General features: G+C 61.6%; 55 protein-coding genes (2 of these 55 running past the window's edge). 25 read left to right on the top strand and 30 right to left on the bottom strand.

What is annotated here, in order from left to right; genetic code table 11:
* From GVL04_RS03305 to GVL04_RS03245, 13 genes are all read left to right on the top strand, one after another.
* A protein-coding gene (locus GVL04_RS03305; RefSeq protein WP_159699534.1) for a ubiquitin-like protein Pup crosses the window boundary here: on the top strand, positions 1-94 show its final stretch. 110 nt of this gene lie to the left of the window's left edge; only the last 94 of its 204 coding nucleotides appear in the window; the start codon falls outside the window, past its left edge; it ends in the stop codon at positions 92-94.
* 78 nt (positions 95-172) lie between these two features.
* A complete protein-coding gene (prcB, locus tag GVL04_RS03300; protein ID WP_159699531.1) occupies positions 173-982 on the top strand; it encodes a proteasome subunit beta in 810 nt (269 codons plus the stop codon).
* A gap of 1 nt (position 983) precedes the next feature.
* Positions 984-1,691 carry a proteasome subunit alpha gene (prcA, locus tag GVL04_RS03295; RefSeq protein ID WP_159699528.1) on the top strand — a complete coding sequence of 236 codons (708 nt, stop codon included), beginning with the start codon at positions 984-986 and terminating at the stop codon, positions 1,689-1,691.
* A 1-nt stretch (position 1,692) separates the two neighbouring features.
* Positions 1,693-3,057 carry a Pup--protein ligase gene (gene pafA, locus GVL04_RS03290; protein ID WP_159699525.1) on the top strand — a complete coding sequence of 455 codons (1,365 nt, stop codon included), beginning with the start codon at positions 1,693-1,695 and terminating at the stop codon, positions 3,055-3,057.
* Between the two features lie 129 nt (positions 3,058-3,186).
* Positions 3,187-4,107 (top strand): FKBP-type peptidyl-prolyl cis-trans isomerase, encoded by a 921-nt coding sequence (locus GVL04_RS03285; protein WP_200846734.1) that lies wholly within the window; start codon positions 3,187-3,189, stop codon positions 4,105-4,107.
* A gap of 87 nt (positions 4,108-4,194) precedes the next feature.
* A complete protein-coding gene (locus tag GVL04_RS03280; protein ID WP_011774867.1) occupies positions 4,195-4,590 on the top strand; it encodes an FKBP-type peptidyl-prolyl cis-trans isomerase in 396 nt (131 codons plus the stop codon).
* Between the two features lie 96 nt (positions 4,591-4,686).
* Entirely contained in the window at positions 4,687-6,705 is a 2,019-nt protein-coding gene (locus GVL04_RS03275) for a YafY family protein (protein WP_200846733.1), read from the top strand.
* 9 nt (positions 6,706-6,714) lie between these two features.
* Positions 6,715-7,065, top strand: a complete 351-nt coding sequence (locus tag GVL04_RS03270) for a hypothetical protein (protein ID WP_159699516.1) — start codon at positions 6,715-6,717, stop codon at positions 7,063-7,065.
* A gap of 36 nt (positions 7,066-7,101) precedes the next feature.
* Positions 7,102-7,371 (top strand): Sec-independent protein translocase subunit TatA, encoded by a 270-nt coding sequence (tatA, locus tag GVL04_RS03265; protein WP_159699513.1) that lies wholly within the window; start codon positions 7,102-7,104, stop codon positions 7,369-7,371.
* Positions 7,372-7,377: 6 nt separating this feature from the next.
* Positions 7,378-8,214: a twin-arginine translocase subunit TatC gene (gene tatC / locus GVL04_RS03260; protein ID WP_159699510.1), complete on the top strand. Its 837-nt coding sequence runs from the start codon at positions 7,378-7,380 to the stop codon at positions 8,212-8,214.
* Positions 8,215-8,238: 24 nt separating this feature from the next.
* Positions 8,239-11,214, top strand: a complete 2,976-nt coding sequence (locus GVL04_RS03255) for an RNA helicase (RefSeq protein WP_159699507.1) — start codon at positions 8,239-8,241, stop codon at positions 11,212-11,214.
* A 50-nt stretch (positions 11,215-11,264) separates the two neighbouring features.
* The gene (locus GVL04_RS03250; protein WP_159699504.1) at positions 11,265-12,929 is read left to right on the top strand and encodes an amidohydrolase; all 1,665 of its coding nucleotides are present in this window, start codon (positions 11,265-11,267) and stop codon (positions 12,927-12,929) included.
* Positions 12,930-13,360: 431 nt separating this feature from the next.
* A complete protein-coding gene (locus GVL04_RS03245) occupies positions 13,361-14,104 on the top strand; it encodes a polyprenol monophosphomannose synthase (protein ID WP_159699501.1) in 744 nt (247 codons plus the stop codon).
* 71 nt (positions 14,105-14,175) lie between these two features.
* On the opposite strand, the gene GVL04_RS03240 is transcribed toward GVL04_RS03245, so the two are convergent.
* The 4 genes from GVL04_RS03240 to GVL04_RS03225 all read right to left on the bottom strand — a co-directional run bounded on the left by GVL04_RS03240 (position 14,176) and on the right by GVL04_RS03225 (position 17,232).
* The gene (locus GVL04_RS03240; RefSeq protein WP_011774875.1) at positions 14,176-14,523 is read right to left on the bottom strand and encodes an RNA polymerase-binding protein RbpA; all 348 of its coding nucleotides are present in this window, start codon (positions 14,521-14,523) and stop codon (positions 14,176-14,178) included.
* Positions 14,524-14,777: 254 nt separating this feature from the next.
* On the bottom strand, positions 14,778-15,755 hold the full coding sequence (locus GVL04_RS03235) for an SPFH domain-containing protein (protein ID WP_159699498.1): 978 nt from the start codon (positions 15,753-15,755) through the stop codon (positions 14,778-14,780).
* Between the two features lie 92 nt (positions 15,756-15,847).
* Positions 15,848-16,309, bottom strand: coding sequence for an NfeD family protein (locus GVL04_RS03230; RefSeq protein WP_159699495.1), 462 nt, complete (start codon positions 16,307-16,309; stop codon positions 15,848-15,850).
* An 80-nt stretch (positions 16,310-16,389) separates the two neighbouring features.
* Positions 16,390-17,232, bottom strand: a complete 843-nt coding sequence (locus GVL04_RS03225) for a methyltransferase domain-containing protein (RefSeq protein WP_159699492.1) — start codon at positions 17,230-17,232, stop codon at positions 16,390-16,392.
* A gap of 69 nt (positions 17,233-17,301) precedes the next feature.
* Between GVL04_RS03225 and GVL04_RS03220 the strand changes: the two genes are divergently transcribed.
* Positions 17,302-19,323, top strand: a complete 2,022-nt coding sequence (locus GVL04_RS03220; RefSeq protein WP_159699489.1) for a S9 family peptidase — start codon at positions 17,302-17,304, stop codon at positions 19,321-19,323.
* Positions 19,324-19,334: 11 nt separating this feature from the next.
* On the opposite strand, the gene GVL04_RS03215 is transcribed toward GVL04_RS03220, so the two are convergent.
* Positions 19,335-20,009 (bottom strand): peptide deformylase, encoded by a 675-nt coding sequence (locus GVL04_RS03215; protein ID WP_159699486.1) that lies wholly within the window; start codon positions 20,007-20,009, stop codon positions 19,335-19,337.
* A 51-nt stretch (positions 20,010-20,060) separates the two neighbouring features.
* On the opposite strand from GVL04_RS03215, the gene GVL04_RS03210 reads away from it, so the two are divergent.
* Entirely contained in the window at positions 20,061-20,468 is a 408-nt protein-coding gene (locus GVL04_RS03210; protein ID WP_159699483.1) for a nuclear transport factor 2 family protein, read from the top strand.
* Here GVL04_RS03210 and GVL04_RS03205 read toward each other — a convergent pair whose 3' ends face one another.
* Genes GVL04_RS03205 through GVL04_RS03195 form a run of 3 tightly spaced genes read right to left on the bottom strand, consistent with a single transcriptional unit; the run spans position 20,469 to position 23,462 of the window.
* Positions 20,469-21,599: an NAD(P)/FAD-dependent oxidoreductase gene (locus GVL04_RS03205; protein WP_159699480.1), complete on the bottom strand. Its 1,131-nt coding sequence runs from the start codon at positions 21,597-21,599 to the stop codon at positions 20,469-20,471.
* Positions 21,592-22,329, bottom strand: a complete 738-nt coding sequence (locus GVL04_RS03200; RefSeq protein ID WP_159699477.1) for a class I SAM-dependent methyltransferase — start codon at positions 22,327-22,329, stop codon at positions 21,592-21,594. Before GVL04_RS03200 ends, GVL04_RS03205 begins: the two co-directional genes overlap by 8 nt.
* Positions 22,326-23,462, bottom strand: coding sequence for a type III polyketide synthase (locus tag GVL04_RS03195; RefSeq protein ID WP_159699474.1), 1,137 nt, complete (start codon positions 23,460-23,462; stop codon positions 22,326-22,328). The genes GVL04_RS03200 and GVL04_RS03195 overlap by 4 nt, the downstream gene beginning before the upstream one ends.
* A gap of 131 nt (positions 23,463-23,593) precedes the next feature.
* Here GVL04_RS03195 and GVL04_RS03190 point away from each other — a divergent pair, with 131 nt between their 5' ends.
* Positions 23,594-25,987: an excinuclease ABC subunit UvrA gene (locus GVL04_RS03190; protein ID WP_200846738.1), complete on the top strand. Its 2,394-nt coding sequence runs from the start codon at positions 23,594-23,596 to the stop codon at positions 25,985-25,987.
* A 75-nt stretch (positions 25,988-26,062) separates the two neighbouring features.
* On the opposite strand, the gene GVL04_RS03185 is transcribed toward GVL04_RS03190, so the two are convergent.
* A complete protein-coding gene (locus GVL04_RS03185) occupies positions 26,063-27,271 on the bottom strand; it encodes an NAD(P)/FAD-dependent oxidoreductase (RefSeq protein WP_159699468.1) in 1,209 nt (402 codons plus the stop codon).
* Between the two features lie 103 nt (positions 27,272-27,374).
* On the opposite strand from GVL04_RS03185, the gene GVL04_RS03180 reads away from it, so the two are divergent.
* From GVL04_RS03180 to iolB, 3 genes are all read left to right on the top strand, one after another.
* Complete coding sequence (locus GVL04_RS03180; RefSeq protein ID WP_159699465.1) at positions 27,375-27,857, top strand: MarR family transcriptional regulator; 483 nt, start codon at positions 27,375-27,377, stop codon at positions 27,855-27,857.
* Positions 27,858-28,462: 605 nt separating this feature from the next.
* Positions 28,463-29,203 (top strand): GntR family transcriptional regulator, encoded by a 741-nt coding sequence (locus GVL04_RS03175; RefSeq protein ID WP_159699462.1) that lies wholly within the window; start codon positions 28,463-28,465, stop codon positions 29,201-29,203.
* A gap of 19 nt (positions 29,204-29,222) precedes the next feature.
* Complete coding sequence (iolB, locus tag GVL04_RS03170; protein ID WP_159699459.1) at positions 29,223-30,116, top strand: 5-deoxy-glucuronate isomerase; 894 nt, start codon at positions 29,223-29,225, stop codon at positions 30,114-30,116.
* Between the two features lie 93 nt (positions 30,117-30,209).
* On the opposite strand, the gene GVL04_RS03165 is transcribed toward iolB, so the two are convergent.
* The 8 genes from GVL04_RS03165 to GVL04_RS03130 form a co-directional block, all read right to left on the bottom strand.
* Positions 30,210-31,235, bottom strand: a complete 1,026-nt coding sequence (locus GVL04_RS03165; RefSeq protein WP_159699456.1) for a Gfo/Idh/MocA family oxidoreductase — start codon at positions 31,233-31,235, stop codon at positions 30,210-30,212.
* 23 nt (positions 31,236-31,258) lie between these two features.
* Entirely contained in the window at positions 31,259-32,365 is a 1,107-nt protein-coding gene (locus tag GVL04_RS03160; protein ID WP_159699453.1) for a Gfo/Idh/MocA family oxidoreductase, read from the bottom strand.
* A gap of 37 nt (positions 32,366-32,402) precedes the next feature.
* On the bottom strand, positions 32,403-33,461 hold the full coding sequence (locus GVL04_RS03155; protein WP_159699450.1) for a Gfo/Idh/MocA family protein: 1,059 nt from the start codon (positions 33,459-33,461) through the stop codon (positions 32,403-32,405).
* Entirely contained in the window at positions 33,458-34,456 is a 999-nt protein-coding gene (locus GVL04_RS03150; RefSeq protein WP_159699447.1) for a Gfo/Idh/MocA family oxidoreductase, read from the bottom strand. The genes GVL04_RS03155 and GVL04_RS03150 overlap by 4 nt, the downstream gene beginning before the upstream one ends.
* 99 nt (positions 34,457-34,555) lie before the next feature.
* Positions 34,556-35,482: an ATP-binding cassette domain-containing protein gene (locus GVL04_RS03145; protein ID WP_159699444.1), complete on the bottom strand. Its 927-nt coding sequence runs from the start codon at positions 35,480-35,482 to the stop codon at positions 34,556-34,558.
* 12 nt (positions 35,483-35,494) lie between these two features.
* Positions 35,495-36,544 carry an ABC transporter permease gene (locus tag GVL04_RS03140; protein WP_159699441.1) on the bottom strand — a complete coding sequence of 350 codons (1,050 nt, stop codon included), beginning with the start codon at positions 36,542-36,544 and terminating at the stop codon, positions 35,495-35,497.
* A gap of 52 nt (positions 36,545-36,596) precedes the next feature.
* Positions 36,597-37,592: a substrate-binding domain-containing protein gene (locus GVL04_RS03135; protein WP_159699946.1), complete on the bottom strand. Its 996-nt coding sequence runs from the start codon at positions 37,590-37,592 to the stop codon at positions 36,597-36,599.
* A gap of 141 nt (positions 37,593-37,733) precedes the next feature.
* Complete coding sequence (locus tag GVL04_RS03130) at positions 37,734-38,750, bottom strand: LacI family DNA-binding transcriptional regulator (RefSeq protein WP_159699438.1); 1,017 nt, start codon at positions 38,748-38,750, stop codon at positions 37,734-37,736.
* A gap of 151 nt (positions 38,751-38,901) precedes the next feature.
* On the opposite strand from GVL04_RS03130, the gene GVL04_RS03125 reads away from it, so the two are divergent.
* From GVL04_RS03125 to GVL04_RS03115, 3 genes are all read left to right on the top strand, one after another.
* Positions 38,902-40,089 (top strand): Gfo/Idh/MocA family protein, encoded by a 1,188-nt coding sequence (locus GVL04_RS03125; protein ID WP_159699435.1) that lies wholly within the window; start codon positions 38,902-38,904, stop codon positions 40,087-40,089.
* Positions 40,086-41,105 (top strand): sugar phosphate isomerase/epimerase, encoded by a 1,020-nt coding sequence (locus GVL04_RS03120; protein ID WP_159699432.1) that lies wholly within the window; start codon positions 40,086-40,088, stop codon positions 41,103-41,105. The genes GVL04_RS03125 and GVL04_RS03120 overlap by 4 nt, the downstream gene beginning before the upstream one ends.
* Positions 41,106-41,211: 106 nt before the next feature.
* The gene (locus tag GVL04_RS03115; protein WP_159699429.1) at positions 41,212-42,234 is read left to right on the top strand and encodes a Gfo/Idh/MocA family oxidoreductase; all 1,023 of its coding nucleotides are present in this window, start codon (positions 41,212-41,214) and stop codon (positions 42,232-42,234) included.
* A gap of 91 nt (positions 42,235-42,325) precedes the next feature.
* On the opposite strand, the gene GVL04_RS03110 is transcribed toward GVL04_RS03115, so the two are convergent.
* From GVL04_RS03110 to GVL04_RS03065, 10 genes are all read right to left on the bottom strand, one after another.
* Positions 42,326-43,780: a sugar porter family MFS transporter gene (locus GVL04_RS03110; RefSeq protein ID WP_159699426.1), complete on the bottom strand. Its 1,455-nt coding sequence runs from the start codon at positions 43,778-43,780 to the stop codon at positions 42,326-42,328.
* A 25-nt stretch (positions 43,781-43,805) separates the two neighbouring features.
* Positions 43,806-44,678: a sugar phosphate isomerase/epimerase gene (locus GVL04_RS03105; protein ID WP_159699423.1), complete on the bottom strand. Its 873-nt coding sequence runs from the start codon at positions 44,676-44,678 to the stop codon at positions 43,806-43,808.
* Between the two features lie 11 nt (positions 44,679-44,689).
* On the bottom strand, positions 44,690-45,703 hold the full coding sequence (locus GVL04_RS03100; protein ID WP_159699420.1) for a Gfo/Idh/MocA family protein: 1,014 nt from the start codon (positions 45,701-45,703) through the stop codon (positions 44,690-44,692).
* 51 nt (positions 45,704-45,754) lie between these two features.
* Complete coding sequence (locus tag GVL04_RS03095; protein WP_159699417.1) at positions 45,755-46,672, bottom strand: sugar phosphate isomerase/epimerase; 918 nt, start codon at positions 46,670-46,672, stop codon at positions 45,755-45,757.
* Between the two features lie 28 nt (positions 46,673-46,700).
* Complete coding sequence (locus GVL04_RS03090; protein ID WP_159699414.1) at positions 46,701-48,212, bottom strand: CoA-acylating methylmalonate-semialdehyde dehydrogenase; 1,512 nt, start codon at positions 48,210-48,212, stop codon at positions 46,701-46,703.
* Positions 48,213-48,241: 29 nt separating this feature from the next.
* Positions 48,242-50,188, bottom strand: a complete 1,947-nt coding sequence (gene iolD, locus GVL04_RS03085; RefSeq protein WP_200846732.1) for a 3D-(3,5/4)-trihydroxycyclohexane-1,2-dione acylhydrolase (decyclizing) — start codon at positions 50,186-50,188, stop codon at positions 48,242-48,244.
* 6 nt (positions 50,189-50,194) lie between these two features.
* Positions 50,195-51,160, bottom strand: a complete 966-nt coding sequence (locus GVL04_RS03080; RefSeq protein ID WP_159699411.1) for a deoxyribose-phosphate aldolase — start codon at positions 51,158-51,160, stop codon at positions 50,195-50,197.
* Positions 51,157-52,176 carry a 5-dehydro-2-deoxygluconokinase gene (gene iolC / locus GVL04_RS03075; protein ID WP_159699408.1) on the bottom strand — a complete coding sequence of 340 codons (1,020 nt, stop codon included), beginning with the start codon at positions 52,174-52,176 and terminating at the stop codon, positions 51,157-51,159. Before iolC ends, GVL04_RS03080 begins: the two co-directional genes overlap by 4 nt.
* 206 nt (positions 52,177-52,382) lie before the next feature.
* The gene (locus tag GVL04_RS03070) at positions 52,383-52,787 is read right to left on the bottom strand and encodes a tautomerase family protein (protein ID WP_159699405.1); all 405 of its coding nucleotides are present in this window, start codon (positions 52,785-52,787) and stop codon (positions 52,383-52,385) included.
* 71 nt (positions 52,788-52,858) lie between these two features.
* Complete coding sequence (locus tag GVL04_RS03065) at positions 52,859-53,581, bottom strand: RNA polymerase sigma factor (RefSeq protein WP_159699402.1); 723 nt, start codon at positions 53,579-53,581, stop codon at positions 52,859-52,861.
* 237 nt (positions 53,582-53,818) lie between these two features.
* Here GVL04_RS03065 and GVL04_RS03060 point away from each other — a divergent pair, with 237 nt between their 5' ends.
* Positions 53,819-54,802, top strand: coding sequence for an Lrp/AsnC family transcriptional regulator (locus GVL04_RS03060; protein WP_159699399.1), 984 nt, complete (start codon positions 53,819-53,821; stop codon positions 54,800-54,802).
* Between the two features lie 123 nt (positions 54,803-54,925).
* On the opposite strand, the gene GVL04_RS03055 is transcribed toward GVL04_RS03060, so the two are convergent.
* From GVL04_RS03055 to GVL04_RS03045, 3 genes are all read right to left on the bottom strand, one after another.
* Complete coding sequence (locus GVL04_RS03055) at positions 54,926-55,354, bottom strand: VOC family protein (protein WP_159699396.1); 429 nt, start codon at positions 55,352-55,354, stop codon at positions 54,926-54,928.
* Between the two features lie 89 nt (positions 55,355-55,443).
* Entirely contained in the window at positions 55,444-55,899 is a 456-nt protein-coding gene (locus GVL04_RS03050; protein ID WP_159699393.1) for a VOC family protein, read from the bottom strand.
* 143 nt (positions 55,900-56,042) lie between these two features.
* The gene (locus GVL04_RS03045; protein ID WP_159699940.1) at positions 56,043-56,420 is read right to left on the bottom strand and encodes a VOC family protein; all 378 of its coding nucleotides are present in this window, start codon (positions 56,418-56,420) and stop codon (positions 56,043-56,045) included.
* Between the two features lie 127 nt (positions 56,421-56,547).
* Between GVL04_RS03045 and GVL04_RS03040 the strand changes: the two genes are divergently transcribed.
* Both GVL04_RS03040 and GVL04_RS03035 read left to right on the top strand, forming a co-directional pair.
* The gene (locus tag GVL04_RS03040; protein WP_159699390.1) at positions 56,548-56,937 is read left to right on the top strand and encodes a DUF3054 domain-containing protein; all 390 of its coding nucleotides are present in this window, start codon (positions 56,548-56,550) and stop codon (positions 56,935-56,937) included.
* Between the two features lie 72 nt (positions 56,938-57,009).
* On the top strand, positions 57,010-57,096 hold the start of the coding sequence (locus tag GVL04_RS03035) for an Lrp/AsnC family transcriptional regulator (RefSeq protein WP_144648325.1). 192 nt of this gene lie beyond the right edge of the window; the window shows 87 of its 279 coding nt (coding positions 1-87); its start codon is at positions 57,010-57,012; its stop codon lies beyond the right edge, outside the window.

The raw sequence follows: 57,096 nt of genomic DNA, 5'->3' as shown, positions 1-57,096 counted from the left end.
AGGCGTGGATGACCTCCTCGATGAAATCGACGGCGTCCTGGAATCGAACGCTGAAGAGTTCGTCCGGGCATTCGTGCAAAAGGGCGGCCAGTAACCAGACCCACCCCGTAAGTACTGCCCGGTCGGCGTGAGGCCGCCGGGCATCGGAACGCAGAGTCGAAGGAGTGCAGCAATGCAGGACCCATCAACCGGCCCCCTGGCCACCCAGGCAACGTCTTCCTTTACGGAGCATCTCCAACGCTCGCGTCCCGAACTACTTCCATTCAGCCAATCATTGCCAGCCGGCATGGTTCCTTCGTCGCCTCACGCCACCACCATCGTGGCGCTGACATATGCGGGAGGTGTCCTGATGGCTGGAGACCGCCGGGCCACCATGGGCAACGTCATCGCCAGCAGGCACATCGAGAAAGTGTTTCCCGCCGACGAGTATTCTGTCCTGGGTATCGCCGGCACGGCGGGCCTGGCCATCGACATCACGCGGCTTTTCCAGGTTGAACTGGAGCACTACGAGAAAATCGAGGGCACGCTCCTGAGCCTGGTGGGCAAAGCCAACCGCCTGGGGGCAATGATCCGCGGGAACCTGCCCATGGCAATGCAGGGTATGGCGGTCATTCCGTTGTTCGCAGGGTTCGACCAAGTGTCCGGAGTCGGCCGGTTGTTCTCCTACGACGTCACCGGCGGCCGCTACGAAGAGCAGGAACACCACTCGGTTGGTTCCGGCTCGGTGTTCGCCCGCGGCGCCCTGAAGAAGCTGTGGAAGCCGAATCTCTCCGAAGAAGCCGCAGTGGCAGTGGCAGTGGAGGCGCTCTACGATGCTGCTGACGACGACTCCGCCACCGGCGGACCTGACCCGGTCCGCCAACTGTGGCCTGTTGTCTACACTGTCAACCGTGCCGGCAACCGCCGCGTTCCGGAACGCGACCTGGCCGCCATAGCCGGCGCCATCGTCGAATCGCGGGCCATCGCCGGACGGGAGGCCTGAGATGACCCAGCAGTTCTACGTCTCTCCCGAACAGCTGATGAAGGACCGTGCTGACTTTGCACGGAAAGGCATCGCACGGGGCCGGTCGGTGGTGGTGATCAGTTGCGCCGACGGCATCGCCTTGATCGCGGAGAATCCGTCGCCCTCGCTGCACAAGATCGGCGAGATCTACGACAAAATCGCTTTCGCAGCAGTGGGCAAGTACAACGAATTCGAAAGCCTCCGGCAAGCAGGTGTCCGTTACGCCGACGTCCGCGGATACTCCTACGATCGTGAAGATGTCACCGCCCGCGGTCTGGCCAGCGTGTATGCCCAGAGTCTGGGCGCCGTGTTCACGGCGGAACAGAAACCGTTTGAAGTGGAACTGGCAGTCGCCGAAGTGGGTCTGGCACAGGAACAGGACCACCTTTACCGTCTGACCTTCGATGGCTCAATTGCCGATGAGAACGGCTTCGTTGTCATGGGCGGGCTTGCAGACCAGATTTCCGACGTCGTCAGTGGGGCTTGGGAGCCCGAGCTCAGCCTGGCCGGGGCCATGCGTTTGGCACTGCGCGCCCTGGCTGCTGACAAGGAGGCTGACGCGCTGCCGTCTACCGCCGTCGAGGCTGCAGTCCTGTACCGCGGGTCCGAAAGCCACCGCGGTTCCCGTAGGGCGTTCCGCCGGCTGTTGCCTGAGGACATGACCCTGTTGCTCGCCGAGGAGGCTTGAGATGGATAAGAGAATATTTGGCATCGAAACGGAATTCGGAATCTCCTATTCCAGCCCGGATTCGCGTCCTCTGGCCCCTGAGGAAGTGGCCCGTTACCTCTTTCGCAAGGTAGTCAGTTGGGGCCGGTCGTCCAATGTCTTCCTGACCAACGGCTCACGGCTTTACCTGGATGTGGGCTCGCATCCTGAGTACGCCACGGCCGAGTGTGACGACCTCGCACAGCTGATCGCCCATGACAGGGCCGGTGAACTCATCCTGGATGATCTCGTGGACGAAGCCCAGGCGAGGCTGGCGGCGGAGGGATTCAACGGCACGGTGTACCTCTTCAAGAACAACACCGACTCCGCCGGAAACTCCTACGGTAGCCACGAAAACTACCTGATTCCGCGGCGGGGGGAGTTCTCCCGCCTGGCCGAGATCCTCATTCCGTTCCTGGTGACCCGCCAGCTGATTGCGGGAGCGGGAAAAGTGCTGAAGACGCCACACGGTGCCACGTTTGCCTTCTCCCAACGTGCCGATCACATCTGGGAGGGCGTGTCTTCGGCCACCACCAGGTCCCGCCCCATCATCAATACCCGCGATGAGCCACATGCGGACGCTGAGTTCTACCGTCGCCTGCACGTGATCGTGGGGGACTCCAACATGTCTGAAACCTCCGCGCTCCTCAAAGTGGGAACAGTGGACCTTATCCTCCGCATGATCGAGGCAGGGGTGATCATGCGGGATATGCGGATGGAGAACCCTATTCGCAGCATCCGCGAAATCTCCCATGACCTCACAGGCCGCGCGCTGGTCAGGCTTGCCAACGGCAGGCAGCTCACCGCCCTGGATATCCAGCGCGAGTACCTGGGCAAGGTCACTGAGTTCGTCGCCACGAATGGCGCACACAACGCCCACGTGCCACTCATCCTGGATCTTTGGCAACGAACGCTCGACGCCATCGAAAGCGGAGATACCAGCACCATCGATACCGAAGTGGACTGGGCCATCAAGAAGAAGCTCATGGACGGCTACATGAACCGGCATGACCTCAGCCTTGACTCACCACGCATCGCCCAGCTCGACCTCACATATCACGACATCTCGCGTCAACGTGGGATCTTCTTCCTGCTGCAAGCGCGGGGGGCAGCACGGCGCCTGGTCACTGAAACGGATGTCAAGGACGCCGTGGACGCGCCGCCCCAGACAACCAGGGCAAAGCTGCGGGGGGACTTTGTTCGCCGCGCCCAGGAGTTGGGCCGTGACTACACGGTTGATTGGGTGCACCTGAAACTCAACGACCGGGCGCACCAGACAATTCTCTGCAAGGATCCGTTCCGGAGCGTTGACGAGCGGGTGGATGCATTATTGGACTCCATGGGCTGACCGGCTTTATAAGCTGGCTCCCAGCTTCACGGGCTATTCTGGATAGTGGTCTCTTTCCAAGAGCCACACTGCTTGGATGCGCAACGCGCCTTTCCGAGTGTCCCTTGCCCCGACGAAAGTGTCTTTTTTGTGCGCCGACTCCTAGCAATTCTCCTTCCTGCCCTGTTGCTCATCACCGCGTGCGGAGGAAGCACTCCGGCCGCCGAGCCCACCAGCCAGTCTGCCGGTGACACCTCAAAGCTCGACTCCGTGAAAGTAACGGACAACGGCGACAAAGCACCCGGCGTTGAATTCTCCAAGCCCCTCACTGTGACTGAACCGACCGTCAAGATGGTTGTCGAAGGCGATGGTGAGCGCGTGAAGGCCGGACAGACGGCCGAGCTGATGTACCTTGCCGTGGACGGCAATGACGGCAAGACCGTGGAAGATGCCTATGCCAACGGCCCTCAACCAATCGAACTGACTGACGAGTTGAAGACCGGCAACGAGCAAATCTACAACGCGATTGTCGGAGCCAAGATTGGATCCCAAATCGCCTTTGCGGCACCGGGCAATGCCGCGGCGTCTGCCCCCGCCTCCACGCAGTTGGTCGTCTTCAAGCTGGTCTCAGCGAAGGATCCCGCACCGGTGCTGGAGAAGCCCGAAGGCGAGACTGTGACTCCTCCGGCAGGGCTTCCCACCGTGAAGGAAGACGACAAGGGCATTCCCCAGATTTCGGTAGAAGGCGTTGCTGCTCCGAAGGAACTCATCGCCCAGGACCTCATCAAGGGCACAGGCGCTGCCGTTAAGGCCTCCGACACCCTGACGGTCAACTACGTAGGCGTCACCCTCACCGGTGGCACCAAGTTCGATTCCAGCTACGACCGGGGGGAGTCCACCAGTTTCCCGCTCACCGGAGTCATCAAGGGCTGGACCCAGGGCCTTGAAGGCAAGACTGTCGGCTCCCGCGTCCTGCTGGTCATTCCGCAGGATCTGGCCTACGGCGAAGCCGGCCAAGGTGAAGCCAAGGGCGACCTCGTGTTCGTCGTGGACATTCTTGGCGTCAAGTAACCGGAACTGAAACTTCGACAAGTCCGTTTGGGACTGGCTTAAGCTTGTTCCTGACACCCATCCGTCCCCTCACAACAAGGAGCCACCATGTCATTTGGTCAGCGTGATTTCGACCGCACCAAGCCGGAAATCGACTTCCCGGAAGGCGACGTCCCCACGGACCTCGTCATTACGGACCTCATCGAGGGCACCGGCACGGAAGCCAAGGCCGGCGACACCGTATCCACCCACTACGTAGGCGTCGCCTGGTCCACTGGTGAAGAATTTGACGCTTCCTGGGGCCGCGGCGCCCCGCTGGACTTCCGGGTCGGCGTCGGCCAGGTCATCCAGGGTTGGGACCAGGGCCTGCTGGGCATGAAGGTCGGCGGCCGCCGCCGCCTGGAGATCCCTTCCGAGCTCGCCTATGGCTCCCGCGGTGCCGGTGGAGCGATCAAGCCCAACGAGGCCCTGATCTTCGTGGTCGACCTCGTAGCAGTCCGCTAAGGCGGAAAGCTCTTAGCAAGGCGCGTTACCTTCCGGTTTCACCGGTCGGTGACGCGCCTTGCTGCTTTCCCGCAGGTCTTTAGTAACGTAGCAAGGGTGTCCGCATCCCGCACTGAACGACTTCTGAACCTTCTCCTGGCTTTGCTCAATACCAGGGTGGGGCTTCCACGCTCTGTCCTGCGTGAGAAGGTCTACCGCGATTCCGCTGCCAACGATGTGGCTTTTGGGCGGATGTTCGAGCGCGACAAAGTGGACCTGAAGCAGTTTGGCTTTGAGATCGAAACGTTGGTGGATCCGCGCAGCTTCGGCGCAGAAGATCCTGCGACAACCCGCTACCGCATCGGTAAGGATTCAAACCGGCTTCCCGACGTCAGCCTGACCCCGGCCGAGTGCACGGTCCTCCTGCTGGCTGCCCAGCTATGGGAACGTGCTGCGCTTGGCACGGCGGCCACCAATGCCGTCCGCAAACTTCAGGCGGCCGGTGGTTTCACCGACGTCGACCTCCCATCGGGGGTGCAGCCGCGGATCCGGCCGGCGGGACAAGCTTTCGACGACGTCGTGGCAGCCATGCACGGCAGGCAGGCCGTCCGCTTCGGCTACCTTGCGGTCAGCACCGGGCGCGAGGAGGTGCGGGATGTTGAGCCCTGGGGACTTGGCAGCCGCTTCGGCCAGTGGTACCTCGTGGGCTTTGACCGGGGGAGGGAGGCCAAACGGCTTTTCAGGCTTTCCCGGATGACAACCGCCGTGAGTCTTGTGCCCGGCAGCAGCTTCGAGGCTCCGGATGGCTTCAACGCCCGCGCCGAGCTTGCTTCACTCAATGAGCTGCCAATCCAGCACGCCGCCCTCGACGTGGACAGCGACCGGCTCCTGGCCCTGCGAAAAAGGGCCGCGCATGTGGAACCGGCTCCAGGAGAGGACAGCCGTGACCGTCTCGTCGTGGACTTCCGGGATCCCGAGGTCCTGGCCGAGGAACTGGCCTCTTATGGTCCCCATGTGAAGGTGGAGGGTCCGGCCGAGCTGCGTGCCGCCGTCGTGCGCCGACTCCAGGGTGCGGTGAACTTCGACGCCGAACCACCCGTGCCCGTGGCGTTCCCGGACTCTGAGAAGGTGCCACGTGCCCGGAAGCGGACATCCGAGGATCAACTGGCCAGGATGCTCCAGTTGGTTCCTTTCCTGGTCCATCATCAGGGCCTGCACATCCAGGAAGTCGCAGACCATTTTGGCATCACGCGCAAGGCTCTGATCGACGACCTCAAGATCCTCATCTGCTCAGGGCTCCCGGAAGGTTATCCCGATGATCTCCTGGACATCCAGTGGGAGAACGACCACGTCTACATCTCTGAGCACCTGGACCTGAACCGTCCGGTGCGCTTCAGCGAGGAAGAGGCCGCTGCGCTGCTGACTGGCTTGGAAATGCTGGGAGACCTGCCTGCCCTGGCCGGCATGTCCGAGGACGGGCCAGGCAGCGCACTGGAATCGGTGACCCTCAAGCTGACCGGCGCAGCAGGACAGGCCGGGCGTTTGGCGGGCTCCGTAGCCGGCCAATCAGTGGCGCCCGAACAGTCGCAGGCTTTCGCCACCATTACCCAAGCGATCAGGGACAGCCAACAACTTCGGTTGAGGTACTTCTCCCGGCAACGGGACGAACTGACGGAGAGGGACGTTGATCCCTTGCGGCTCTACTCCCTGGACAACACCTGGTACTTCGAAGCCTACTGCCACAGTAAGGCGGGCATCAGGAACTTCCGGCTGGACAGGGTGGAAGCAGTGGAAGCAAACGGCCGTCCTGCCTCCGGCACAGCAACGGCCGGGCAGGACTTTCCGGCCCGGCTGTTCACGCCCAGCGACGACGATGGCCTGGTGCTCCTGCAGCTCACCCGCCAGGGTGCCGGACTGGCAGATGACTATTACGCCGAGCGAACAGCCCAACTGCCCGACGGCGGCCTCCTCGCCGAGGTGCGGTTCGGCGATGCGGGCTGGCTCCCAATGTTCGTGGCACAGCATGGGGGCTCTGCGCGGATCCTCGCCCCGGAGTCATTGCGGGCGGAAGCCCGCACTTGGCTTGACGCGGCCCTCTCCCAGTACGACGATCCTTCCGACCGCCCGGCTGGCTAGACTGTTCAGATGCCTTGGTGGTTCTGGATCCTGTTGTGGATCGCGCTCATAGCCCTTTCGTTGTTGCTTCACCTGACGCTGGGGTACCGCTTGTTCAGGAAATTCATGTCAACTGTTCATGAATTGGGCGACGCGGGTAAACGTTTCAGCAAACTTTCGCCCGACGTGGAAACCTCCGACGTTGAAACGACGGAAGCGCGCGCTGAACCAGGCTCCGCAATTTTTGCCTCCCCGGATCAGATACGTCATGATTACCTGACGGCCAAAGCCTTCCGCCAGGAAGTTCGTCGCCAAAGGCGCGTCAAGCGCAAAGCAGATCGGGGTCAGCCCCAATCCCTGCACGACATTGAATTCAGATAGACGTAGGATGTATCCAAAAGGAAAGGACCTCCCCACATGAGGCTCGAAGGCTGGCATCTCATCATCATCATCGTCCTGGCTCTGGTGCTCTTTGCAGCGCCGAAGCTGCCGTCCATGGCGCGCAGCATTGGGCAGTCGATGCGTATTTTCAAGTCTGAAGTCCGGGAAATGAAGAAGGATGGTTCTTCCGAAACGAAGGACTCCCAGGACGCTTCCGACGCCGTCGAAGGCAAGGTAGTAGGCCACCCGGACGCCAAGGCCAAGAACAACGGCGAGACTGACGTTCCGCCCGCCAACCGCGTCTAAACAGAAGTGGTAGAAACGAAGGGGCGCAAGGCCAACCCCGAAGCCCGGATGGCGCTCCTTGACCACCTCAAGGAACTCAAGAACCGGCTCTTCAAGGCTGCAATCGGTATCATCCTGGGTACCGTGGTGGGCTTCATTGTCTACCAGCCGCTCTTGGAGGGCTTGATCAAGCCGATCAAGGACCTCAACGAGAAAGAGGGCCGCGCTGCGACCCTGAACTTTGACGGCGTGGCCAGTTCATTCGACCTCATGGTCCAGGTTTCGGTTTTTCTTGGCGTGATCCTGTCAAGTCCTGTGTGGATCTACCAACTCTGGGCCTTCATCGTGCCCGGGCTGCACAAAAAGGAACGACGCTTGGCGTTGTCCTTCGTCGCAGCGGCGGTACCCCTTTTCATTGGTGGTGTCCTCCTTGCTTGGCTGGTACTGCCCAACGCCGTTCGCGTGTTGACCGATTTCACTCCTTCGGGTGGGTCAAACTTCATCAGCGCGGAGATCTACCTCGCGTTCGTTCTGCGGCTCCTGTTGGCTTTCGGCATTGCTTTCCTTGTCCCGGTGGTTCTTGTGGGGCTGAACCTTGCCGGGATCGTCAAAGGCAAGCAGTTGGTCAAGAGTTGGCGAATCACGATCTTCCTGGTGTGCCTGTTCGCTGCGATGGCTGCTCCCGGCGCAGATGCCATGAGCATGTTCTACCTCGCAGCGCCCATGCTGCTTCTGTTCTTCGCGGCCATCGGCGTCTGCCTCTGGAACGACCGGCGCCGCGAGCGTCGCGCCATCAAAAAGGCAGCTGAGACCGAAGCCAACGCAGACATCGCCACCCCGGCAACGGATCTGGAGAATCTCTAGACGTTGGGCCACTAGGCTTGATGCATGTCCTCCATTTCCGGGTCTTCATCTCCATCAGACCGCTATCAAGCGGCAGCCCAGCGGGCAGCTGAGTCGAAAACGTACCTTGGCGCCTTTGCCCGTTCCCTGGACTTCGACCTGGACGACTTCCAGCGTGAGGCGTGCAGGTCGCTCCAGGAAGGCCGCGGGGTCCTGGTAGCAGCCCCGACGGGTGCGGGTAAAACCATAGTTGGCGAGTTTGCCATATATCTTGCCCTGGAGCGGGGGCTTAAGGCCTTCTACACCACCCCCATCAAGGCTCTGAGCAACCAGAAGTTCTCGGAGTTGGCGGCTAAGTACGGGGCAGAGAATGTTGGCTTGCTGACAGGCGACACCACCATCAACGGCGAGGCTCCAGTGGTGGTCATGACCACCGAGGTCCTTCGGAACATGCTGTATGCCGATTCAGAGACCCTGGGTGACCTTGGTTTTGTCGTGATGGACGAGGTCCATTACCTGGCCGACCGATTCCGCGGGGCCGTCTGGGAAGAAGTCATCATTCATTTGCCCAGCGAGGTGCAGGTTGCCTCACTGAGTGCCACAGTCTCCAACGCCGAAGAGTTCGGCGCCTGGCTGGATACGGTCAGGGGCGACACTGACGTCATCGTTTCCGAGCACCGTCCGGTGCCACTGTGGCAGCACGTCATGGTGGGCCGGGAAATTGTTGATCTCTTCGCTGGAGACACCACCTTTGACGAGATCGCGCCCCAGGCCCCTGGAGCACAAGAAACCGAAGCACCGGATCTTTCCGAGTCCGATGAAGAGGTGAACGCACCAGTGGCAGCTGACCACAGGAACTCCGCCGCCAAACGTTCTACTCCCCTCAAGGTCCGCCAGGCAGTCACCGGCCCGGAATTCGAAGTCAATCCGGATCTGTTGGCGATGGCCCGTTCCGAGAGCCGCATGAACATGAGCGGACGCTTTGGTCATGGGGGACGCAGCCGCCGGCGCCAAGACCGCTACCGCGATGAGCGGCAGCAGTCAGAGCAGCGCAGCCCTGTCCGGAAGGCCAGCCGTCCACAAGTCATCGAGAGCCTCAGGCGCCAGGATCTCCTGCCTGCCATCACGTTTATTTTCTCCAGGGCCGGCTGTGACGCCGCAGTGGCTCAGTGCGCTGCATCCGGGCTGTGGCTGACAACAGAGCGGGAACAGCAAATCATTGCCCAGCGGGTGGACGAGGCCAGCCACGAAATTCCCGCCGATGATCTCGATGTCCTCGGTTTCTGGGGTTGGCGCGACGGACTTGTCAGGGGCTTTGCTGCCCATCACGCAGGCATGCTTCCGACGTTCAAGGAAGTGGTGGAAAAGCTCTTTGCCGACGGCCTGGTGAAGGCGGTCTTCGCCACCGAAACGCTGGCCCTTGGGGTAAACATGCCAGCCCGTTGCGTGGTCCTGGAAAAATTGGAGAAGTTCAACGGTGAAGCCCATGTCAACATCACGGCGGGGGAGTACACACAACTCACCGGACGCGCCGGACGCCGGGGCATCGACGTCGAGGGCCATGCAGTTGTGCTGTGGCAACCGGGGACCGATCCTGCGGCCGTAGCCGGTCTGGCTTCACGCCGCACCTACCCCTTGAACTCCAGCTTCAGGCCCACCTACAACATGAGCATCAACCTGATTGCCCAGTTTGGCCGCGGGCGCGCCCGCGAAATCCTGGAGTCCTCCTTCGCGCAATTTCAGGCGGACCGCTCCGTGGTGGGTCTTGCCCGGCAGGTCCGGGGGCGCGAGGAGTCCCTGGCAGGCTATGCAAAGTCCATGCAGTGCCACCTCGGAGACTTCACCGAATACGCAAAGCTCCGGCGCGAGCTCAGTGACGCCGAGAATTTCGCTGCACGCGACCATCAGCGTGCCCGCAAGTCCCATGTTGCCGACTCCCTGGCACGGTTGATTCCCGGCGACGTCATCAGCATCTACAGCGGCAGGCTTGCCGGGCATGCAGTGGTCCTTGAAGTGGATCGAAACGCCCGTGAGCCCCGCCCGTCGGTGCTCACCTCGGACAACCAACTCCGTCGCATCGGTGTCCACGACCTTGAAGGCCCGGTATCGCCGGTGACCCGGATCCGCATTCCGAAATCCTTCAACGCCAAGGTCCCGAAGGCCCGCCGGGACCTTGCCTCGTCCATGCGCCACGCAATCAGCGAAGACGCACCAGAGAGTCGCCGCAACAGCAGGCACGAGGACTTCGGCCTCGGAGCCCGCCTGCCGGACCAGGAAAAGAAAATTGCCGACCTGAGGCGCGCGCTCCGGGCCCATCCGTGCCATGGCTGCAGCGAACGCGAAGACCACGCCCGGTGGTCGGAGCGGTGGTGGAAACTGCGTAAGGAAACCGACGGCCTGGTCCGTCAAATCCAAGGCCGCACCAACACTATCGCCAAGACGTTCGACCGTGTGTGTGATGTTCTGTCGGCATATGGTTACTTGGAGACGAACGACGCCGGGCAGGTCACCATCAGCCCCGACGGGCAGCGGCTGCGCAGGATCTATGGCGAAAAGGACCTGCTCATCTCCCAGTCGGTCCGCCGCGGCGCCCTTAACGATCTCGACGCCGCAGAGCTGGCGTCCCTGGCCAGCACCTTGGTGTACCAAGCCAAACGCGAGGACCGCGGGCTGCGGCCAAAGATGCCCACCATTTCGCTCGAATCGGCTGTGGACATCGTCATCCGGGAATGGTCCCAGCTGGAGGACACCGAGGAGCACAACAGGCTTCCCTTGACCGGTGAACCGGAACTCGGCCTGATGTGGCCTATGTATAAGTGGGCCAAAGGCCGTCATCTTCAGGAAGTCCTCAGCGGAACCGACCTCGCTGCCGGTGATTTCGTCCGTTGGGCCAAGCAGGTAGTGGATCTGCTCGACCAGCTGGCCAAAATCCCGCAGCTGGACCCACGCGTGGCACGAATCTGCCGGGAATCCATTGACTTGGTCCGCCGCGGCGTCGTTGCCTACTCCACGGTGGCCTAGCCCACATCTTCATCTGATTTACTGCTTTCAACGCTCGAGGAGCTCAACCAATGAACCAGCCAGGCGCGCCTGCCGGCCAAAACCGCAACGCAAAGGACCGCCGGGTCACGATGTACCGCAACGGTTCTATCTATACCGCCGCTGATCCGTTCGCCACCGCCATGGTGGTGGACGGCGATACCGTTGCCTGGGTCGGTTCCGAGCAGGCAGCTACATCCATCGCCGATTCATCGATGGAGATTATCGATCTCCGAGGCGCCCTCCTGGCTCCGGGTTTTGTCGATTCCCATGCGCACCTGACCGAAACCGGCCTCGCGTTGTCGGGCCTGAACCTCACCGCGGCCCGTTCGGCCAAGGAACTCCTCGACGCCGTTGCTGCTGCCACGGCCGGAGGTTCCGGCAGCATCCTGGGACACGGCTGGGATGACACAGCCTGGCACGACTCCGCTTTGCCTACCCTCGAGGAGATCGAGCGGGCAGCCGGCGGACGGCTGGTTTACCTCTCACGCATCGATGTCCATTCTGCCTTGGTCTCCCCGTCACTGGCCTTGGCGGCGGATTTGGACGGCTTGGATGGATTCTCCGGCAGCTCACGGGTGGTGCGAGCAGCACATTCTGCCGCAAGGCTTACAGCACGGCAGTTCCCTGCGTCTGAACGACGTGCTTACCAGGAACGAGCCCTCCAGGAAGCGGCTTCCCACGGCTACGTCGCCTTGGCTGAAATGTCGGCACCCCACATCTGCGGACCCGATGACCTCCGGATGGCCGCCTCATGGAATGACGAGGGAAACAGCCCGGAAATCCTGCCTTATTGGGGTGAGCTTGCTTCATCGGCCGAGCACGCCCAAAGCATCCTGGAGGGCTTGGGTACAGGGGTCCTGGGCCTCGCGGGCGACCTCAACATGGATGGTTCCATCGGCTCCCGAACGGCGGCCCTCATAGACGACTATGCGGATGCGCCCGGGCACCGCGGCAGCCTGTACCTCTCCGTGGATGACGCGGCCCGGCACCTTGCCGCTACCTCCCAACTGGGCATCCAGGCAGGATTCCATGTCATCGGCGATGCTGGCCTCGATGCGGTTCTTAGTGCGTTGGATGCAGCCGCGGCCGAAGTGGGAGAGCAGCGTATCCGGGCTGCGGGCCACCGACTGGAACACGTTGAGATGGCTGATCAATCCGCCGTCGACAGACTGGCCAAGTACTCCATCACAGTCAGCGTGCAGCCGGGTTTCGATGCCGCGTGGGGCGCTCCAGGCGGTCTCTATGACCAGCGCTTGGGCGGCCGGAGCAAAGCCATGAATCCATTCGCTTCCTTCTATGCAAGCGGCGTGCCGATTGCGTTTGGCAGCGACAGCCCCGTCACGCCCCTGCGGCCGTGGTCCAGTGTCCGGGCGTGCCTGGAGCACAGCAATCCGGATCAGCGGATTTCTGCCAGGGCCGCATTCCTGGGGCACACCCGGGCAGGCTGGCGGGCCGCGAAGCACCGAAACCCCCTGATGGGCCAACTGGTGCCCGGAGCACCTGCCAGCTTCGCCGTGTGGGAAGCCGAAGAGCTCATGGTTCAGGTGGCAGACAGCCGCGTACAGTCCTGGAGCACGGACCCGAGGGCGCGGACACCACTGTTGCCTGCGCTGGATACCGGCAGCGACCCTCGCTGCTTGCAGACGGTCCGTGAAGGACAGGAACTGTTCGCGCACGAGAACCTCCGCGCCTAACGGGATCAATTTCTCGCCTCGGGGAGGGTCACTGAACTGGGCCGACGCATGGAACCGCAGGTCACCGGGCGGTTGACAGTGTGGGGGGAGTCCGTAGCATTGAGGCTCAACGGACAATCAACGCAGCGGCAAAGCCGAGGCTTGGGGGTCCGGCCGTGGCCGGAACACGTTCATGGTGGCGGCAAACAGGTGGGCAGGTCCGCAGTGACCCAGAAAACAGTTCGTCAGGGATTCTTTGCCCGGCGCCACTGGTCCTGGGCTTGTGGACCTGCCCGCGGCATTCTGCTCCCTGCACCAGGCCCTTGCCTGTGTCTGACACCACAGCCGCTCAAGGAGTGCCTTCCGGCGTCCTATAATGGAGAGTTGCGCCAGAATGCCAGCCGCCAGGCTGGTCCGGCACACTGACCGCTCCATCAAGGAAAGGCCTCTTCTTGCGTGTCCTGACGATCATTCCCACCTACAACGAGCTCGAATCGCTCCCCGTGACGCTGGGACGGCTGCGCGCAGCTGTTCCCGAGTCTGATGTTCTGGTGGTTGACGACAACAGCCCTGACGGCACGGGACAGCTTGCCGACGAGTTCGCCGCAGCGGACAGCCAGGTGCACGTTCTGCACCGCAAGGGCAAGGAAGGACTCGGCGCTGCCTACATCGCCGGCTTCAAGTGGGGCCTGGCCGCAGGATACGACGTCCTGGTAGAGATGGATGCCGACGGTTCCCACAAGCCGGAGCAGCTGCCGCTGCTTCTCGACGCCGTCAAGGACGGCGCAGACCTCGCAATGGGGTCCCGTTGGGTCACCGGTGGCAGCGTCGTTAACTGGCCGCTGTACCGCCAAGCCATCTCCCGCATCGGCAGCACTTACGCGCGGATCATGTTGGGTGTAAAAATCAAGGACGTTACCGGCGGCTACCGTGCCTTCAAGCGCACCACGCTTGAGGCCCTGAACCTGGACGAAGTCGAATCGGTTGGATACGGCTTCCAAGTGGACCTCGCATGGCGGGTGGCCAAACTGGGCCTCCGCATCGAAGAACGCCCCATCACGTTCGTCGAGCGTGAACTTGGTGCCTCCAAGATGAGTGGCAACATCGTTGTGGAAGCCATGATCAATGTCACCAAATGGGGAGTGGCAGCACGTTGGGCGAAGCTCACCCGCAAGTCACCTGCCATCGCCAAGTAGTATCGGCAAGAGAAAAGGCCGGGCCGGGTTCCTCAAGGAACCCGGCCCGACCTTTTTGTCTGCGTTGCAGACTACGCGGAACGACGCTCTCCACGGCGTTCACGCAGAATGTTCAAACGATCCTCAAGGATCTGCTCCAGCTCGGGAAGGCTGCGGCGTTCCAGCAGCATGTCCCAGTGGGTACGTACGGCTTTCTCGTTGGCATCCACAGGACGCTCGCCGTCAACCAGAAGCGCTTCCTTGCCCGTCTTGGAAACCCAAACCGGGGGAATCTCGGCTTCGGAGGAGAAGGTTACGAAGACCTGCTCGCCATCCTCGCAGCGGTACTCGACCCGCTGGCGCGGCGCCGGTTCAACGCCGGACTCGGTTTCCATGCTTTGGGCGCCAAGACGCATACCCCGCAGGCTGCGATCGCTCATGATTACTCCCTCTGTCTGTTCGCGGAGCAGGAACTCCGCGCTAGCCGTAAGCCGTTTTCACGTTCCTTACGGACTACTTCTGCACACCTTGCATCACTAATTGCAACGCCTGGCAAAGCTTTTATGTTCCATCCGCACTGAACCAGCCGGACAAATATCCCATTATACGCGGATCAGGTCCTACTACTCAAAAGGCGGTAGCGACAACGAGCGGCCAGCCGAATGGCTGACCGCTCGCAACGTCGTGAATGCTGTTATTCTGCGGGCTTCGCGTGTTCTCCGGATGCCATCGGTGCAGAGGCCTTGGCTTCTTCATTACCACCGAACAGACCGACAGGGGAGTCCCCGCCGTTCCCGCCGAGGGCACCACCGATGCCCTTAAGCGCTTCGCCGACTTCACTCGGAATGATCCAGAGTTTGTTCGAGCTTCCTTCAGCGATCTTAGGAAGCGTCTGCAAGTACTGGTAGGCAAGGAGCTTCTGGTCCGGATTTCCCTTGTGGATCGCGTCGAAGACCTTTTGGATGGCTTGCGCTTCACCGTCAGCACGGAGGATAGCTGCTTTCGCATCACCTTCAGCTGCGAGGATGGCGGCTTGCCGCTGGCCTTCTGCGGTGAGGATCTGGGACTGCTTGGTGCCTTCAGCGGTCAGGATGGCTGCACGACGGTCACGCTCTGCGCGCATCTGCTTTTCCATCGAGTCCTGGATGGAGTGGGGCGGATCAATCGCCTTCAGTTCCACGCGGGATACACGGATGCCCCAACGTCCCGTCGCTTCGTCGAGGACTCCGCGCAACTGACCGTTGATCTGGTCGCGGGACGTGAGGGCTTCTTCAAGGTTGAGCCCACCAACCACGTTACGAAGCGTGGTGGTGGTCAACTGCTCCACGGCCTGGATGTAGTTTGCGATCTCGTACGTTGCTGCCCTTGGATCGGTCACCTGGAAGTAGACCACGGTGTCGATGGAGACCACCAGGTTGTCTTCGGTGATGACCGGCTGCGGAGGGAATGACACTACCTGTTCGCGAAGGTCGAGCAGCGGCAGAAGCCGGTCGACGAACGGGATCAGGATGGTAAGTCCCGGGTTGAGCGTGCGCTGGTACTTGCCGAGTCGTTCAACGACGCCGGCGCGGGCCTGCGGGATGATCCTTACCGAGCGGACCAACACGATGATGACAAAAATGACGAGAACAATCAGCACAATTGCTGCTGCTGTTCCTCCTAAGCCGTCCATACATCTCCTTCGTTCCCCAATTGCGTGGTTTGATGCGGTTATGCGCGGGCGGGCTGCCCAACCCGGCAACCGACTAAATCAAGAGGCGCGCCTCAGCGCGGGCTGTTGTCGGCAGACGAGGCGACTACCGCCGTCGCGCCGTCAATTTTGGTGACCTGGACTGTTGCGCCGGCGTCGATGACTCCAGCGGTGCTGCGCGCGCTCCAGACATCACCACCGATTTTGACGAGTCCACTTGTCCCGCTCACGGCTTCTATGACGAGAGCGGACTGCCCTATCAGGCGGTCAATGTTGGAGCGTTGTTCTTCGGGCCCCTTGTGGAGGTGTTTGAGCGCAACGGGCCGCACGAAGGCAATCATGAGGAGGGATACGACGGAGAAGATGACGATCTGCAGCCAAAAATCGGCGCCGGCGAAGTCAGCGATCAGCCCAGCGAGGGCTCCGCCGCCCAGCATGATGAAGAAGAGGTCGAGAGTCAGCATCTCCACCACTGCGAACGCGAGGAACACTGTGAGCCAGAGGGCCCACCAATTCTCGCCGAGCCATTCAAACATCCGTTCCCCCTTGGTCCCGGATCCCGCGGGCGGGATCACAGTCGCTGTCCTTCCATCCTAGCCCGACGTACCGTCCCACGTCAGGACACGTTAAACACGCTGATCCGGAACTTCGCCGTCGTGGACACCGAACCGTCAAGTCCGGCCAGTTCGGACAGCTGCCCGGGGAGGAGATGGTGGCCGGCCGGGCCCATGAAGGCGACGTCTGCCACCTCCCGTCCACTCAACAACAGGGGAATATCCAGGCTTTGGCTGGTCCCTGAACCGAAGTGCCCCCTCATGGTCTCTGCCAGACGCTCTTCTTTGCCTTCTTCGATACCCAGCATGCCTGTCCGGGCAGCGATTTCAGCGAGATGGCCCGGCCGGGGTGTCACGATGACCAGTTTCCCTCCGGGGCGGAGCACGCGGGCGAATTCTGCGGGGTTTCGCGGGGCAAAAACCACCATGACTGCGTCCACGGAATTATCAGCCACAGGCAAGGGACGCCAAATGTCCCACACCAGGCTAATGGACTGCGGGTTGAGCCGCGCCGCCCTGCGGAGCGCGAACTTGGAGATATCCAGGCCGATGGCAGTGGCCCCGGTTTTCCGGACTACTGCGTGGAGATAGTGACCGGTACCGGTGCCCGCGTCCAGAACCAACCCATCGGGTTGTTCAAGCACGCCAGCGGCTATGTCGGCAACTGCATCAGCCAGGGCAGAGTAGTGCCCGCCATCGAGGAACCGGTAACGTGCCGCCACCATGTCGGCCGTATCAGCTTCAAACACGGTGCCCTTACCCGTCAGCATGTTGAAGTAGCCCTGTTTTGCGGCGTCGAAAGTATGTCCGGACCGGCAGGCAAGTGTCCGCTGCGGGTCCGCCGTGAGATTGAGCGCCCCTTGGCAAACAGGACAACGGAGGGCAGCGACGGCGTCGGACAACATGGCTTCAATCCTACGGTGGGACGGAGTGTCTGGTGCCGCGCGCTTGACCGCCGGGCTAGGCTCACCCTCGTGAAACCCGAGCAACTTTCCCTGCTGAACTCCGTATCCGCCCCGGCCATCCACCCCGATGGGACCAAGGCGGTGGTATCTGTCACGAGGCCGGATTTTGATGCTGACAGTTACGTCGGCCAGTTGTGGAGCATCCCCTTGGACACCACCAAACATCCGCGTCGCATCACCCGAGGCTTCAAGGACACCTCCCCGGCTTTCTCACCTGATGGCTTGGTCCTTGCCTTCCTTCGCAGCGAGCCCGACGGGAAGCCGCAGTTGTTCGTCGTGGAGGCGGCCGGTGGCGAGCCGCAGCGAATCACGGATCAGCATGCCGGCGTGGGTAGTTTCGAATGGGCGCCCGACTCCCACCGAATCGCCTTCGCGGCCCGCGTGCCGGAGCAGGGGCGCTACGGAACAGTCGACGGCGTCACGGCAGGCGGCGAGGACGGTCGCCTTATTACTACCAATCAGTACAGGGCCAACGGCCTGGGGTATACCTCCGACCAACGCCAGCAGTTGTTCGTCGTTGAGGTCCCGGAACTGGGTGGCGAGCCGGCAGTCGCCCTCAGGGGGCGGGCCGCACACGAACAACCAGCCCGCGTGGTCTCAGGCGTTCCTGCAGCCAGGCAGATCACCTTTGGCGATGCTGACCATGAGTCTGCGTGCTTCTCTGCTGACGGTTCACAGCTCTATTTCGTGGCAGGCCTGCAGGAAGGGCACGACGAGGACCTGGTCACCTCGATCTACCGCGTCGATGCCTCCGGAGGCCAGCCAATCGCCGTCGAACCATCAACCGGGAAACTGCAGACCGTCGCCGAGGTCCGCACGTCAACTGACGGTCAGTGGCTCTTCTACCTTGCCCAGGACATGGGAGAAACGGGCAGGGATTTCGTGGCACGTAACACCTCGCTCCATGCCATGCCCATCGGCGGGGGAGAGGCCACACGACTGACCGATGTCGAATACCTGGATGTCTCTGGGCCATTGGAGCCGAGTGGTCCCGCAAGCGTGCTGGTCCTGAACACGGCCCTGGGCAGCGTCGAACTGCTCGATGTTCCCGCGGAAGGCGGGATCACACCGCTTGTCCATGGTGCCCGGGTGGTCATTGGGGCAACAGTGGCGGCCAACGGCGAAATCGCTGTCAGCTATTCGGATGCCACCACTGTGGGCGATGTAGCGTCGCTGGAACGGGGTGAGCTCCGCCTGTTGACGGACTTCTCCGCAGGCCTCAGGAACAATTCACGGGTCAGCGAGCCACTGGACGTCGAGGCCACCTCTGAGGACGGCCACCCTATCCACGGTTGGTTGGTGCTGCCTGACGGGCCCGGCCCACACCCGGTCCTGCTGAATATCCATGGCGGACCGTTCGCACAGTACACCGGTGCCTACTTCGACGAAGCACAGGTCTACGCAGCTGCCGGATACGCAGTGGTGATGTGCAATCCGCGGGGGTCTTCCGGGTATGGCCAGGCCCACGGGCGGGCCATCAAGCAGCGCATGGGCACAGTGGATATGCGAGACGTCCTTGCGTTCCTGGACTCTGCCCTGGCCGCGGTGGATGCGCTGGACGAGGATCGCGTGGGCATCATGGGCGGTTCATATGGCGGTTACTTGACCGCCTGGACCATCGCCCATGACCATCGGTTCAAGGCTTCGATCGTGGAACGCGGCTTCCTGGACCCCGTCAGCTTCACAGGTTCATCTGACATTGGCTGGTTCTTTGGCGGAGAATACACCGGGGGTACGCCTGAGCAGATGGCAGCCCAGAGCCCCATGGCCGTCGCAGGCGCTGTCACGACTCCGACACTGGTGGTTCACAGCGAAAATGACTTACGCTGCCCCATTGAACAGGGACAGCGCTACTACTCACAGCTGAAGAGCCAGGGCGTGGAAACTGCCCTGCTGGTGTTCCCCGGCGAGGACCACGAGCTGTCCAGGTCCGGTACGCCGCATCATCGCAGGCAGCGCTTCGAACACATCCTTCGTTGGTGGGCAAAGTTCCTCCCCACGGCGTCAAACCAGCCTGACGCCCCGAAATGACGTCCCGGATTTCAGTGAAGGAACCCGAGAGCCCTGCGGGCATCCTCAATCTGCGGCGCAGACCAACGGGCCGAGTGCTCTTCGTTGCTGGACAGCGACCGGATTTCGGCGCGGTCCAGGTACAGGCAGCCGTGGAGGTGGTCCGTTTCGTGCTGGACGATACGGGCCTGCCATCCTGAAAACCACTCTTCCATGGGCTCGCCGGCCGTATTGGTAAAGCGCAACTCGACGTTGCGGTGGCGTGTCACAACAGCCTGGTAGCCGGCGACTGAGAGGCATCCTTCGTAGAACGAGGCTGTCTCAATCCCCAGCGGCCTGTACTCCGGGTTGATGATGGCGAAGAATTCCAGTTGTTCCCGGTGGCGAACGGCCGCAGATGCCGGGTCAACCTCGTACTTGTCCTCAAGCACGGCCACTTGCAAGGGGATCCCCAGCTGTGGAGCAGCGAGGCCAACCCCCGGCGCGTCGTGCATGACATCGCGCATCCGATCCACTAGGGCCATCAACTCTACGTCGTCGATCTGGCCATCAAACGGGGCGGCCATCTGGCGCAGGACGGGGTGCCCCGCCTGGACAATGGCCGGGAGCTCTTCCGAATCCAGCAGTCGGCGGACAGTGTCCCTGATCTGCGTGGGATTGAAGTCCGTGGCAGGGCTCTTGGCCTCGGGATGAGGTTGGTGCGTCATGTGTCGAGCCTAACGCGGCGGGTGCCCGCGACGTTGGGCTAGGCTCGACGAATGAGCGATTCCACCCCTTTGGACCGTGTACTGGGTTTCGTCAAAACAGTTGAAGCCGGCGGCGGAGCTGCTGAGCTGCGGCCCTTCCTTGCCGAGGACTTCAAACTCACCGAGTGGCCGCATGCCTTGTCCAAGACAGGCTCCACCAGGGCCCTCGCGGAAACGTTGGCCGGCGCCGACCACAGCAAGGAGATTGTTGCCAATCAGCGGTTTGACGTGGTCCGCACCACCAGCCAGGAAAACCGGGTAGTGCTGGAGATGAACTGGTCTGCCACACTGCTCCTTGACCTGCCCCATTGGGACCGCGGCGACACCATCCGCGCCCGGAGTACTGCCGTTTTCGAGCTTCGCGATGGTTTGATCATCAGCCAGGATACCTACGACTGCTACTACACCACGCCGGAATAGCTAGCGCATGGTGAAGCGCCGCTCCACCAACCCTGCGACGGCGGGAAACTCAAGAGCGCTGGCGAAGAGCTTGTTCCTGGCGAGCATGACATGAGGTGCCAGCGGCCGGCCGAGAGCCATGTTCAGCCCGGCCTGCCTTGATGCCCGCAGGGCGGCACTCCGGCGTGACATTTCGAAGTTCTTGAGAATTCGCCCCACATCGTCCCCTTGGAAGGAATTGCCCATGATGGGCGCGAGTGCAGCGGCGTCCAGCCATCCCAGGTTCATGCCTTGCCCTCCGATGGGGCTGATTTCGTGGGCAGCGTCACCGAGCAGGACCAGACGGCCGTGAACCATCCGCTTGGCCAGCCGTGAACGCACTTCGAAGGCGCTCAACATCGTGTTGGTGCCGGCATCCAGTACCTCGCCCGTCCTCACCCCAACCAGTTCCGCCAGCCCGTCCGCCGTCGAGCCTTTGTCCGGCGCCCCCAGCCTTACCACCCATCTGCGCACGCTGCCTGGCAGCGGAAACGACTCCACAATCCCAGCAGGCTCCAGAAACAAGACCGCGTCGGTCCCGTGCCCGGTTGTATCCGCGAAGTCGCCCATGATGTAAGAGTCCGGATAGCTCCGGGATGGAAGGTGCGGCAGGATCCGCTGACGGATTAACGAATGCGCTCCGTCAGCAGCAACCGCCAGCCTGGCACGGAATTCAAGGCCCCCTGAAGACGAAGCCGCCTCGATGTGGACGGATCTGAAATCGTCCACTACCTCCTGAACATCGGCGCCACGGATAATGGCCCCGGGGTCCAATGCCAACACCGTCTTCTCGAGGATGTTCTCCGTGACTGCCTGCGGCACTGCAAGGATGAACGGGTATGCGGGGTCGCCATCGAACGCCAACGTGGCAACTTTCTGTCGTTGGCTGTAGGCCACGCCCCTGCGAATAAGGACCCCGGCGGCAATCAGTTCGTCGGCGACTCCAGCACGCGCCAACTCCGTCAGCGCTGGAGGGTGGATGCCTATCGCCCGTGAGCGGCCACTCCTGCTAATCCTGCGCTCCAGGATGCGGACATGGTGTCCGCCCTGAAGCAACAAGGCGCCCATGAAGAGTCCCACAGGACCGGCACCAACAATCACAACGTCAAGCACGTTCTTGCCTTTGGTCCTGGGCGCCGGCAAGGCGCCGCTCATGGACCAGCAGGTTATGCCACGGGCCGTTTCTTTCGACCCGCCATGCGTTGGGCACGGCCGATGCCAGTTCCGCCGCTGTGTAGCTGCGCTTGATGGACGTCAGGCCATCACCCCAAATGTAGGAGCCCAGGCCCAAGGGCCAAAACCCTGCAGCGAACAACAGGTATGCAACGTTGCTGCGCTTGAGGTCGTTGTGGAGGGCGAGGCTGTTGCTGAGCGACTCGGAGTCGCGAAGCACTCCTTCGAGTTGCCCGGCGTCGAGGTGGTGGAGGATATGGTTCGAGATCACGACGTCGTAGGTCCGTCCCTCCCGAACGAGCTCGGAGCTATGGGCCTGACGATAAGTGACGCCCTCAACGCGTCGAGCCTGTGACGCAAATTCATAGGCCCTGCCGTCCGGATCGATCGCTGTCACCGCAAGGCTGAAGCCATCCTGCTGAGCCCACAGCGCGAGGCTTCGGGCAACGTCTCCGCTGCCACAACCGATGTCCAACAGCGATCCTTTGCGGCCTACCGTCAGCAAGGGCCGGATCCGTTGGTGGTAGGTGCCTCGCCAACCGGAAAGCAGGCTATTGACCACCGGAAACCTGGCGTAGGTCTTTTTGAGGCGTTCGGGGTTGCAGTCGGCCCTGTCCATCTCCTCAATTGCGGACAGATCCCTGTCCTGCAGGGATCCCCATGGACTCACAGGGCAGGGGAGACCAGGGTAAAGAGGCCCGTCTCCACCGTCAGCCCCGGGCCGAAAGCCATGGAACAGATGCGCTCCTCACGGTCCGTGGCTGGCTTTTCCAGCATGTACTTCAGGACAAACAACACCGTGGCGCTGCTCATGTTTCCGTACTCGCGCAGCGTCTCCCGGGCTGGCACCAACTGTTCCTGCGTCAGTTCCAGCTTGGACTCCACCTTGTCCAGGATGCTGCGGCCACCGGGGTGGATGGCCCAATGTGTGATGTCCCGGTAAGGGAGTCCGGCAAGCTGTGGCTCCTTCGCGAGAAGCGGCTCCAGGGCTCCGGTGATGTGTTCTTCGATGATGTGGGGCACGTAGGAGCCCAGCACCATTTCGAATCCTTCGTCGCCGATGTTCCAGGCCATGGCTTCCTCGCCCACCGGTGTGAGGACAGTTTCGAAATGGTCCAGCCTGATCACCGGATCCGGCCCCTCCGGTTCACGGGCCGTGACGATTGCTGCCGCCGCACCGTCGCCGAAAATGGCTGAGCCCATGATCGTGTCGGGATCATTCGAGGTCCTGACGTGCAGGGAACAGAGCTCAACACAGATCACCAAAACCACAGCCTCGGGATCGGCCATACAGAACTGCTTGGCTGCCTTGAGTGCGGGGAAGGCGGCATAGCAGCCCATGAATCCGAGGTGGTACCGCTGCACGGCAGGGTTGAGTCCAAGGGCCCGGACCACTTTGTAGTCGGGTCCTGGATTGAAGAATCCCGTGCAGGACACCGTAATGACGTGGGTGATGTCGTCCAAATCGATGCCGGACGCTTGAGCTACAGCCGTCTTGCCTGCCTCAACGAAAAGCTTGGTGGCTTCTGTGGCGAAGATTTCGTTCCGGACCTTGGTGCTTGGGCTCAGCACCCTGTTGGTTTCGGGATCGAAGAACCGTGGATTCTCGGGATGGGCGTCAAGGCTGAGCTCTTCGACAGCCGTGTAGCGGGTGTCGATGGCTGCTGAATCAAAACAGGTGGTGACCAGCCGCGTTCCCAGCCGGGTCAGGCCTGGCTGGGATGCAAAAACTTCGCGTGCTTGTTGCTGGACGAGGATGGTTGGCGGAACTGCGGTTTCAAGGGACCTCATGTATACCGGCATGCTTCATTCTTAGTGAGTAAACCTGTGAAGACAATGGCAGAATCAAACGTACTGACCGAGGTTGGTCAGGGTGAGCCAGGCGACGCCGACGGGGGACTGTTGGGCAGCGCCGCCTAACAGATGGAGAAATGATGACTATTGCTGCGGGCACTGACACGCAATCTCCCGAATCGCACGTTGCTGACACCCACGATCTGATCCGGGTTCAAGGTGCGCGTGAAAACAACCTGAAAGACGTCAGCATCGAGATTCCGAAGCGCCGGCTCACGGTGTTCACGGGCGTTTCGGGATCCGGGAAAAGCTCGCTGGTTTTCGCCACCATCGCTGCAGAGTCGCAGCGGATGATCAACGAAACGTACAGCGCGTTTGTGCAAGGCTTCATGCCGTCCCTGGCCCGGCCGGACGTTGACATGCTCGAAGGATTGACGACGGCGATCATCGTGGACCAGGAGCGAATGGGATCCAACCCGCGGTCGACGGTGGGCACAGCTACCGACGCCAACGCTATGTTGCGGATTCTGTTCAGCCGCCTGGGACACCCACACATCGGCTCACCCAACGCCTATTCCTTCAACGTCCCGACAGTGAAGGCCAGCGGTGCCATCACGGTGGAGCGTGGCGAGGGCAAGACCAAGACAGAGAAGGCCAGCTTCAACCGCTTGGGTGGAATGTGTTCGCGTTGTGAGGGCATGGGTTCGGTCAACGACTTTGACCTGACTGCGCTGTACGACGACAGCAAGTCCCTCAGCGAAGGCGCACTCACCATCCCCGGGTACACCATGGATGGCTGGTACGGACGCATCTTCAGCGGGTCCGGCTTCTTCAACATGGACAAGCCCATCGCCAAGTTCACCAAGAAAGAACTCCACGATCTCCTGTACCGTGAGCCCACCAAGATCAAGGTTGAGGGCATCAACCTCACCTACGAAGGCGTGATCCCCAAGATCCAGAAGTCCATGCTGAGCAAGGACGTCGACGCGCTCCAGCCGCACATCCGGGCCTTCGTTGAGCGGGCCATCACGTTCACCACGTGCCCTGAGTGCGAAGGTACCCGGTTGAGCCCCGAGGCCAGGTCATCCAAGATCAAGGGCAAGAGCATCGCAGATGTGTGTACCATGCAGATCAGCGACCTTGCAGAATGGATTCGCGATCTGGACGAGCCCTCAGTTGCTCCGCTCTTGAAGGGACTCCAGCACCTCCTGGACTCATTTGCGGAAATCGGCCTGGGGTACCTTTCCCTTGATCGGCCCGCCGGCACGTTGTCCGGGGGAGAGGCACAACGGACCAAGATGATCCGACATCTTGGATCGTCCCTGACAGACATCACCTACGTCTTCGATGAACCCACCATTGGGCTGCACCCTCATGACATCGAGCGGATGAACCAGCTCCTGCTGCAGCTGCGGGATAAGGGAAACACCGTGCTCGTGGTGGAGCACAAGCCCGAAACCATCGCGATTGCCGATCACGTTGTGGACCTCGGTCCCGGCGCAGGGACCGGAGGTGGCACTGTGTGCTACGAGGGTCATCTGGAAGGTCTTCGGGGGAGCGACACCATCACTGGGCGCCACCTCGACGACCGTGCCTCCATCAAGGACGATTTCCGTTCTGCCAAGGGCAAAATGGAAGTCCGCGGCGCATCAGCGAACAACTTGAAAGACGTCGACGTCGACATCCCCCTCGGCGTTCTCTGCGTCCTCACCGGCGTGGCCGGCTCCGGAAAAAGCTCATTGATTCATGGCTCAATTGCAAACCGCGACGGTGTCCTGGTGATCGACCAAGGGGCCATCCGAGGTTCCCGCAGGAGCAATCCTGCCACTTACACAGGACTCCTGGAGCCCATCCGCAAAGCCTTCGCCAAAGCCAATGGCGTGAAGCCGGCGCTGTTCAGCTCAAACTCGGAGGGCGCCTGCCCCACCTGTAATGGCGCCGGCGTGATCTACACGGATCTCGGCGTCATGGCGACCGTGGAATCCACCTGTGAAGAGTGCGATGGAAAGCGCTTTCAGGCGTCAGTCCTGGAGTACAAACTGGGGGACCGAAATATTGCAGAAGTGCTTGCAATGTCTGTCAATGAGGCTGAGGTCTTCTTCAGTGAGGGGGATGCACGAACCCCTGCCGCCCACAAGATCCTTGACCGCCTGGCCGACGTCGGCTTGGGTTACCTGACCCTCGGCCAACCACTCACAACGTTGTCCGGCGGTGAACGTCAACGACTGAAGCTGGCCACGCAGATGTCCGAAAAGGGCGACACCTACATTCTGGATGAGCCGACCACTGGCCTGCACCTGGCCGATGTCCAGAACCTGCTGGGAATGCTGGACCGTTTGGTGGATTCCGGAAAGTCAGTCATTGTGATCGAACATCACCAGGCTGTCATGGCTCACGCCGACTGGATCATTGACCTTGGCCCCGGTGCAGGTCACGACGGCGGCAAGATCGTTTTCGCCGGCACGCCTGCCGAGCTTGTGGCTGGCAAGTCGACGCTCACCGGCAAGCACCTGGCAGCCTACGTGGGCTCCTGAGACTTCCTCACGCTGCGGGCCGGCAGAGTCCATGCCGGCCCGGTGCCTTCCTGATGATTTGCGTCAGTAGAGGCATCAATTCGCAGTGTCCCACTCAATGTGATGCCGATACACCCAATCAAAGTCGTCCTTCGACTTTCGTGCGATTCCGCGGAAGACCGCCGGCAGCACCAGATCCTCGAAAACGCGCTTGAACTGGCCGCGGATCTTCGGCGCCGCATTTCTGCGTCCCCATTCGACCACGGATTCCGCCCGGGTCCTGCGTTCGTTCTCATAACGCGCCAGCGCCTCCGAAATTGAGTCCGGCGCCAGCCCTTGGAGCGAACGACCCAACGTGACCGCATCTTCAATTGCCATGGAAGCTCCCTGACCGGACGACGGCGAAGCTGCATGGGCGGCATCGCCCACCAGAACAAGCCTCTCGCGCTGCCAGCGCGGAATGCTTGGAAAATCCGAGGTCGTGTAGGGCCTGATGATGTCATCCGTAGCGGTGATGATGGCCGCCATCATCGTACGGTCCCCGGCGACGAGCTTGGTCAACCAAGCCTTGCGGGCGCCGGCGTCCAACGTGGCGGGATCTTCAGAGGACCGTTGCAGGGGATTGGCAAACCACCAGATCCGGCCGTCGGGATCCTGCATGTAGCAATAGAAGCAGCGCTTACCGAAAACCATCTTCATGCGCCCGGGTTCGACGTCCATCGGCTCGGCCTTCAAAACCCCCGCAGCGACTATGCCGCCCGTGTTAAGCAACGGAATGGTCCTGGGCGCCGGCGATGTGGGATCTATCAGCTTTCTGACGCGTGAATGAAGGCCATCGGCACCAACCACAATGTCCCCATGTGCAGTGGTTCCGTCGTGGAAAACCGCCCTCACGCCGTCGCGACTTTCCTCCACCGTGGTCAGCCGCTTGTCATAAACGATGCTGATACCGAGCCGACCGGCTTCTTCCCGCAGCAAGCTGTACAGCTCGGAACGGGTCATGGTGCGGGCGGTGGTGCCGTCGGGCAGGGACCCGCCGTAGTCGAAGTCCACGAGGTGCCTACCGTTACTTCCCAAGTACATGGACATGAGGGGAGTGCTAAAACCCAAGTTGGCTGCCGCCGCTTTGAGATTGAGGGTTTCCAAGGCATCGAAACCGTTAACGGCCACCGTCAGGAACCCGCCGATGCCATCCGACGGCGCTCCGTAGGATTCGAAAATGACAGGTCGATGGCCGGCCTTGTGCAGCGCTATGCCGCTGGAGAGTCCGGCAATACCGGCACCAACAACCATGCAATTCAACATCAGAGCCTCCAGATATATTTCGTTCGGTCGAACGAAATATACGTCGAGACCATGGTTGGGTCAATCCTTTCGGAATCTCGAAATACCTTGCTAGCCTCTGAGGATGCACCCAGACAGCGACGCGGACGCTCGAAAGGCCCTGCTCGAAGCTGTTTTCGCTTCCGGGCGGGAACTATCGACGGCGGCCGTGATGTTCCACACGAAGCTCTCCGAACTCCGTGGATTGTCCGCAACGGAAGGCAAAGCCATAGATATCCTGCTGCGGTTCGGACCCATGACGGCAGGAGAATTCGGCCAGCATTCGGGCCTGGCGCCAGCCTCGGTGACCGGGCTGATGCAGCGACTGGAAGGCAAGGGCATAGCCCGCAGGGTCAGGCATGACGAGGATAAGCGGAAAGTATTGATAGAGCTGATCGGCGACCAAGTAACTGCCGCAACGCCATACTTCGTCGATTTCATGAGTGGACTGACAGGCTTACTTGAGGGCTACAGCGACGACGACCTACGCGTCATCGCCGATTACTCAGCTAAGGCCGCGGAAATCCAGAAGAACGCAGCAGCGCGCTTAGGAAACGAAGCAGGCTGACGCGAAGCCCGGCACCCCCTCCCGGGCATTCCTTCATAACGCCGATAATCTACATTATGTAAAGTAAAGCTGAATGGGAGTCCCCTGGGCCGCCTCCACCCCTTGATGTCCGCCGGCTTACCGCCAGCGAATCAGCCCTCCAGGCCCGCCTAAATGCCCGCCACAGGAATGACCCGGACGGGCTGCATTGGCATTTGAATCGGGCAGCCGAGCTGGAGAACATCCTGGCAAACAGAACACTGGATGACTTCGCGGTGGATTCCTCGGACATATCGGCAGAAGCCGTAGCGCGGGAGGTTTTGGAACGGACCGGATTCTGGGTGCAAACCAGGGCGAGCCACCTTCCGCCGCCGCCTGGGTGATATCCCACCAAGCCGACTGCTTCGCCCCGCTCCCTGCCCAAACTCCGGAGCCTTGCCCTGACGTCAGGACATGCCTTAACGAAATTCTTCGGTCTGCAGCGCAGCCGGGCTTACTTGACCCTCACAGGACGCCTGCTAGTATCGAGAAAAGAAGGCATGTCCTATCAAAAGAACAAAGGGTGACATACTCCTACGTCGTGACAAGTGACGGCGGGGTTGGATCTGTAACGCGGGGAGCATTCAGTGGCGAATCAACTTGGTCTCAACATCGATCGATCCTCCCCCGTGCCCTTGTACCATCAGGTAGTCCAGGGCATCGAGGCGGCAATCCACAGCGGTGTACTGGAACCGGGTAGCCGCCTGGACAACGAGATCGACCTCGCAGCCCAGCTCAATTTGTCCCGGCCCACCATGCGCAAGGCCATGGATGAGCTGGTCCGTTCCGGCCTCCTGGTACGCAAACGGGGCGTAGGAACCCAAGTTGTCTCAAGCCAGGTCCGACGTCCGCTCGAGCTTTCCAGCCTGTTCGACGACCTGACGAACAACGGCAAAAAGCCCACCACGGAGGTCTTGAGCTTCTCCCACATGGAGGCCGATGCCCCCACGCTGGCTACGCTCCAGCTTCCTGCCGGCTCCAAGGTCTACCACTTCACGCGATTGCGCAAAGTCGGTGGCAAGCCACTGGCGCTGATGGAAAACTGGGTCCGCGACGACATCGCCACCATGGACGAATCCATGCTGGCCTCCGAGGGACTCTATGCAATCCTGCGCCGGGGTGGCGTCAACTTCCGCCTGGCGAATCAACGGATCGGCGCGATGATCGCCAACGATTACCAAGCACCCCTGCTGGAAACAGACGTCAATTCTGCGTTGGTGACAATGGAACGAACGGCCGTGGACGACACCGGCCGGAGGGTCGAAACCGGTCATCACGTCTATCGAGCGGACTCCTACAGTTTTGAAATGACACTCGTACAGCGCTAACACGAAGGACTCCCCCACCATGACCAACTGGGTCTACCCCCTGGGCACCGCAGCCGACGGCGACTGGGACATCTCTCTCGGAACATCGGACTCCTCCACCGCCGTGGACGGCTGGGCCCACACCGGTCTTAAGGTCGCGACGCTGGCGGCGGGCGCCGCCGTCGAACTTCCTGCCGGAGGTGAGGAACGCATCGTGGTTCCGCTCACCGGCGCGTTCGTAGTCACCGTGAGTGGTGTCGAATACCCGCTTGCGGGACGGCAATCAGTTTTCCACGGGCCCAGCGACGTTCTGTACTCCGGCACCGACACCTCCCTCACCATCAGCTCTGCCGACGGCGGCCGCGTCGCCGTCGCAACGGCACCTGCGCAGGCTTCGTATCCGATCCGTTTGATCAAGGCTGTAGAAACGCCAGTGGAACTGCGGGGCGCCGGCAACTGCTCCCGCCAAGTCCACAATTTCGGTACACCCGCAGCCCTGGAGGCCGACCGGTTCATTGTCTGCGAAGTCATCACCCCCGCCGGCAACTGGTCCTCCTATCCCCCGCACAAGCACGACGAGGAGAAGGACGGGGAAACCCACCTCGAAGAGATCTACTACTTCGAGACCCAGGTCGCCGCGGGCTCCGGGGCACCTGAGGACGCCGATGCTATTGGTTACCAACGCGTGTACGCCTCAGACGACCGGCCCATCGATGTGTCCGCGGAAGTCCGCACGGGCGACGTCGTACTGGTCCCCTACGGCTGGCACGGCCCCGCTATGGCGGCACCCGGCTATGACCTGTACTACCTCAATGTGATGGCCGGTCCCGGCCCGGTCCGCGAATGGCTTATCAGTGATGATCCCCACCATGGTTGGGTGCGGCAGAGCTGGGACGGGCAGGATATCGACCCTCGGCTTCCGTTCGGGGCCTGACGCCGCACCGGCTCCTCAGACGTTGCAAGCGCGAAAATGCCCCCTTGCCGAACCCAGTGGGTTCGGCAAGGGGGCATTAGCGTGTCATTCGAACTAGCCGAGGTCCACCTTGACTGGTACACCAGTTGCCAGGGACTCCTGGGCCGCATCGGCCACCCGGGACGCCGCAACGGCGTCCTCAGGGGTGCACGGGTTTTCCCGCTCCCCCAAAATCAGCTCCACGAATGCTGCCATCTCGGTGCGATACGCCTGGTCGAAGCGCTCGGCGAAGGTCTGGTGCGGCGGGCCGGCCGGGAAGGTTACGGAGGCTTCTGGCGACCGCAATGCGGACTTCTCATCCAGGCCCACCATGATCGTGCGCCTGGAGCCTTGAATCTCAAGCCGCACATCATGGCCGGCCCCGTTGTAACGGCTGGCTGAAACCGTCCCCACCGTGCCGTCGTCGAACGTGACGACGGCCAGTGCCGTGTCAACATCGCCGACGAACCCGATGGCCGGGTCACCATTGTTGGAGCCCTTGGCGTAGACCTCCACGATCTCCCGGCCCGTCAGCCAGCGGAGGATGTCGAAATCGTGGACTGAGCAATCCCGGAACAGTCCACCGGACGTAGCCAGGAATTCCACCGGCGGCGGCATCATATCGCACGTGACCGCCCGCAGGGAATGAATCCAGCCCAACTCACCGGCCTGATACTCACGCTTGGCCTCAAGGTAGCCGGCATCGAAGCGGCGTTGATGGCCGATTTGCACTACACCGTTGTTGTGCTTGATGTAGTCCAGCGTCGGCAGTGCATCAGTGACGTTCAGGGCCACAGGCTTTTCGCAGAACACCGGGATCCCGGCATCCACCCCCGCCCTGATCAAGTCCGGGTGCGTAGCCGTTCCGGTGGCTATCACCAAACCGTCCAGGCCTGACTCAATCAGGTCCTCCACAGATGGCAGGAACCCGGCATTAAGGCCTGCAGCAATGTTCTGCGCATGGTCCGTTGCCACATCTGTCAGCCGTAGCTGGATATTGACTCCCCTGGAGTGAAGAGTCCCGTTGAGCGCGCTGATGTTGTTGGCGTGCATGACGCCGATGCGCCCCACGCCAATGAGGCCGAGAATGATGTCCCTCATAGTGTTCCTTTGTGGTTGAAGTTCTAGGTGGTCGGGAGGGATTGCAAGGTCAAAGCACCGGGAACAGGCACCGGGCCACCCTGCTTGACCGATTCGATGCAGGCCAGGGCACAGGCAAGCGCACGGCGGGCGTCCGCGGCCCCAGGTGTGACTGTGAACGCTGAGGCCACCGGGGACACTCCGTCGCGATGTGCTCTCACCACGGCAGAGAAGTCGATGAGTTCATCCGTGTAGGCCTGGCGGAACAACTCCACGTTGAGCCGCGGGGTTTCCGCCGCGAGACCCTCGGCGGCGTAGCGGCGGCTTGCGGTCTCCGTGGCGCGACCCGCTTGAACCATACCCATGGAGCCGAAGACCTCGCCCCGGACGTCGTAACCATAGAGAGCGCTGAAGTTGGCTTCCGCCACGCCAATGGCTCCGTTGCTGTATCTGACCGTGACCACTGCCGTGTCCAGGAATCCTTGGTCGCGCAGCCCGGGTTCAATCAACGCATCGGCTACTGCATAGACTTCCACGGGTTCGGCCCCTTCGTTGAACCAGTTCAGGGTGTCGAAGTCGTGGATAAGGGTTTCCAGGAAGATGGTCCGGGCCGGTACTTTGGCCGCGAGCGGGATGCTGCCATTGCCAGGATCGCGGGTCAGGGAGCGAAGAAGCTGGGGACGGCCGACTGTTCCTGCGGATACGTCCTGTTTCGCCGCAAGGAAATCCTCCGCATATCTGCGGTTGAATCCAATCTGGAAATGGACACCGCTGGCCTGCACGGCAGCGAGGGCTGCATCGAGTTGGTCCAGGTCCTGGGCCGCAGGTTTCTCGCAGAACACATGCTTACCGGCCGCCGCAGCTTGAGTGATGAGGGAAGCGTGGAAACGGGCGGGGCTGGCAATGACCACGGCGTCGATCCCAGGATCGGCCATGATGTCCTCGGCGTTTGCCGTGATCTTTTCTACGCCAAGTGAGGCCGCCAGGGCCTCAGCAGAATCGAGGTTGGGGTCGGCGATGGCGCCAAGGACGGCGCCAGGGATACGGCGGGCAATGCTCTCGGCATGAAACGCACCCATCCAACCGGAGCCAACGAGACCGATCCGTACGGGCTCAGGGACTGAGGTGGAATGTGGAGTGAGGTAAGCCATGGGCTGTCCTTTCGGTGGTGGCAGGGTATTGAGGGAATCAGGCATACGCGGGCCAGTCAGTGGTGTCAGCCGCGCCAGGGAACACCACGCCCAGCTGCCTCCGGATCTCATCAGCTACCTTCAGCGTGCGGATGGAAGCAGCCAGCGTCCTTTGGTCGACGCATGTATCGCCGGCAGCAATAGCTCGCGCCACGGCCGCTGCCTCGTAATGAAGGCCTTCAAAATGACCGCCGACAGGCTCGCTGTGGCGCAGGCGCGTGCCGTCCGGGAACCGAACATCGAATCCTCCGGGCATATTGAAGGGTCCATCGATGGTCAACGTCGCCTTGGTACCCACAATCGTGGCTGCGGTAGGCGTGAAGTTGTGCAGGTGGGTGTTGACGACGGCCTGAGCGCCGCCGTCGAACTGCATCACAGCGGACAATTGGGCATTCACCCCTAAGGGGTGGGGCTGGCCTATGGCGTGCAGTCGCCGTGGCCCGCCCAGAACCTCGGTCACGAGGGCGAGCGGGTAAGTGCCGAGGTCCAGCAGCGGCCCGCCCGCCAACTCCGGATTGAAGATGCGGTGTGACTCGTCGAAGTACTCACCGTACTCGGCAAGGACAGTAGTAATAGTGCCGAGCGTTCCGGCCTTGAGGACCTGTCGGATCACATCGAATTTGGGCAGGAAGAAGGTCCACATGGCCTCGGCTGCGAACACGCCAGCGGCTTCAGCCCTGGCGGCAACGTCCTGTGCCTGGCCCGCATTGAGCCCAATCGGCTTTTCGATCAGGACATGCTTGCGGGCGTTGATGGCCAGTACAGCAGCTGCGTGATGACCAGTGTGCGGCGTACAAACGTACACGATGTCAATGTCCGGATCACTGGCTAGGTCCTCATAACTGCCATAAGCCGCGGGAACGTTGAACGTCTCCGCGAAGGCCTTGGACCGGCTCAGCGAACGGGACGCGACGGCGGCAATCACCTGCCCGGTATGCGCTTGGACCGATTCGGTAAAGCGCTCGGCAATCCAGCCAGGGCCCATGATGCCCCAGCGCAGTACAGGGGCATCCAGGGATTCAGGGACACGGGATTCCGGGAGCAACGTGATGGTCATGAATAGCTGACTTTCGTGGAGGCACCGCTGCTGTGCAGTGACTGGATCATGGCATGAGCAACCAAGGCTGCGTTGAGACCGTCCTGGGCACCGGCCAGCGGAGGCATTTCTCCATTGGCGAGTGCCGAAATCCATGCCTGCAACTGCAAGCGGTAGGCATCTGCGAACCGGGGGCGCCAGTCGGCAGGGATGGGTTCGCGCCGGGTTCCTTCCTGTTCGAAGCCCACGAGGACCGAATCCTGGAGTGCTGCAGCCCCCAGTTCGGAGACCACCTCGCACCGCGTGCTGTAGCCGTACCGGGCATTCAAGTACAGCTCCAAGGTGGTGAGCGTCCCATCCGCCGTCCGCAAGGTCATGAACGAGGGGTCCTGGAGCGCCGTACCAGCATGGCGCGTGCTTCTTCCGGCCTGCCAGGAAACCTCAGTAATGGCAGAGTCCAGAAGCCATGGAATGATATCCAACTCATGAATTGCCGAATTGGTGATGGCGGATTCAGAGGTGGTGCCGGGTGCAGCAGACGCATTTCGACTGATGCAATGGACCATCAGCGGCTCCCCCTGCGCCCTGGTTCGTACAGCATGTCGCAGCGCGACATAGCCAGGGTCGAAGCGACGCATGAAGCCTAGGGACAGCAGGGAAACCCCCGTTGCAGCCACGATGTCGGCGTCGGCAGCCACCACATCCAGGCTTTCCATCAGCGTGGGCGCCAACGGCTTCTCGCACAGCACCGGGGTCATGGCTTCAAAGCATTCCAAAACGAGGCCCGCGTGTGTGGAATCGTGCGAGGCAACGACCACGGCGTCCACATCGCTGGAGTTGATCAGTTCGGAGGGGTCGGTGGTGATACGTGCGGATGGCGGCGCTGCCGCGGCGGCGCGGTCGGCGTCGAGATCTGCCACAAAGGTGACTTCGGCGCCGCCGATGGTGGTAGCGAGGTTCCTGATGTGGTCTGCGCCCATGATTCCGGCGCCGATGACGCCTACCCGGATCGGCATGGAGTTCCCTTCTGATAAGTGATGTGTGGCCTGTCTCGATGGCGCGCACAGCGCGGGGTGCTCCGGAAGGAACTCCGGAGCACCCCGCCACCTGCTGGGTTACGTGTGTTTCGGACCCCCAGCGTTCACTGTGTCGTCAACATCGGCGACTTCAGCTTTGACCGCCTTGACCACCTCGCCGTGGCCACCGAGCTGCTCCAACTCGTGAGCGAGTTCGGCAAGCTCAGCACCACCAGCCATCTGTGCGGTGAGTTCGTCCAGCGTGATGTCCTTCTTGTCGTAGTAGCCGATCGACTTGCCACGCTTGAGCAGCAGGAAGCGATCACCCACGGGGAAGGCATGGTGCGGGTTATGGGTAATGAAGATGACACCGAGTCCACGGTCGCGGGCCTGGAGGATGTAGCGCAGAACAACGCCCGATTGCTTCACGCCCAGCGCAGCCGTGGGTTCGTCCAGGATCAGGACTTTCGCGCCGAAGTACACAGCGCGGGCAATGGCCACGCACTGGCGTTCACCACCGGAAAGCTGCCCGATTGGCTGCTCTACATCGCGCAGATCAATACCCATCTCGGCCAATTCCTTGAGGGTAATGGCCTTCATCGCCTCTACATCCATGCTCCTGAAAGGCCCAAAGCCCTTGGTGAGCTCTGATCCCAGGAAGAAGTTCCGCCAGATCGGCATCAGCGGAACCACCGCAAGGTCCTGGTAGACGGTCGCGATGCCGGCATCCAACGCATCGCGTGGTGAACCGAACTTGCGTTCCTCACCCATGATGTTCAGTACACCGTCATCGTGCTGGTGGAGACCGGCAATGATCTTGATCAGCGTCGATTTGCCGGCACCGTTATCACCCAGCACACAGGTGACCCTGCCGTTGTCCACTGCCATGGTGACGTCACTGAGGGCGATGATGTTTCCATAGTGCTTGCCCACTCCCTCGAGGGACAGAAGATGCACAGGTGTGTGGGTCAGGGGGTCGCGTTCGTTCTTAAGCAGTGTTTCCTGGTCGATTGCTTTGGCATTCATTTCCTTGGCCCCTTACTTGAGTTCCGCGCGGCGCTTGACGATGAGGTTGACGATGGTGGCGAGCAACAGCATCAGGCCCAGGAAGAACTTGAACCAGTCCGGGTTCCACTGCGCGTACACAATGCCCTTGTTGGCCATGCCGAAGATAAACGCACCGATCGCACCGCCCACTGCGGATCCGTAGCCACCTGTCAGGAGGCAACCGCCAATCACCGCGGCAATGATGTACAGGAACTCGTTGCCCACGCCTTCGCCGGACTGCACGGTGTCGAAGGCGAAAAGGTTGTGCATACCCAGGATCCAGCCGCAGAAGCCAACGCCCATGAAGAGCCCGATCTTGGTGGCCTTGACTGGCACACCTACGGCGCGGGCGGCATTCGCGTCGCCGCCCACTGCGAAGATCCAGTTCCCTACCCGGGTCCGCATGAGCACCCAGGTGGCGACCGCTACGAGGGCGATCCAGATGAACACGGTGATCTTGACGTCGATGCCCCCAATGTTCACCGAGGATGCAAAGACTCCCCGGGCCGTGTCGAAACCTTCCATGTTGGAGATGGACGGCGAGGAGACAGATCCGCCGATCAGCCGGGTGAGGCCCAGGTTAAGACCGGTCAGCATGAGGAACGTGGCCAGGGTGACGATGAAACTGGGGAGCTTGGTCTTCATCAGGATCCAACCGTTGATGAAACCGATGGCCAGTGAAACCAGCAAAGCCAGGATCACGCCCACCCAGACGTTTGTACTGAAGTACCAGCTGAACATCGAGGCCGTGAGGGCCGAGGAGATGACTGCGACGCCCGTGGAGAGGTCAAACTCGCCACCGATCATCAGCAGGGACACCCCTACTGCCATGATCCCGATCGTCGAGCTGCCGTACAACACGGTGGCCAAGGCATTGGGCTGGGTGAAGGTCGGCGACACCAAGGCAAAGAAGATGAAGAGGACGATTGCCCCTACAAGGGCTCCCACCTCCGGGCGGCCAAGGAGCTTCTGCAGTGCGCTTCGCCGCGCAACCCGTTCATCTCCGGCAGGTGGGGTGAGCTTGGTTTGAATAGTGGTCATGATGATTCTCCTTGCCGCCGGGCTGGCATCTGCCAGCCCGGCCAGCGGCTGTTTAGCGGATACCCTGTTCGGCAAACTTCAGAACTTCGGCCGCATTGGATTGGTCAACAATGGCCGGACCGGTGAGGACTGACTGTCCACCGCCAACTTTGAATCCGCCCCGTTTGTTTTGCCACAAGGCATCCACGGCACCATAGCCCTGAAGCCACGGCTGCTGGTCAACAGTGAAAAGAACGCTGCCATCGGCAACCTTCTGGGCAAGTTCCTTGTTGAGGTCAAAGCTGGCTACCTTGGCTGAACTCCCGGCAGTGGCCACTGACTTGAGAAGTGTCAGGGTGATGGGTGCACCGAGACCGATAATGACGTCAGCGTCCTTCGATGCCTGCAGTTTTGCTGTGGCTGTGGACTCCACCGACGTCATGTCTGCCCCGTTGACATAAAGGATTTCAGTGCCTGGCACCTTTGCCTTCACGCCGGCACACCGGGCTTCAAGGCCAACATGCCCTTGGGCTTGGATCACGCACACGGGGTGTTTGTAACCACCCTCTGCGAGCCTCGCTCCTACTGCCTCACCGGCAAGCTTCTCGTTTGAACCAAAGTGCGTAAAAGCACCAAGCTGTGCGGAGGCGGCCTCGCCGGCATTGAAGCTGACGATCGGAATACCCGCGTCAGCCGCCTTCTTGAGCGCGTCTTTCAGAGCATCCGGCGTAGCCAACGTCACGGCAATGCCGTCGACTTTTTGGTCCACTGCCTGCTCGATCAGCTGCGCTTGCCGACCAGCTTCCGGGTCGGAGGTGTACAACAATTCGACGTTGTCCTTCGCCGCGGCCTCCTCTGCTCCCTTGCGCACCGTGTCCCAGAAGGTGTCACCAGCGGGAGCGTGGGCGATCAGGGCGATCTTCATCCGCTCCGTCGTGGCCACTTGGCCTCCCCCGCCGCCGGCGGCGGCTTCCGGAGCCCGTCCACCTGTGCTCGAACATGCGCTGAGGGCAACGATCGGCACTACCGCCGCAACCAGCGCTGCCTTACGCCAAGAAAAACCAGCCACCATAATCTCCTTTGATCCCAGGTCCGGGCCGCCACATTGCAGCCTCCGGAGCACCGTCTACGTTGATCATGGTGACTTGGCTCACGAATGTCAAGAGTTTGTCCTGACATTAGTATGTTTGTACGTGCTTGTAAGTTTCCCTCACCTTGCCGCCGGCACGGCAGTGGTGCTACGAACCACCAAGGCAGGATCAATCAGCTTTCTCTGCGAATCCACGACATTGCCTTGGATTTGATCCAGCAGGGCCTTTGCCACTCCTACGCCCACCAGGTCACTTCGGTTATCCACGGAGGTCAGGTCCAGATAACGGGACTTCGCCAAAGATGAATTGTCATAGCCGATCAAGGAGACGTCCTCAGGCACTGCCAAACCACGCGCCTTCAGGGCACCCAGAGCGCCGAACGCCATGGTGTCATTGGCCGCGAAAATCGCCGTGACTTCAGGATGATGATCCAAAAGCCAGCATGTGGAAGCGTAGCCATCCTCTTCCGAAGTGCCCCCCTCCTCCCCCACAATCAGCACTCCGACGCCAACTTGCTGAAGCCGCCCCTCGAAGCCTGCCCTGCGATGGGCCGCAGCCCCGCCCGATCCCGAAAGGTGGCCGACACTGCGGTGCCCAAGGCGCAAAAGATGATCGGCAGCCATGGCGCCGCCGCCGTCGTCGTCGTTGGTTATGAGGCTTGCCTCTGCCGGAACATCATGACGCCACCCGGCCACCACGGTGGGAACTCCCGTGCCGCTCAGGACGGTTGCACCGGGTTCGGCAGCGATGACCAGCCCATCAACATGCATGGCCAGCAGACCGTCCGCAGCTTCCTTGATACGGTTTTCGCCAGGGCGCGAGTCAGCGAGCATGACCTGGAATCCAGGCTCCGTCAATACCGACTCCATCCCCCGCAGCAGGTCAACGAACCAAAGGTTCCGATAGTCGTCAATGACGAGCCCGATACTCTTGGTCCGGCTGCTGGCGAGGGTAGTGGCCGCCCGGCTGGGGCGGTATCCCAGCTCTGCAATTGCACTCCGGACCGCCTCGCGGCGCTTGTCGCTGACCCGGTCAGGATTCTGCAGCACCAACGAAACAAGCGACGGCGAGACGCCGGCCAACTTTGCGACATCGTAGATTGTGGGGCGTCGCGCTTGTGGGTTGCGCGGATTCATGAGGCTGAACCCCCACCGGCCCGAAGGTCGCACCCCGAATGATTGACAGGACATATAGACATAGCTACGCTCAAAGTCAGCATACAAAATTGTAGCGCTACAAAATGCCGTTGAGTGTCCCCCGCCACGGCTGAATTTCAAAGGAGAAATCATGGCTGACAGCCTTGGTGTCGCGGTTATCGGCGCAGGTATGGCCGGTAAAGCCCACGCGGCGGCCTACCGGACAGCGTCGACCCTCTACAGCCCGGTGCTTCCGCAGGTCCGCTTGGTTTCCATTGGCGACGTGAACGCTGAGTTCGGTTCCCTGGCCGCCCGCCGCTTTGGATATGAGCGACATGACACGTCTTGGCAGGCGATCGCGGAAGCCGACGACATTGACGTGGTCAGCGTAGTCATTGCCAACTCCCTTCACCGCGAAGTGGTGGAGGGCCTCCTTGCCGCCGGCAAGCATGTCCTGTGCGAGAAGCCCTTGAGTGACTCGCTGGAAGACGCTCAGGCCATGGCCGAAGCTGCGCGCCTGGCCGAGTCCTCGGGAACGTTGGCCCGCATCGGCTTCACCTTCCGCCGCACCCCCGGCATCGCCTACATCCGCGAGCTGATTCACAATGGCGCTCTCGGGAACGTGCTTCACTTCAGCGGCCGATACTGGACCGATTACGGCTTCAGCCCTGAAGCCCCGATGAGCTGGCGCTACAAAGGCGGCCCCGGCTCCGGTGCGCTGGCCGACGTCGGAAGTCACTTGACGTACGTGTCCGAGTTCCTGTGCGGCGACATCAAATCCATCAGCGGTGGTCGCCTGACAACCGCGATCGATAAGCGGCCGCTGCCGCTGGCTGCGGTCATGGGCCACGACCACGTGGCCGTCAGCGACACTTTTGAAGCGGTGGAGAACGACGATTACGCGGCCTTCAATGCAGAATTCGCCAACGGTGCGGGTAGCTTCGAAGTCTCCCGGGTGGCCGCAGGTCACGCCAACAGCCTCCAGTTCGAAGTCTTCTGCGAGAACGGCGCCGCGAAGTTCGACCAACGCCGCCCGTCCGAGATCCAGCTGTTCCTCAACGACGGCTCCGGAAACGACAACGGCTACCGTCAGGTGATCCTCGGGCCGGGTCATCCGTACATCTCAGGTGGCCTTGCCATGGACGCTCCCGAGGTTGGTTTCGGCCAGAATGACGCGTTCGGCTACCAGGCCCGCGCATTCCTGGAAGAAGTTGCCGGCCTCGGCGAGAGCTCGTCGCTGCCTCGCTGCGCAACCTTCGACGAAGGCGTCCGCAACATGGAAATCCTCGGCGCCGTCGCCGAGTCCGCCCTGAACAACGGAAAGAAGATCACGCTATGAAGCTCGGCGTTTACAACGCGATCCTCCACGACCGTCCGCTGCCGGAGGCGTTGAAAGTCATTGCAGACCTCGGGCTCACGGGTATCGAAATCAACACAGGAGGATTCCTGCCGGCGGTGCACGTCCCCACCTTCGACCAGATTCTGGAAAGTGACGCGGCTCGCGATGATTACCTGGCGATCTTCGAAGGCACGGGCGTTTCCATTGCCGGCCTGAACTGCAACGGCAATCCGCTTCACCCCAAGCGCGAAATCGGTGAGAAGCATGCCGAAGACATCCGCCGCTCCATCCGCCTGGCCCACCGCCTCGGCCAGAACCGCGTGGTGACCATGTCCGGATTGCCCGGCGGCGAACCCGGAGCCACCACCGTCAACTGGGTGGTCAACGCGTGGAACTCGGCTGCACTGGACGTGCTCGACTACCAATGGGGAGTAGCTGCGGATTTCTGGAAGGAAACCGACCGTCTCGCCGCTGACCACGACGTCAAAGTGGCTCTGGAGCTGCACCCGCAAAACATCGTCTTCAACACCGCGGACGTCTACAAACTCATCGAACTCACCGGCGCCACACACGTTGGCGTCGAACTGGACGCTTCCCACTTGTTCTGGCAGCAAATGGATCCGGTGGCCGTGGTCCGTGAACTCGGCCCGCTGGTGTTCCAGGCGGCCGCCAAGGATGTCCGCGTCAACAAGGAAAACGCCGCACTGTACGGCGTGCTGGACAACAGCTTCCGCCGCCTGTCAGCCGATGAGAACCGTACCAACCTGGGCGGGGACGAGTGGGCCAACGAATGGCCGACGAACTCTGCTTGGGACTTCGTGGCCCTGGGCCGCGGCCACGACACCGCATTCTGGACCGAGTTCCTGCGTGCACTTCACGACGTCGATCCAGGCATGCTGGTCAACATCGAACACGAGGATGTTTCCTTGGGCAGAATCGAAGGCTTGCAGGTGGCAGCCCAGGTGCTATTGGACGCTGATGCGGCGCTGGCCGCCTCCCTGAACCCCACTGCCTGACGTTTCACAACCCGGATCCATGATGAATACTGACCGGATCCAGATGGGGACGGCGCCGAGGCGTCGTCCCCATCTCTGCACCTACATAACTACAGGGAGGGAAAGAATGCGTATTGGAATTGTCGGATATGGGGCCGGCGGGAGATATTTCCACGCACCGTTCATTGAGGCAGCCGAGGACGTGGAGTTGGTTGGCATAGTGGCCAGGTCGGAGTCAACGCGGGCAGCGGTGGAATCGGACTTCCCGGGCATGCCCACCTATTCAAGCCTCGGCGAGCTTCTCGCTGCAGGTGTGGACGTTGTGACCATCACCACCCCGCCCCACACGCGGCATGATCTGGTGATGGAGGCCATCAATTCCGGCGTGCATGTTGTGGCGGACAAGCCCTTTGGACCCACTGCAGTTGCTGCGGGCCAACTCGCGGAGGCCGCCAACAACGCAGGCGTCATTCTGAACGTCTTTCACAACCGCCGCCGTGACGCCGACATACTGACCCTTGCCAAGGTGTTGGCCTCAGGAGAGATGGGCGTGCTGTGGCGGGTGCACTCGATCATGGACCAGGACGATGCCAACAGTTTGGAAGTCGGTGCCACCGGCGGGCTCTTGCGTGACCTTGGCACCCACTTGGTTGACCAGATGCTGTGGCTCCTGGGGCCCGCGACACATGTGCACGCGACTTTGGATTGGACCGAGCGATTCGGGGAACGGACCGACTGCGGCTTCTTCATCACCATGACACATGCATCGGGCGTTGTCTCCACTGTTTCTGCCAGCAAGCTCAACCACTCCACTACCAGGGAGTTGCGTGCCTACGGCAGCGAAGGCAGTTACATTGCCGCAGCTTCGGACGTTCAGGCCAATGCCTTGATGGCAGGGCGAAGGCCTGTTGCAGACTCGGAGAGTTGGGGCATTGACGCACCGGAATACTGGGGCACCCTGTCCCGAAAGGACCACCGCGAAACCGTACCGTCCGCGCAAGGTAACTACACAGGTTTCTACACAGAGTTCGCGCGGGCTGTCCGTGGCGAAGGCCCCGAACCGGTGCCTGCATCAGAAGGGATCCGTACCCTCGAAGTCTTGGACGCAGCCCGCCGCAGCGCGCTTGAGAACATGGTTGTCGCGCTCTGACGAGTCCTGGGTACAGGCGCAAAAAACGCCCGATGCCTGCCGGCGTCGGGCGTTTTTTGCGTGGTTCTTGGCTGCCACCGGCAGCCACCTGTCAGGCGGAGGCCCCAGCGCCCTGCTTGAAGAGGTGCTCAAGCTCTTCAAGCGACTTACCCTTGGTCTCCGGGACGGCGCGCTTGACCCAAACGATGGCGCACAACTGCAGGGCCACGAAGATGAAGAATGTCGAAGAAACTCCCATCAGCGATACCAGCTGAGGGAAGAAGAATCCGATCAGGAAATTGATCATCCACAACACAAAAACACAGATACCCATGCCGATACCACGGACGTGCATCGGGAAAATCTCGGACATAGTCAGCCACGTCACTGTCCCGATACATCCCTGCATGGAAGCAAGGAATGTCACCATGAACAGCAACACCAGATAACCACGCAAAATACCCTCCGGAAGGGCCAGCGAAATGAGGGCGATAGCGGTCAGGGATGTTGCCGTGCCGATCAACCCCACAATGAGCATGGGCTTCCGGCGCACGCGCGTCATCAGGTACATGCCGACAATGACGGCCGCCACAGATGTGATGCCGTTGAGGACATTGGCAACCAGGGCACCTTGGTCCCCAAAGCCTGAAGACGACAAGATTGTGGTTCCGTAATACATGATGGCGTTGACGCCGCTGATTTGGTTGATGATCGCCATACCAAGTCCCACCACAAAGATTCGACGAATCCATGGCACCGTGAGGTCCTTGAACGTTCCGAGCTTGGACTGATAGTCCTCTCTGGCCGCCTGACGTACCTCGTCGAACTCGGTGCCGACGTCCCCCGCGCTGCGAGTCGAGCGCAGCACTTCCAGGACCTCGCCGAAACGTCCGGCCGACGCCAGCCAGCGCGGACTCTCCGGCAGCACCAGCATGCCAAACCACAGAATCACGGCGGGAAGCGTGGCAATGACCAGCATCCAGCGCCACACGTGCATTTCTTCCGGGAAGAGGTTGCCCAGCACCGCATTGAACGTGAAGGCCAGGAACTGTCCTGTGACGATCATGAGTTCGTTCTGCGTGACGATCCTGCCGCGCTGAGCCGCCGGCGACATTTCGGCCAGGTACACGGGAACGATCACCGAAGCACCGCCGACGGCGAGACCCAGGACAGTGCGCGCAAGGACCAGAAGCTCAGTGCTCGGAGCCAAGGAACAGCCCACGGTCGCAAGGGCGAAGATCAGGGCCAGGCCCATGATCGTCTTGCGCCGCCCAAAGCGGTCGGACAGCCGTCCGGCGCTGATCGCGCCAAAGGCGGCGCCGAAGAGCAATGTCGATGTGACCAGGCCTTCGGTCAAAGGAGTCAGGCCCAGGTCCTTCTGCATGAATGGCAAAGCACCATTGATCACGCCGGTGTCGTAACCGAACAGCAGCCCGCCAAAAGTGGAGAACAGCGCTACCTTTCGAAGGAACTTCCTGGGGTTGGCCGGCTTACCGGTCTTCCCTGATGTGGCGGGACGGCCAGAAAGCCGGCCGGTCCGGGACTCGATTGAAGGAGACTTCGTCATGGGTTCCTTGGCTCGCTGCCGGTCCTCACTTTGTCCGGGCGACGTAGTCGACCATCGTCTTGAGCTGGTAGCGGGAAACATCTTCGGCGTTCTCATCCTCGGCAAACACGGAGGAGACCATCACCGTGTTCTCCTTGTCCAGGAAACCGATCTCCTTCAGCCCGCCAAAGAACTCGTCCCAGTTCACGTCGCCATCGCCGATCTTCAGGTGCTGGTGGACGCGAACGGCGTTTCCGGGAGGGTTGGTGATGTACCGCAGACCGTGGGAGGCATGGTGGTTCATGGTGTCCGAGACGTGCACCAAGCGAATCTTGTCCCCTGCGGCACGCATGATCTCCAGTGGCTTGTTGCCCATGTGGAAACTATGGGAGGCAACGTAAACCATCCCAATGTTCGGCGAGTTGACGCCACGAATGACCCGCAGGGCGGCAAGTCCATCCTCAACGAAATCATCCGGGTGCGGATCGATCAGAACATCCATGCCTTCGCGCTCAATGATCGGCAGCAACTCTTCCATGGAACGGTAGAACGCCCGCTCGGACTCCTCTGCCTTTTCCGGACGGCCACTGAATTCCGTGTTCATGGTCTGGACGCCCAAGTCGACGGCGATCTGAATAGCGCGCTTCCAGTAACGGACGGCGGCTTCGCGGGCATCCTCGTCCGGACCGGACCACCGCAGGACCGGCAGGACAGAGGCGATTTCAATGCCGGCGTCTTTACAGGCTCCCTTAAGCCTGGCCACGAGATCGTCGTCGGCCTTGGGGTGGTTGAAGAACGGGATGAGGTCCGCGTGCGGGGTCATCTGGAGGTACTTATAGCCGAGGTCTGCTGTTAGGCGCGGGAATTCCAGCAGGCTGTGGCTGTGGTGGAACGGTGTGGGATCAAGTGCGATCTTCATGGTCAATCCCCCTACTTGTAGAGATCCGGCTTGGTGTTCAACTGGACCTTGACCTTCTCGCCTGACTTCTGGGCTTCGACGCCGGCCTCGCAGCAGGCAGCGGTGGCATAACCATCCCAGGCAGTGGGACCGCCGATTTCGCCGCGAAGGGCGGCGTCCACCCAAGCCTGAACCTCGACGTCGTACGCCGCCCCGAAACGCTCTTCAAAACCGGGGGTGACGTTGCCGCCCCACTTGCCGGAGGTCTGGACGTAGGGTCCGTTGTCGCCGCCGATGCTCACGATGCCGTCCTCGAACGACGCCTGCGTGGCCACTTGGTAGCCGAACTTGGCGTTGACGTAGATTTCGACGTCGGCCAACACTCCGGATTCGGTTTCGAGCAGCACATGCTGGGGATCGTGCTGGCCGTTCGGGGCATTGCGGGTTGCCTTGCCGAGCCGGACCTGGACGGAAGTGATTTCCTCGCCCGTGAAGTAGCGGATCGCGTCGAACTCGTGGACCACGGAGTCGTTAATCAGCATCTCGTTGGTGAAGCCCTCAGGTGTGGTCGGGTTGCGGTGCTGGTGGTGCAGCATCAACAGCTCCCCCAATTCGCTGTTGCGGATGATCGCACCCAGAGCCGAGTACTCGGCATCGAAGCGGCGCATGAAGCCCACCTGGATGCGTTTGTGGCCCAAGGCCTGCTCAGCCTGGACAACCTTCCACGCGCTTTCGGCGTCCGGTGTCAACGGCTTCTCGCACAGGATCGGGAAGTCCTTCTCCAGTGCTTTGTACAGGATTTCTTCGTGGAGGAACCCGGGCGTTGCGATCAGGACGGCGTTCACGTCGCCGTTGTTGAGTGCCTCGTCGGCACTGGCCAGCGCCACGGCGCCGTCGATACCTTCTATGGCGGCTTGGGCACGGACAAGGTCGACGTCGACGACGGCGGCTACTTCAGCGCCGTGGATGCGGGTGCTGAGGCGCTTGATGTGGTCTGCACCCATGCGGCCTGCGCCGATGACGGCAACGCGGAGAGTCTTGGTCACTGTATCTATCCTTCGTGAAGTTTGTTGCGGGAACGACGTTGCTGGGCAGCGTTATTGGACCCTGGTTCGGGATCCGCAGGACAGCAGGTAGCTGCGGGTTCGTTTGGCGATGGGCATCGGCGCATCGAAGGCTACGGGGTACATGTCTTGCTCCACGATGCCAAAGATGGGCCGGTTGAGCGCTTCCACCGCTTCTATGACGGCCCGCAAATCCGGGAGGCCGTTCGGCGGTTCCGTCATGACTCCGGCCAGGTTGGCTGCGGCCCAGGTCATATTCTTCTCATTGACCTCGGCAAGGACCTCGGGATTGATCTGCTTGAGGTGCAGGTACCCGATGCGGTCCGGGAAATTCTTGATGAGCTCCAGGCTGGAAGCGCCGCAGTATTCAGCATGCCCTGTGTCCAGGCAGAGATTCAGGTGCTTCGGATCCGTGGCCGCCAGCAGTGTCTCAATGTCCTTCTGCGCACCCACGTGTGAGTCTGCGTGCGAGTGGAACTGCTGGTGCAGGCCAAAGTCCTCAAGGAGGACCTTTCCCATGCGGTTGTGCCCTGCGAAAAGATCTGCCCACTGCTCATCAGTGAGTTCACCGTTTTCTACAGCTTCACCGGTCACGTCATCGCGCCACATCGCGGGAATGACCACGATGTGTTCGCCGCCCATGGCCGCGGTCAGTTCGGCAACCTTGCGCGCAGGCTCCCAGGCCTCGTCGTACTGCCTGGCGCCACGATGGAAGGCCGTAAAGACTGTTCCTGCAGTGACCTTGAGGTCCCGCTGCTTCAGTTCCTCCGCCAACCGCGTCGGGTCGTTCGGCAAGTAACCGTATGGGCCCAGTTCAATCCACTTGTAGCCGGACTCCGCAACCTCATCCAGGAAGCGTTCCCACGGAGTCTGCCGGGGGTCATCGGCAAACCAGACACCCCACGAGTCGGGGGCAGTGCCGATAATCAGCTTGTTCTCGACATCAGTCATGACAGCGTTGTCTTCCTTTGCGCGGGATTCAGTTGGAGGGGAAGTTGTAGGAGGCGCCGGAGGCGTGGGTGGGTTCGGGCCAGCGGGAGGTGATGACTTTGCCGCGGGTGTAGAAGGAGACGCCTTCGGGGCCGTAGATGTGTTTGTCGCCGAAGAGGGAGTTCTTCCAGCCACCGAAGGAGTGGTAGGCCACGGGGACGGGCAGCGGCACATTGATGCCGACCATGCCTACGGTCACGGAGCGCTGGAACTTGCGGGCGTTCGCACCCGAGGAGGTGAAGATCGCCGTCCCGTTGCCGTACGGGTTTGAGTTGATCAGTCGGATGCCTTCGTCCAAGTCCGCGACACGGACCACCACCAGGACCGGGCCGAAGATTTCCTCGGTGTACGCGGTCATTTCGGCCGTGACGTGGTCGATCACGGTAGGCCCAACCCAGAAACCATCTTCGTGGCCGGGGACCACCAGGTCGCGGCCGTCCACCACCATCGCGGCGCCGGCGGTTTCGGCTTCGGTGACGATCTTGACGATGCGTTCCTTGGAGGCCGGGGTGATGACCGGGCCCATCTCGGCGTCGGGTTCGGTGCCGTTGGCGACCTTGATGGCCAGGGCGCGTTCCTGGACCTTCTTCACGATCAAATCGGCGGCGTCACCTACGGCAACAGCGACGGAGATGGCCATGCAGCGCTCCCCCGCGGAACCGAAAGCGGCAGCGGCGAGGTGGTCGGCGGCGTTGTCCAGGTCCGCGTCGGGCATCACGATGGCGTGGTTCTTCGCCCCGCCCAGCGCTTGGACGCGCTTGCCATGCTTGGTGGCGGTCTCATGGACATACTGGGCGATCGGGGTGGACCCGACAAAGCTGATGCCGTCCACGTCCGGGTGGGTCAGCAGCCCATCGACGGTTTCCTTGCCGCCATGCAGGACCTGGAACACGCCGTCCGGCAAGCCGGCCTGCTTCCAGAGCTTGGCCAGCAGCATCGGGGCGGACGGGTCACGCTCGGAGGGCTTGAGGATGAACGCGTTGCCCGTGGCGATGGCCATCGGGGCCATCCACAACGGCACCATGACCGGGAAGTTGAACGGGGTAATACCAGCCACCACACCCAGCGGTTCGCGGAAGGAGAAGACATCGATGCCCGTGGAGACCTGGTCCGAGTAATCGCCCTTGAGCAGCTGCGGAATGCCACAAGCGAACTCGATGACTTCCAGGCCACGGCCGATCTCACCCTTCGCATCCGAGAGGACCTTGCCGTGCTCGGCAGTGATCAGCTCGGCGAGTTCGTCCACGTGCGCTGCGACGAGTTCACGGAACTTGAACAACACGGCGGTGCGCTTGGCCAGGGAAATATCGCCCCAGGAATCAGCTGCTGCGCGGGCCGCCGCGACGGTTGCGTTCAGGTCTGCCTCGTTGGCCAGACGCAGTTCAGCGGAGATCTGGCCGGTCGCCGGGTTGTAGACGGGCTGGGTGCGGTCGCCCACACCGGTGGTTTCAGCACCGTTGATGAAATGATGAATAGTGGTCAGTGTGGTCGTCGTCGACATGTGCGGACTTCCTTGTAGTCTTTGGGGTTTCAGCCGAGCAGCTTGCGCTGGCGGTTCTTGTGGTCTGTGTAGGTCTTGTAGGCCTGCTGGGTGGATTCGAGGTCCGAGACCTGCGAGACGGGAACGTCCCACCAGGACTCGGAGCTCGGGGCGTCCAACAGAGGATCGGACTCGACGTGGATCACGATCGGGCCGGTTTCCGGGGCCGCCTTGGCTTCCTTGATCGCGGCGCCGAGGGCTTCGATGACGTGCTCCCCCGGTTCGATCCGGATAACCCTTGCGCCGAGGGATTCTGCGTTGGTGGCGAGGTCGATCGGAAGGTTCTCACCGGCGTCGAAGCTGTGCTGTTCCTTGTCCAGGACCCGGTACTGCGTCCCGAAGCGCTGCGAACCGAGGGATTCGGAGAGGGAACCAATGGAGGCGTAGCCGTGGTTCTGGATCAGGACCACAATCAGCTTGATGCGTTCGGCGACGGCGGTGACCAGTTCGGTGTGCATCATCAGGTAGGAGCCGTCCCCCACCATGACCACCACATCCCTGTCGACGCCGCCTGCGGCGGCTTCGGCGAGGGCTGCACGTTTGACGCCCAAACCGCCCGGGATTTCGTAGCCCATGCAGGAGTACGCGTACTCAACGTGGTAGCCGAACGGGTCACGGACGCGCCACATCTTGTGCAAGTCACCGGGGAGGGAACCGGCGGCGCAGATGACGACGTCCTGGTCATCCATGGCCTTGTTGGTGGCGCCGATGATCTCGTTCTGAGCCGGTAAAGGTGTGTAGCGGGTCTCGAAGGCTTCGTCCACGATCGCGTTCCAGCGCTTCTTCTCCGCCGCGACCTTCTCTTCGAGGTCGGCACCAACCCGGTAACCGCCCAAGGCCTGGTTGAGCTTCAGCAAGGCCTTGCGGGCGTCAGCGACAATCGGCAGCGTGGTGCCGTGTTTGTAGGCATCGATCGGGGCGACGTTGATGTTCACGAAGCGCACGTCGGGGTTCTGGAACGCGGTGCGGGACGCCGTGGTGAAGTCCTCGTAGCGCGTCCCGATTCCGATGATGAGGTCAGCTTCTGCTGCGATGGCGTTGGCCGCCGTCGTGCCCGTTGAACCGATGGCACCCAAGGAGTGCTTGTGGTCCCACGGAAGTACACCGACGCCTGCTTGGGTGTTCCCCACCGGAATGCCGGTCAGCTCAGCGAACTTCGTGAGTTCCTCGTTGGCGTAGGCGTAGAGGACGCCGCCACCGGCGATGATCAGCGGGCGCTTCGCGACGCGGATGGCCTCCACTGCGCGGCGGACGTCGTCATCGTCGGCCTCGGGACGGCGGATCCGCCATTCACGCTCAGACAGGAACTCCTCCGGGACATCAAAAGCCTCGGCCTGGACGTCCTGCGGCAGCGAAATCGTGACAGCGCCCGTCTCGGCCGGGTCCGTCAGAACACGCAGGCCATGGTGGAACGCGGAGAACAGCTGCTCCGGCCGCGACACCCGGTCAAAGAATTTGGACAAAGGACGGAAAGCATCGTTGACCGTGATGTCATACGCGTACGGCAACTCCAACTGCTGCAGCACGGGGTCAGCGGCGCGGGTCGCAAACGTGTCGCTTGGCAGCAGCAGCACCGGCAGGCGGTTGGTGGTGGCCAACGCTGCACCGGTCAGCAGGTTCGAAGAACCCGGGCCGATGGAGGTGCTGATGGCGAATGTCTGGCGGCGGCGCGTGTGCCGGGCGTAACCCACGGCTTGGTGCACCTGGGCCTGCTCATTTCGCCCTTGGTAGTACGGCATGATGGACGGGTCCGTGGCCTGGTATTGCTTCAGGGCCTGACCCACACCTGCAACATTGCCGTGCCCGAAGATACCGAACGTGCCCGGAATCAGCCGCGCACGGTACTCCACGCCATTGATGGAATCGACGGTGTACTGCTTGGAAAGGAACTCGACCACGGCCTGCGCCACGGTCATCCGGCGGGTTGCTGTACCCATTGCTAGCTACTCCGATACTTTCACTGGAATGCGGTCTGACACCGTGCGCTCTTCGACGGCGGCGGCCGATGCGGGCGCAGTGTTGTTCAGCAACGAGGCGGCCGTCGCGACGGCACCTGCCACGTCGCCGTCGTGCGGGTACAACAGCGTTCGCCCGACAGTCAGCCCGCGAACGCCGGGCAACGCGAGGGCTGCCTGCCAGCTGGCGAAAATTTCGTCCTGGGTCCCGGTGGGGTCACCACCCAACAACACGGTAGGCAGCGTGGTGGAGGCCATGACGCGATCCATTTGATCCACCACCGGCAGTTTCATCCAGGTGTAGGCGCTGGTGGAGCCAAGGCCTTCGGCGATGCCGACGGACTTGATGACGGCGTCGGCGCGGAGGTCGTTGCGGACCTTGCCATGTGAGTCACGAATAGAAAGGAAGGGTTCCACCATGGCAATGAGCTTGCGCTCTGCCAGGGAATCGATGGCCTTGGCCGTGGCTTCGAGTGTTGCGACAGTGTCCGGATCGTCGAGGCAAATCCGGGTGAGCATCTTTCCACCATCGGCACCCAGCGCCTGCAAGGCAGCTGCCGTGTGTCCGGTGAAGCGGTCGTCGAACTCGTTGACCAGGCCGGCCAGGCCGCCACGGTTCATGGAACCGAAGACCAGCTTGCCTTCGAGGGCACCGAGCAGCAACAGGTCGTCCATGATGTCCGGGGAGGCCAGGATGCCGTCAACTGCCGGGTTGGCCAAGGCAATCTGCAGTCGGTCCAGCAGGTCACGGCGGTCTGCCATGGCCATCGGTTCCGAACCGACTGACAAAGCGCCGCGGGCTGGGTGGTCGGCGGCGACGATGAAGTTCTGGGTGCCGTGCTTCAAGCCAGGATGGCGACGACGGGTGGCCGCTGCGCGGGCTACCGCCTCGGGGTCCTCCAGCCGGATACGGCTCAGGTGCTCATAACGGCGGGGGTCATCGTTGAGGCTCAACGCACTGCTCCTTCTGCAAGGGTGTCAGCCAATACGGACGCACCGGGGATGGGCCGGCCGCGTTCGGCAAGCAACGAGGTGACCTCGTCCGGCGTCGGCATCGCATCGGCGCACGAGAGACGTGAGGCGACAATCGCACCCGAGGCGTTGGCGTAATCCAGGACCTCGGACAGCGGCCAGCCGGACAGCAGGCCGTGACAGAAAGCGCCACCAAAGGAATCGCCGGCCCCAAGGCCGTTGACGGTCTCCACCGGGACGGGCGCCGAGACAACGCGCTCGGTACGGGTTTTGGCCATCACACCCTCCGCTCCGAGCTTGACGACGGCGATTTCGACGCCGGCGTCCAGCAGGCGGTCAGCCTGCTCGTCGGGCGTTCCCTCACCTACGGCAACAGAGCATTCCTTGTCGTTGCCGATCGCGACAGTCACGTGCGGGAGGATCTTCGCAACCTCAGCGCGGGCTTCCTCTTCGGAAGCCCAGAACATCGGCCGGTAGTCCAGGTCCAGGATGGTGAATTGGCCATCCTTGAGGCTTGTGCGTGGCCGCGCCTCGTGAGCGGCAATGTGCGCGCTGCGGCTGGGCTCCTGGCAAAGTCCGGTGACGGTGGACCAGAAAATTCCGGTGTTCCGAATCGCGTCAAGGTCCAACTCTTCAGCCTTGATCTGCAGGTCCGGAGCGGTGGGGAAACGGCCATAGAAGTACAGGGGGAACTCGTCAGTCTCAGGCTTGATGGCGCAGAAGGTGACCGCCGTGGGGTATTCCTTGACTGGAGCGACGAATGAATCATCAACGTTGAACTTATGCAGTTCCCTGTGGAGATAGTTGCCAAACGCGTCGTCGCCAGTGCGGGTGATGATGCCCGTGCGGCGGCCGTGGCGCGCGGCCGCGACGGCCACGTTGGAGGGCGAGCCTCCGAGGTATTTACCGAAGGACGTCACGTCCTCCAGGTCCACTCCGATGTCGTTCGGGTAGATATCAACGCTGATGCGCCCGATCGTGAGCAGTTCGTGGGTCACGGTGATCGTTGACCTTTCTGTTGTGAACTCTTGCGGGACGTTGAGAGCTCCGGTGCTGGCCGGCCCCCAAGTGAGCGGGACCACAACCACTACTTTGCACCACAATTCATGTCCTGTCAAAGGTTTGTACTGACATATTTACAACGAGACGTAGTCTGTGGTGGGACCCGCAAAGCGTGCAGGATTCCGCGCACTAACGCGGGCGCCTACTTGCGCGGAACTGCCAGCTCGCCGGTGACATATTGGGCACGACCAAAGCCGAAAGACCAGTCACTGGCACTGTTTTCCATATACCCAAGAAAGACATCCTCCCCAGCAACACCCACCTCCGCGAGTTGCGCCGCAATGGCGGCGAAGAGCGACTGCTTGTCCTCCCGACTCCGACCCTCCTGGGTGAAAATTTGAATCATCACCACGCCGGGACTGCGTTCAAATCCCAGCCCGGCGTCCTGGGCGAAAATCTGGCCCGGAGCGTGCTCTGTGACTATATGGAAGTAGTCACGCTCGGGAATGCCATACTCCGCAAGGATCGCGTCGTGGATACGGCGACTGATCTTGCCAACTTCCTCCACAGTCCGGCCGGAATTTACGTCGATTCGAACCAATGGCATACGCACCCCTCAAATAGTTTGTCCTTACATACTAACAAAGAGGGATTGAGTGGGCAACGAGCGCCGCCGGATCAGCCGCTCCAGCCGAGGGCCAACGTGACGGCTCCGCTTTTGGGTCGCTCGCTCATGGCCTGGTCGATTTCCTTGAGATAGTCCAGCGAATCGGCGCAACGACGGCAATCGGCCACGTGGTGATCAACGCGCTCACGCGCAGCTTTGCGCACGGCGTTCCTCACGAACTTTCCCAGATGCCGGGAGAAGTCGACGCAAGGATCGTTGGGGGCCTGGGCTATGTGCTCTTGAAGATATGCCTGCCGCAGGCCCTCCCTTGCCCTGATCAACAGGGAAGACACCCCGTTGGGACTCAGTTCCATGACCCGGCCTGTGGCCGCCGGCTTAAGGCCCTCCACCTCGACACACCACAAGACGGCCCGCCAGCGCACGGGCAAAGAACGGAACGCGCGCATCATAATCGTCGACTCAAGGACCCTGATGCTTGAGTTGTCGTCCAAAACCAGGACATCCATCGCGCTGCCATAGCCCAGGGTTGCAGTCCGCCGACTGCGGATGTTCCGGCGATGGGCCATCCGCCGCACCGTTGTAGTCAAATACGCCTGGAAGGACTCCCTGGGCCCCTTACCTGCAGACAGTGCCTCCAGGACTGCGGCGAACGCCTCCGCAACCACGTCCTCGGCGTCGCTCGAATTGTCAGTTTCGGCACGTGCCACATAGCCCGCCACGGCTACATAGCGCCCGTACAGCACGCCGAAGGCTGCGGAGTCCCCCTGTCGCACCAAATCAACCAAGAGGACGTCATCCGGGTCACTATTTGGAGGTTCTGCAGCCGCGCGGCCCTTCCGGGAACCAGACTCGGCTCGGATCCCAACCCCCGCTGCAGTGGGGCGAACTGCTGGGGTTGCGGCATGTAGCATCATGGCTGCCTTTCCAAATTGGGTGAAGGGACCCAAAAGTAGGCAGTAAGTGATTGAATACACTCACAATGCAGGCTATTTGCGATAAGAAGGGGATCAATGCAGGATTTCGATCTTGACGAACGCGACCTCCGCCTCTTGCACGCCCTCCAAATACGCCCCCGGGCACCATGGGCCGCGCTGGCACCAATTGTCGGCGCCGATGCCGTCACCCTTGCCCGGCGATGGAACGTACTCCATGAGGCTGGCTTGGCGTGGGTTACGGCCTACAAAGGACTCGGGGCGAAGTATTCAGGAGCAGTTGTGGAGATCGACTGCGCACCCGCCAGCATTATTCGGGCAACCGAAGAACTGGCCGGTGAGAAGGAAGTCATGACGATCGACCAAACTGCCGGCGGCCGGGACCTGGTAGTCACCTTGATGTGCCGTACAGAAGCTGACCTAAGCCGGTTCCTCCTCGACCGGCTCTGCACTGTGGAAGGTATTCGGAGTACCCGGACACACAGGACCATCAGGTTGTTAGCTGACGCCCAGCAGTGGCGCTTGCGTTCGCTTCAAGACGCCGAGGCACGCCTCCTTGAACGGAACCTGCCCCGCCCTGTTCCGGCAGGTCGGGAAATGCCGCCCGAAATTGAAGAACAACTCGCGGTTATCCTCAAGGCCGACGGTCGGGCATCGGTGGCTGACATCGCCGCAAGATTGGACATCAGCCCTGCCAAGGCAAAGAACGCGGTGGCCACACTTGTTGCCCACCAACGACTTGTCTTGAGACTGGAGATTGCCCGGCCCTACACACCGTGGCCAGTGAGCGTCTGGTATTTCATGCGGGTCCCCGCGACAAAGGTGGAGGCAGTGGCCGGAAGACTAACGGGGCTCGAAGAGGTCCGACTCGTCACTACAACGGGCGGCATGTACTCCATCCTTATGGCCGTATGGCTGCGCCGCATCGAGGACATGACCGTACTGGAGCGGCAATTGGGTGAGAGGCTGCCTTTTGCCGAGATCATGGACCGCTCCATCGTATTGCGAACCCCCAAGCACGTTGGCCACCGGCTGGATCCCACCGGCAAGCGCACCCCCTGATCAAGCGGCGCCCTGATCAAGCGGCGCCCTGATCAAGCGGCGCCCTGATTAAACCAATAAATGCCCCAACCCGCTGCCGGGAAGGGGCATTCATTGTGAAAACGCGTCGTGTCGCCCTGAGGCCTATTGGCCTTGTTGGGCCCCGGCGATGTTAACCAGCCACCCGATTCCGAACTTGTCGACGCACATCCCAAAGGTGTCGCCCCAGGGTGCCATTTCCAAGGGCACCGTCACGGTTCCGCCGTCGACCAGTTTGTCCCAGTAGCCACGGAGCTCGGCTTCATCCGCGGATTCACCGCTTAACGAGACAGACATATTGTCACCGGGGTTGTACTGCATGCCATTGGGCGTGTCTGCGGCCATCAGCGTCAACCCACCCGGCGTCTCAAGCATGGAGTGCATGACCTTGTTGGCCTCGGCAGGGTCTTCACTGGCCTGATAGTCGCCGAATGTGCTGATGTTCAGTTCGCCACCAAAGACTGATTCGTAAAAGGTGATGGCATCGCGGGCATTGTCCTTGAAAGAAATGTATGGATTGAGGCGGGTTGTCATTGGTCGGTTCTCCTCATGGTTGTGGTGTGTGCGCACGTCACCGTGCGGCCATGCTAGCAGCGCCGCGAGGCGCCTGTCCCCCAAAGTTTTCAGCCGCCGTCGTACGCCTTTTGCAAGGCATTGATGTCCAGTTTCCGCATTTTCAGCATTGCCTCCATTGCCCGCCGTGAGCCTTCAGGATCCGGGCCGTTCAGCAGTCCGGACATGGCTGTGGGGACAATCTGCCACGACAGGCCAAACTTGTCCTTCAGCCAACCGCACATGCTCTCCTCACCCCCGGCAAGGAGGGCGTCCCAATACCGGTCGACTTCTTCCTGGGAGTCGCAGTTGACCACCAGCGAGACTGCCTCGTTGAACGTGAAAGCCGGTCCCCCGTTGAGGCCCATGAACTGCCTGCCCTCAATCTCGAATTCGACGGTAAGAGCATTGCCATCAGGCCCGGGCATGACCTGGCCAATGGATGAGTTCCCGAATGTCGACGTGTAGAACTCCGCCGCCTCGGCCGCCTGGCCGTCGAACCATAAACACGTGGAAACATTTTGCATCAACCACTCCTCAAGGATCGCGGGAAACGCTGGTCCCCCGACCCGAGGCTAGTACCGCCGGTCACCGCGCACAACGCACGACGGCGAATCCATCCGACGTCGGTTGTCCCGCCGGACCACCGGGCTGCTGACTGCGAAGACCACTAGTCCCCCGCGGTGCGGACCCGGCTGACCAGCCCCAGGGTGTTGGCTTCGCTGTCCTCAATGAACGCCATCCACTCTTCTGAATCCCGGGGTCCCAAGGAGTCGTCATTATGGGCAAAAATCATGTGTGGCTCGGCGATGATCCTCACGCCCCGGCTCCGGAGTGCCGCCACAGTTCCGTGAAGGTCGCCCACCTCCAAGTAGATCAGGGCAGAAGGCGCTCCCCTCTCCAGCAAGAGCCGGACACCACCTACATCAAAAAACAGGAGTCCAGGGGGTTCGAACAGGGCCCTTGGTTGGGCGTCCAGCAGCGCAGAGTAGAAGGCGGCCGCGCGCTGCAGATCCTCGGCGTGCTGGGCCACTTGAACAAATCTCAAGGTGTCCTCCAGAGCTGGGTTGGTCCGTCGGCTCCTGCCATCATGGCCGCCACGGCCGGCCACAGGCAAGGGCTGCACCGCAGCCCCGACTTCGCTCGTGTGGCCCATGCCGGATATTGTCAGGAGCATGCTTTCATCATCCAGATCATGGATCCCCGCAGCACTTGCCGACGTCCTGCTGATCCTTGTTTTCGCTGCTATCGGCCGGGACGCGCACGCACGCGGCGACATTGTCTCCGGGGCCTTCTCCACGGCGTGGCCATTCCTCGCCGGAGCAGCCATCGCCTGGATGGTCTCCCGCGCATGGCGGGCCCCGTTTGCGTTGTGGCCGACCGGCGTAGTCATCTGGATCGGCGCGGTGCTTGTTGGAATGCTGCTGAGGGCTGCCACCGGCCAAACGGTGGTGTTGCCCTTCGTCATAGTGGCGCTGATCAGCCTCGCGGTTTTGCTGCTCGGATACCGTGCGTTGGTTGCGTTGTTGGTGCGCGCGGCCCGTAGACGGCAACGCCGTGTTTGATCAGGTCGCGGCACCGGCGAATGCACTACGCTGGAAACAGTCCGCAACGATGCTTTTCCGGAAAGGCCCCACGTGATCACCGCTTTCGTCCTGATCAAGACCGATGCCTCACGCATCCCGGAGACAGCTGAGCAAATCTCTGCCATTCAAGGCATCAGC

Source organism: Arthrobacter sp. 18067 (genome assembly GCF_902706295.1).
Taxonomy (GTDB): domain Bacteria; phylum Actinomycetota; class Actinomycetes; order Actinomycetales; family Micrococcaceae; genus Arthrobacter.
Note: the sequence above shows the minus strand (reverse complement) of the source record. Positions and strands in the feature narration are given on the sequence as shown.

Bases quoted from the DNA above. Each gene is read 5' to 3' on its own strand.
- GVL04_RS03185 (WP_159699468.1), bottom strand. From the start codon at position 27,271: ATGTTGAATTGCATGGTTGTTGGTGCCGGTATTGCCGGACTCTCCAGC.
- GVL04_RS03250 (WP_159699504.1), top strand. From the start codon at position 11,265: ATGAACCAGCCAGGCGCGCCTGCCGGCCAAAACCGCAACGCAAAGGAC.
- GVL04_RS03235 (WP_159699498.1), bottom strand. From the start codon at position 15,755: ATGGACGGCTTAGGAGGAACAGCAGCAGCAATTGTGCTGATTGTTCTC.
- GVL04_RS03165 (WP_159699456.1), bottom strand. From the start codon at position 31,235: ATGAGGGACATCATTCTCGGCCTCATTGGCGTGGGGCGCATCGGCGTC.
- GVL04_RS03195 (WP_159699474.1), bottom strand. From the start codon at position 23,462: ATGCCGGTATACATGAGGTCCCTTGAAACCGCAGTTCCGCCAACCATC.
- GVL04_RS03280 (WP_011774867.1), top strand. From the start codon at position 4,195: ATGTCATTTGGTCAGCGTGATTTCGACCGCACCAAGCCGGAAATCGAC.
- GVL04_RS03090 (WP_159699414.1), bottom strand. From the start codon at position 48,212: ATGTCGACGACGACCACACTGACCACTATTCATCATTTCATCAACGGT.
- GVL04_RS03105 (WP_159699423.1), bottom strand. From the start codon at position 44,678: ATGAAGATCGCACTTGATCCCACACCGTTCCACCACAGCCACAGCCTG.
- pafA (WP_159699525.1), top strand. From the start codon at position 1,693: ATGGATAAGAGAATATTTGGCATCGAAACGGAATTCGGAATCTCCTAT.
- GVL04_RS03130 (WP_159699438.1), bottom strand. From the start codon at position 38,750: ATGAATCCGCGCAACCCACAAGCGCGACGCCCCACAATCTACGATGTC.
- GVL04_RS03125 (WP_159699435.1), top strand. From the start codon at position 38,902: ATGGCTGACAGCCTTGGTGTCGCGGTTATCGGCGCAGGTATGGCCGGT.
- prcB (WP_159699531.1), top strand. From the start codon at position 173: ATGCAGGACCCATCAACCGGCCCCCTGGCCACCCAGGCAACGTCTTCC.
- GVL04_RS03150 (WP_159699447.1), bottom strand. From the start codon at position 34,456: ATGCCGATCCGGGTAGGCGTCATCGGCGCCGGAATCATGGGCGCAGAC.
- GVL04_RS03120 (WP_159699432.1), top strand. From the start codon at position 40,086: ATGAAGCTCGGCGTTTACAACGCGATCCTCCACGACCGTCCGCTGCCG.
- iolB (WP_159699459.1), top strand. From the start codon at position 29,223: ATGACCAACTGGGTCTACCCCCTGGGCACCGCAGCCGACGGCGACTGG.
- GVL04_RS03145 (WP_159699444.1), bottom strand. From the start codon at position 35,482: ATGAATGCCAAAGCAATCGACCAGGAAACACTGCTTAAGAACGAACGC.
- GVL04_RS03230 (WP_159699495.1), bottom strand. From the start codon at position 16,309: ATGTTTGAATGGCTCGGCGAGAATTGGTGGGCCCTCTGGCTCACAGTG.
- GVL04_RS03225 (WP_159699492.1), bottom strand. From the start codon at position 17,232: ATGTTGTCCGACGCCGTCGCTGCCCTCCGTTGTCCTGTTTGCCAAGGG.
- GVL04_RS03240 (WP_011774875.1), bottom strand. From the start codon at position 14,523: ATGAGCGATCGCAGCCTGCGGGGTATGCGTCTTGGCGCCCAAAGCATG.
- GVL04_RS03040 (WP_159699390.1), top strand. From the start codon at position 56,548: ATGCTTTCATCATCCAGATCATGGATCCCCGCAGCACTTGCCGACGTC.
- GVL04_RS03095 (WP_159699417.1), bottom strand. From the start codon at position 46,672: ATGACTGATGTCGAGAACAAGCTGATTATCGGCACTGCCCCCGACTCG.
- GVL04_RS03115 (WP_159699429.1), top strand. From the start codon at position 41,212: ATGCGTATTGGAATTGTCGGATATGGGGCCGGCGGGAGATATTTCCAC.
- GVL04_RS03270 (WP_159699516.1), top strand. From the start codon at position 6,715: ATGCCTTGGTGGTTCTGGATCCTGTTGTGGATCGCGCTCATAGCCCTT.
- GVL04_RS03070 (WP_159699405.1), bottom strand. From the start codon at position 52,787: ATGCCATTGGTTCGAATCGACGTAAATTCCGGCCGGACTGTGGAGGAA.
- tatA (WP_159699513.1), top strand. From the start codon at position 7,102: ATGAGGCTCGAAGGCTGGCATCTCATCATCATCATCGTCCTGGCTCTG.
- GVL04_RS03140 (WP_159699441.1), bottom strand. From the start codon at position 36,544: ATGACCACTATTCAAACCAAGCTCACCCCACCTGCCGGAGATGAACGG.
- GVL04_RS03050 (WP_159699393.1), bottom strand. From the start codon at position 55,899: ATGCAAAATGTTTCCACGTGTTTATGGTTCGACGGCCAGGCGGCCGAG.
- iolD (WP_200846732.1), bottom strand. From the start codon at position 50,188: ATGGGTACAGCAACCCGCCGGATGACCGTGGCGCAGGCCGTGGTCGAG.
- GVL04_RS03255 (WP_159699507.1), top strand. From the start codon at position 8,239: ATGTCCTCCATTTCCGGGTCTTCATCTCCATCAGACCGCTATCAAGCG.
- GVL04_RS03155 (WP_159699450.1), bottom strand. From the start codon at position 33,461: ATGACCATCACGTTGCTCCCGGAATCCCGTGTCCCTGAATCCCTGGAT.
- GVL04_RS03190 (WP_200846738.1), top strand. From the start codon at position 23,594: ATGACTATTGCTGCGGGCACTGACACGCAATCTCCCGAATCGCACGTT.
- GVL04_RS03215 (WP_159699486.1), bottom strand. From the start codon at position 20,009: ATGACGCACCAACCTCATCCCGAGGCCAAGAGCCCTGCCACGGACTTC.
- GVL04_RS03160 (WP_159699453.1), bottom strand. From the start codon at position 32,365: ATGGCTTACCTCACTCCACATTCCACCTCAGTCCCTGAGCCCGTACGG.
- GVL04_RS03110 (WP_159699426.1), bottom strand. From the start codon at position 43,780: ATGACGAAGTCTCCTTCAATCGAGTCCCGGACCGGCCGGCTTTCTGGC.
- GVL04_RS03060 (WP_159699399.1), top strand. From the start codon at position 53,819: ATGCAGGATTTCGATCTTGACGAACGCGACCTCCGCCTCTTGCACGCC.
- GVL04_RS03210 (WP_159699483.1), top strand. From the start codon at position 20,061: ATGAGCGATTCCACCCCTTTGGACCGTGTACTGGGTTTCGTCAAAACA.
- GVL04_RS03180 (WP_159699465.1), top strand. From the start codon at position 27,375: ATGCACCCAGACAGCGACGCGGACGCTCGAAAGGCCCTGCTCGAAGCT.
- GVL04_RS03055 (WP_159699396.1), bottom strand. From the start codon at position 55,354: ATGACAACCCGCCTCAATCCATACATTTCTTTCAAGGACAATGCCCGC.
- prcA (WP_159699528.1), top strand. From the start codon at position 984: ATGACCCAGCAGTTCTACGTCTCTCCCGAACAGCTGATGAAGGACCGT.